At 72.1% G+C, this 55,085-nt stretch carries 58 protein-coding genes (1 of these 58 running past the window's edge); 26 read left to right on the forward strand and 32 right to left on the reverse strand.

Annotated elements, in window-relative coordinates; genetic code table 11:
* From AC07FT_RS06830 to AC07FT_RS06840, 3 genes are all read right to left on the reverse strand, one after another.
* Positions 1 to 839 (reverse strand): putative T7SS-secreted protein (locus AC07FT_RS06830; protein WP_479174548.1); only part of this gene is annotated, 839 nt, incomplete at its 3' end.
* Positions 836 to 1,402 (reverse strand): hypothetical protein, encoded by a 567-nt coding sequence (locus AC07FT_RS06835; protein ID WP_479174550.1) that lies wholly within the window; start codon positions 1,400 to 1,402, stop codon positions 836 to 838. The genes AC07FT_RS06835 and AC07FT_RS06830, both read right to left, overlap by 4 nt.
* Positions 1,399 to 1,746 (reverse strand): SseB family protein, encoded by a 348-nt coding sequence (locus tag AC07FT_RS06840; protein ID WP_479174552.1) that lies wholly within the window; start codon positions 1,744 to 1,746, stop codon positions 1,399 to 1,401. The genes AC07FT_RS06835 and AC07FT_RS06840 overlap by 4 nt, the downstream gene beginning before the upstream one ends.
* Before the next feature lie 400 nt (positions 1,747 to 2,146).
* Here AC07FT_RS06840 and AC07FT_RS06845 point away from each other — a divergent pair, with 400 nt between their 5' ends.
* Positions 2,147 to 3,394, forward strand: a complete 1,248-nt coding sequence (locus AC07FT_RS06845; RefSeq protein ID WP_479174554.1) for a DUF1266 domain-containing protein — start codon at positions 2,147 to 2,149, stop codon at positions 3,392 to 3,394.
* 56 nt (positions 3,395 to 3,450) lie between these two features.
* On the opposite strand, the gene AC07FT_RS06850 is transcribed toward AC07FT_RS06845, so the two are convergent.
* The gene (locus AC07FT_RS06850; protein WP_479174556.1) at positions 3,451 to 4,071 is read right to left on the reverse strand and encodes a cyclodeaminase/cyclohydrolase family protein; all 621 of its coding nucleotides are present in this window, start codon (positions 4,069 to 4,071) and stop codon (positions 3,451 to 3,453) included.
* 279 nt (positions 4,072 to 4,350) lie between these two features.
* Between AC07FT_RS06850 and AC07FT_RS06855 the strand changes: the two genes are divergently transcribed.
* Positions 4,351 to 5,211, forward strand: a complete 861-nt coding sequence (locus AC07FT_RS06855; RefSeq protein WP_479174557.1) for an RICIN domain-containing protein — start codon at positions 4,351 to 4,353, stop codon at positions 5,209 to 5,211.
* Positions 5,212 to 5,224: 13 nt separating this feature from the next.
* On the opposite strand, the gene AC07FT_RS06860 is transcribed toward AC07FT_RS06855, so the two are convergent.
* Both AC07FT_RS06860 and AC07FT_RS06865 read right to left on the reverse strand, forming a co-directional pair.
* On the reverse strand, positions 5,225 to 5,386 hold the full coding sequence (locus tag AC07FT_RS06860) for a hypothetical protein (RefSeq protein WP_479174559.1): 162 nt from the start codon (positions 5,384 to 5,386) through the stop codon (positions 5,225 to 5,227).
* 145 nt (positions 5,387 to 5,531) lie between these two features.
* A complete protein-coding gene (locus tag AC07FT_RS06865; protein ID WP_479175183.1) occupies positions 5,532 to 8,276 on the reverse strand; it encodes a helix-turn-helix transcriptional regulator in 2,745 nt (914 codons plus the stop codon).
* A 111-nt stretch (positions 8,277 to 8,387) separates the two neighbouring features.
* Here AC07FT_RS06865 and AC07FT_RS06870 point away from each other — a divergent pair, with 111 nt between their 5' ends.
* Together AC07FT_RS06870 and AC07FT_RS06875 are read left to right on the forward strand one after the other, a co-directional pair.
* Complete coding sequence (locus tag AC07FT_RS06870; RefSeq protein ID WP_479174561.1) at positions 8,388 to 9,284, forward strand: MBL fold metallo-hydrolase; 897 nt, start codon at positions 8,388 to 8,390, stop codon at positions 9,282 to 9,284.
* Positions 9,275 to 10,423 carry a carboxylesterase/lipase family protein gene (locus AC07FT_RS06875; protein WP_479174563.1) on the forward strand — a complete coding sequence of 383 codons (1,149 nt, stop codon included), beginning with the start codon at positions 9,275 to 9,277 and terminating at the stop codon, positions 10,421 to 10,423. Before AC07FT_RS06870 ends, AC07FT_RS06875 begins: the two co-directional genes overlap by 10 nt.
* Positions 10,424 to 10,441: 18 nt before the next feature.
* Here AC07FT_RS06875 and AC07FT_RS06880 read toward each other — a convergent pair whose 3' ends face one another.
* The 3 genes from AC07FT_RS06880 to AC07FT_RS06890 form a co-directional block, all read right to left on the reverse strand.
* The gene (locus tag AC07FT_RS06880) at positions 10,442 to 11,440 is read right to left on the reverse strand and encodes an NAD-dependent epimerase/dehydratase family protein (protein WP_479174565.1); all 999 of its coding nucleotides are present in this window, start codon (positions 11,438 to 11,440) and stop codon (positions 10,442 to 10,444) included.
* Positions 11,441 to 11,443: 3 nt separating this feature from the next.
* Entirely contained in the window at positions 11,444 to 12,433 is a 990-nt protein-coding gene (locus tag AC07FT_RS06885; protein ID WP_479174567.1) for a Gfo/Idh/MocA family protein, read from the reverse strand.
* A 237-nt stretch (positions 12,434 to 12,670) separates the two neighbouring features.
* A complete protein-coding gene (locus AC07FT_RS06890) occupies positions 12,671 to 13,219 on the reverse strand; it encodes a TetR/AcrR family transcriptional regulator (protein ID WP_479174569.1) in 549 nt (182 codons plus the stop codon).
* Positions 13,220 to 13,393: 174 nt separating this feature from the next.
* On the opposite strand from AC07FT_RS06890, the gene AC07FT_RS06895 reads away from it, so the two are divergent.
* Positions 13,394 to 13,675, forward strand: a complete 282-nt coding sequence (locus AC07FT_RS06895; protein WP_479174571.1) for an antibiotic biosynthesis monooxygenase — start codon at positions 13,394 to 13,396, stop codon at positions 13,673 to 13,675.
* Positions 13,676 to 13,766: 91 nt separating this feature from the next.
* Here the strand turns inward: AC07FT_RS06895 and AC07FT_RS06900 are convergent, their stop codons facing one another.
* Positions 13,767 to 15,005, reverse strand: coding sequence for an MFS transporter (locus AC07FT_RS06900; protein ID WP_479175184.1), 1,239 nt, complete (start codon positions 15,003 to 15,005; stop codon positions 13,767 to 13,769).
* 508 nt (positions 15,006 to 15,513) lie between these two features.
* Between AC07FT_RS06900 and AC07FT_RS06905 the strand changes: the two genes are divergently transcribed.
* Entirely contained in the window at positions 15,514 to 16,413 is a 900-nt protein-coding gene (locus AC07FT_RS06905; protein WP_479175186.1) for an SDR family oxidoreductase, read from the forward strand.
* 48 nt (positions 16,414 to 16,461) lie between these two features.
* On the opposite strand, the gene AC07FT_RS06910 is transcribed toward AC07FT_RS06905, so the two are convergent.
* Positions 16,462 to 17,343, reverse strand: coding sequence for a fructosamine kinase family protein (locus AC07FT_RS06910; protein ID WP_471200713.1), 882 nt, complete (start codon positions 17,341 to 17,343; stop codon positions 16,462 to 16,464).
* Between the two features lie 249 nt (positions 17,344 to 17,592).
* On the opposite strand from AC07FT_RS06910, the gene AC07FT_RS06915 reads away from it, so the two are divergent.
* Entirely contained in the window at positions 17,593 to 18,441 is an 849-nt protein-coding gene (locus tag AC07FT_RS06915; protein ID WP_479174573.1) for a class I SAM-dependent methyltransferase, read from the forward strand.
* Positions 18,442 to 18,590: 149 nt separating this feature from the next.
* On the forward strand, positions 18,591 to 19,961 hold the full coding sequence (locus tag AC07FT_RS06920) for a phytase (RefSeq protein WP_479174575.1): 1,371 nt from the start codon (positions 18,591 to 18,593) through the stop codon (positions 19,959 to 19,961).
* Between the two features lie 87 nt (positions 19,962 to 20,048).
* On the opposite strand, the gene AC07FT_RS06925 is transcribed toward AC07FT_RS06920, so the two are convergent.
* The 6 genes from AC07FT_RS06925 to AC07FT_RS06950 all read right to left on the reverse strand — a co-directional run bounded on the left by AC07FT_RS06925 (position 20,049) and on the right by AC07FT_RS06950 (position 25,781).
* Entirely contained in the window at positions 20,049 to 20,756 is a 708-nt protein-coding gene (locus tag AC07FT_RS06925) for a GntR family transcriptional regulator (RefSeq protein ID WP_471200704.1), read from the reverse strand.
* Positions 20,757 to 20,877: 121 nt separating this feature from the next.
* Entirely contained in the window at positions 20,878 to 21,879 is a 1,002-nt protein-coding gene (locus AC07FT_RS06930) for a proline racemase family protein (RefSeq protein ID WP_479174577.1), read from the reverse strand.
* Between the two features lie 2 nt (positions 21,880 to 21,881).
* The gene (locus AC07FT_RS06935) at positions 21,882 to 22,787 is read right to left on the reverse strand and encodes a dihydrodipicolinate synthase family protein (RefSeq protein ID WP_471200698.1); all 906 of its coding nucleotides are present in this window, start codon (positions 22,785 to 22,787) and stop codon (positions 21,882 to 21,884) included.
* 114 nt (positions 22,788 to 22,901) lie between these two features.
* Positions 22,902 to 24,347, reverse strand: coding sequence for an FAD/NAD(P)-dependent oxidoreductase (locus AC07FT_RS06940; RefSeq protein WP_479174579.1), 1,446 nt, complete (start codon positions 24,345 to 24,347; stop codon positions 22,902 to 22,904).
* Positions 24,328 to 24,609, reverse strand: a complete 282-nt coding sequence (locus AC07FT_RS06945; protein WP_254750851.1) for a (2Fe-2S)-binding protein — start codon at positions 24,607 to 24,609, stop codon at positions 24,328 to 24,330. The genes AC07FT_RS06940 and AC07FT_RS06945 overlap by 20 nt, the downstream gene beginning before the upstream one ends.
* Positions 24,606 to 25,781, reverse strand: a complete 1,176-nt coding sequence (locus AC07FT_RS06950) for an NAD(P)/FAD-dependent oxidoreductase (RefSeq protein ID WP_479174581.1) — start codon at positions 25,779 to 25,781, stop codon at positions 24,606 to 24,608. Before AC07FT_RS06950 ends, AC07FT_RS06945 begins: the two co-directional genes overlap by 4 nt.
* 165 nt (positions 25,782 to 25,946) lie before the next feature.
* On the opposite strand from AC07FT_RS06950, the gene AC07FT_RS06955 reads away from it, so the two are divergent.
* The 4 genes from AC07FT_RS06955 (at position 25,947) to AC07FT_RS06970 (ending at position 29,641) form a co-directional block, all read left to right on the forward strand.
* Entirely contained in the window at positions 25,947 to 26,564 is a 618-nt protein-coding gene (locus AC07FT_RS06955) for an HAD family hydrolase (protein WP_479174583.1), read from the forward strand.
* Positions 26,565 to 26,732: 168 nt separating this feature from the next.
* On the forward strand, positions 26,733 to 27,191 hold the full coding sequence (locus AC07FT_RS06960; RefSeq protein ID WP_471200686.1) for a hypothetical protein: 459 nt from the start codon (positions 26,733 to 26,735) through the stop codon (positions 27,189 to 27,191).
* Between the two features lie 104 nt (positions 27,192 to 27,295).
* Positions 27,296 to 28,897, forward strand: coding sequence for a molybdopterin-dependent oxidoreductase (locus tag AC07FT_RS06965; protein WP_479174585.1), 1,602 nt, complete (start codon positions 27,296 to 27,298; stop codon positions 28,895 to 28,897).
* Between the two features lie 81 nt (positions 28,898 to 28,978).
* Positions 28,979 to 29,641 (forward strand): fasciclin domain-containing protein, encoded by a 663-nt coding sequence (locus AC07FT_RS06970; RefSeq protein ID WP_479174587.1) that lies wholly within the window; start codon positions 28,979 to 28,981, stop codon positions 29,639 to 29,641.
* Positions 29,642 to 29,731: 90 nt separating this feature from the next.
* Here the strand turns inward: AC07FT_RS06970 and AC07FT_RS06975 are convergent, their stop codons facing one another.
* A complete protein-coding gene (locus AC07FT_RS06975) occupies positions 29,732 to 30,508 on the reverse strand; it encodes an anti-sigma factor (protein ID WP_479174589.1) in 777 nt (258 codons plus the stop codon).
* On the reverse strand, positions 30,505 to 31,089 hold the full coding sequence (locus tag AC07FT_RS06980; protein WP_479174591.1) for a sigma-70 family RNA polymerase sigma factor: 585 nt from the start codon (positions 31,087 to 31,089) through the stop codon (positions 30,505 to 30,507). The genes AC07FT_RS06975 and AC07FT_RS06980 overlap by 4 nt, the downstream gene beginning before the upstream one ends.
* A gap of 280 nt (positions 31,090 to 31,369) precedes the next feature.
* Here AC07FT_RS06980 and AC07FT_RS06985 point away from each other — a divergent pair, with 280 nt between their 5' ends.
* Both AC07FT_RS06985 and AC07FT_RS06990 read left to right on the forward strand, forming a co-directional pair.
* Positions 31,370 to 32,110 carry an alpha/beta hydrolase gene (locus AC07FT_RS06985; RefSeq protein WP_479174593.1) on the forward strand — a complete coding sequence of 247 codons (741 nt, stop codon included), beginning with the start codon at positions 31,370 to 31,372 and terminating at the stop codon, positions 32,108 to 32,110.
* A 527-nt stretch (positions 32,111 to 32,637) separates the two neighbouring features.
* A complete protein-coding gene (locus AC07FT_RS06990) occupies positions 32,638 to 33,660 on the forward strand; it encodes a hypothetical protein (RefSeq protein WP_479174595.1) in 1,023 nt (340 codons plus the stop codon).
* Between the two features lie 98 nt (positions 33,661 to 33,758).
* Here the strand turns inward: AC07FT_RS06990 and AC07FT_RS06995 are convergent, their stop codons facing one another.
* The 3 genes from AC07FT_RS06995 to rpmG are packed head-to-tail and all read right to left on the reverse strand — an operon-like array spanning position 33,759 to position 35,364.
* A complete protein-coding gene (locus tag AC07FT_RS06995; RefSeq protein WP_479174597.1) occupies positions 33,759 to 34,913 on the reverse strand; it encodes a GTP-binding protein in 1,155 nt (384 codons plus the stop codon).
* Positions 34,913 to 35,167, reverse strand: coding sequence for a type B 50S ribosomal protein L31 (locus AC07FT_RS07000; RefSeq protein WP_479174599.1), 255 nt, complete (start codon positions 35,165 to 35,167; stop codon positions 34,913 to 34,915). The genes AC07FT_RS06995 and AC07FT_RS07000 overlap by 1 nt, the downstream gene beginning before the upstream one ends.
* Before the next feature lie 32 nt (positions 35,168 to 35,199).
* The gene (gene rpmG, locus AC07FT_RS07005; RefSeq protein ID WP_471200662.1) at positions 35,200 to 35,364 is read right to left on the reverse strand and encodes a 50S ribosomal protein L33; all 165 of its coding nucleotides are present in this window, start codon (positions 35,362 to 35,364) and stop codon (positions 35,200 to 35,202) included.
* A 140-nt stretch (positions 35,365 to 35,504) separates the two neighbouring features.
* Here rpmG and AC07FT_RS07010 point away from each other — a divergent pair, with 140 nt between their 5' ends.
* Both AC07FT_RS07010 and AC07FT_RS07015 read left to right on the forward strand, forming a co-directional pair.
* Complete coding sequence (locus AC07FT_RS07010) at positions 35,505 to 36,515, forward strand: permease (protein ID WP_479174601.1); 1,011 nt, start codon at positions 35,505 to 35,507, stop codon at positions 36,513 to 36,515.
* Positions 36,512 to 37,288, forward strand: coding sequence for a TIGR03943 family putative permease subunit (locus AC07FT_RS07015; protein WP_479174603.1), 777 nt, complete (start codon positions 36,512 to 36,514; stop codon positions 37,286 to 37,288). The genes AC07FT_RS07010 and AC07FT_RS07015 overlap by 4 nt, the downstream gene beginning before the upstream one ends.
* A 44-nt stretch (positions 37,289 to 37,332) precedes the next feature.
* On the opposite strand, the gene rpsN is transcribed toward AC07FT_RS07015, so the two are convergent.
* A complete protein-coding gene (rpsN, locus tag AC07FT_RS07020; protein WP_471200654.1) occupies positions 37,333 to 37,638 on the reverse strand; it encodes a 30S ribosomal protein S14 in 306 nt (101 codons plus the stop codon).
* Positions 37,638 to 37,874, reverse strand: a complete 237-nt coding sequence (gene rpmB, locus AC07FT_RS07025) for a 50S ribosomal protein L28 (protein ID WP_471200651.1) — start codon at positions 37,872 to 37,874, stop codon at positions 37,638 to 37,640. Before rpmB ends, rpsN begins: the two co-directional genes overlap by 1 nt.
* Before the next feature lie 138 nt (positions 37,875 to 38,012).
* Here rpmB and rpsR point away from each other — a divergent pair, with 138 nt between their 5' ends.
* On the forward strand, positions 38,013 to 38,261 hold the full coding sequence (gene rpsR / locus AC07FT_RS07030) for a 30S ribosomal protein S18 (protein ID WP_479174606.1): 249 nt from the start codon (positions 38,013 to 38,015) through the stop codon (positions 38,259 to 38,261).
* A gap of 128 nt (positions 38,262 to 38,389) precedes the next feature.
* Positions 38,390 to 39,346, forward strand: coding sequence for an aldo/keto reductase (locus AC07FT_RS07035; RefSeq protein WP_479174608.1), 957 nt, complete (start codon positions 38,390 to 38,392; stop codon positions 39,344 to 39,346).
* On the opposite strand, the gene AC07FT_RS07040 is transcribed toward AC07FT_RS07035, so the two are convergent.
* The 6 genes from AC07FT_RS07040 to AC07FT_RS07065 are packed head-to-tail and all read right to left on the reverse strand — an operon-like array spanning position 39,338 to position 44,598.
* On the reverse strand, positions 39,338 to 40,390 hold the full coding sequence (locus tag AC07FT_RS07040; RefSeq protein WP_479174610.1) for a Gfo/Idh/MocA family protein: 1,053 nt from the start codon (positions 40,388 to 40,390) through the stop codon (positions 39,338 to 39,340). The genes AC07FT_RS07035 and AC07FT_RS07040 overlap by 9 nt on opposite strands.
* Positions 40,387 to 41,133: an SDR family NAD(P)-dependent oxidoreductase gene (locus tag AC07FT_RS07045; protein ID WP_479174612.1), complete on the reverse strand. Its 747-nt coding sequence runs from the start codon at positions 41,131 to 41,133 to the stop codon at positions 40,387 to 40,389. Before AC07FT_RS07045 ends, AC07FT_RS07040 begins: the two co-directional genes overlap by 4 nt.
* The gene (locus AC07FT_RS07050; RefSeq protein ID WP_479174614.1) at positions 41,133 to 42,038 is read right to left on the reverse strand and encodes an NAD(P)-dependent oxidoreductase; all 906 of its coding nucleotides are present in this window, start codon (positions 42,036 to 42,038) and stop codon (positions 41,133 to 41,135) included. The genes AC07FT_RS07045 and AC07FT_RS07050 overlap by 1 nt, the downstream gene beginning before the upstream one ends.
* Positions 42,035 to 42,916: an NAD(P)-dependent oxidoreductase gene (locus tag AC07FT_RS07055; RefSeq protein ID WP_479174616.1), complete on the reverse strand. Its 882-nt coding sequence runs from the start codon at positions 42,914 to 42,916 to the stop codon at positions 42,035 to 42,037. The genes AC07FT_RS07050 and AC07FT_RS07055 overlap by 4 nt, the downstream gene beginning before the upstream one ends.
* Positions 42,917 to 42,945: 29 nt before the next feature.
* On the reverse strand, positions 42,946 to 43,554 hold the full coding sequence (locus AC07FT_RS07060; RefSeq protein WP_479174617.1) for a hypothetical protein: 609 nt from the start codon (positions 43,552 to 43,554) through the stop codon (positions 42,946 to 42,948).
* A 9-nt stretch (positions 43,555 to 43,563) separates the two neighbouring features.
* Entirely contained in the window at positions 43,564 to 44,598 is a 1,035-nt protein-coding gene (locus AC07FT_RS07065; RefSeq protein WP_479174619.1) for an inositol-3-phosphate synthase, read from the reverse strand.
* Positions 44,599 to 45,027: 429 nt separating this feature from the next.
* On the opposite strand from AC07FT_RS07065, the gene AC07FT_RS07070 reads away from it, so the two are divergent.
* From AC07FT_RS07070 to AC07FT_RS07100, 7 genes are all read left to right on the forward strand, one after another.
* A complete protein-coding gene (locus AC07FT_RS07070; RefSeq protein WP_479174621.1) occupies positions 45,028 to 46,287 on the forward strand; it encodes an MFS transporter in 1,260 nt (419 codons plus the stop codon).
* Positions 46,288 to 46,531: 244 nt separating this feature from the next.
* Positions 46,532 to 46,804 carry an acyl carrier protein gene (locus AC07FT_RS07075; protein ID WP_431771489.1) on the forward strand — a complete coding sequence of 91 codons (273 nt, stop codon included), beginning with the start codon at positions 46,532 to 46,534 and terminating at the stop codon, positions 46,802 to 46,804.
* Positions 46,801 to 48,156 (forward strand): AMP-binding protein, encoded by a 1,356-nt coding sequence (locus AC07FT_RS07080; RefSeq protein WP_479174623.1) that lies wholly within the window; start codon positions 46,801 to 46,803, stop codon positions 48,154 to 48,156. Before AC07FT_RS07075 ends, AC07FT_RS07080 begins: the two co-directional genes overlap by 4 nt.
* A complete protein-coding gene (locus AC07FT_RS07085; RefSeq protein WP_479174625.1) occupies positions 48,146 to 49,369 on the forward strand; it encodes a MaoC family dehydratase in 1,224 nt (407 codons plus the stop codon). Before AC07FT_RS07080 ends, AC07FT_RS07085 begins: the two co-directional genes overlap by 11 nt.
* Positions 49,369 to 50,694, forward strand: a complete 1,326-nt coding sequence (locus AC07FT_RS07090; protein ID WP_479174627.1) for a hotdog family protein — start codon at positions 49,369 to 49,371, stop codon at positions 50,692 to 50,694. Before AC07FT_RS07085 ends, AC07FT_RS07090 begins: the two co-directional genes overlap by 1 nt.
* Before the next feature lie 4 nt (positions 50,695 to 50,698).
* The gene (locus AC07FT_RS07095; protein WP_479174628.1) at positions 50,699 to 52,003 is read left to right on the forward strand and encodes a DegT/DnrJ/EryC1/StrS family aminotransferase; all 1,305 of its coding nucleotides are present in this window, start codon (positions 50,699 to 50,701) and stop codon (positions 52,001 to 52,003) included.
* A 24-nt stretch (positions 52,004 to 52,027) separates the two neighbouring features.
* Entirely contained in the window at positions 52,028 to 52,696 is a 669-nt protein-coding gene (locus AC07FT_RS07100) for a TylF/MycF/NovP-related O-methyltransferase (protein WP_479174630.1), read from the forward strand.
* On the opposite strand, the gene AC07FT_RS07105 is transcribed toward AC07FT_RS07100, so the two are convergent.
* Together AC07FT_RS07105 and AC07FT_RS07110 are read right to left on the reverse strand one after the other, a co-directional pair.
* Positions 52,650 to 53,594, reverse strand: a complete 945-nt coding sequence (locus AC07FT_RS07105; protein WP_479174632.1) for a hypothetical protein — start codon at positions 53,592 to 53,594, stop codon at positions 52,650 to 52,652. The two genes, AC07FT_RS07100 and AC07FT_RS07105, sit on opposite strands and share 47 nt — an antisense overlap.
* A 3-nt stretch (positions 53,595 to 53,597) precedes the next feature.
* Positions 53,598 to 54,764 (reverse strand): GNAT family N-acetyltransferase, encoded by a 1,167-nt coding sequence (locus AC07FT_RS07110; RefSeq protein ID WP_479174634.1) that lies wholly within the window; start codon positions 54,762 to 54,764, stop codon positions 53,598 to 53,600.
* Between the two features lie 212 nt (positions 54,765 to 54,976).
* Here AC07FT_RS07110 and AC07FT_RS07115 point away from each other — a divergent pair, with 212 nt between their 5' ends.
* On the forward strand, positions 54,977 to 55,085 hold the 5' portion of the coding sequence (locus AC07FT_RS07115) for a PP2C family protein-serine/threonine phosphatase (RefSeq protein ID WP_479174636.1). 1,115 nt of this gene lie beyond the right edge of the window; the window shows 109 of its 1,224 coding nt (coding positions 1-109); it begins with the start codon at positions 54,977 to 54,979; the stop codon falls past the right edge of the window.

Below are 55,085 nucleotides of genomic sequence, written 5' to 3' on the forward strand. Positions count from 1 at the left end.
TCGGGGGTGAGCTGCCCGGCGGCGCGGGCGGGATCGCGCTGCCACTCCTCCCAGTTCAGGGCGGCCTTGGCGAACTCCTTGGGATGGTCCACGGCGTAGGCGGCGCCGTCGGCCATGCCCGCCAGCTGGAGCATGGCGCCCCCGGGACCGCCTTCGACCAGGTCCTCGATGCCCTCGTACCAGCCGTAGACGGTCTCCCCCGCACCCCCGAAGAACCTCCCCGCACCCGACTTGAACGATTCCCAAGCCGACTTGGCCGGGGGAGTGTCGGGGGCATCCTTCGCGGCGGCGTCGAGTTTCTTCTTCGACGCGGTGACAATGAGCCGGAGTTCTTCCTCCAGCTTGTCCAGCCGCTTGTAGCACGCGTTGAGCGCACTCAGCCCCGGATCCTCCTCCGGCGGCCGCTCCGGCAGCGTCTCGTCCTTGCGGTCGACGGCCTCGTTGTACTTCGTCACCCGCTCCCAGTAACGCTTGGAGACAGCGCGGGCCTCATCCGCGTCCTCGATGACCGGCTTGACCTTCTTCTGCACCGACCGCAGCTTGTCCGCATAAGCATCCAGCGCACCGGCAGCCGAGGCGAAGTACTTCTGCGCCGCCTCCAGATGCTGCGGCAGTTTCTCGGTAGCGGTCTTGAAACCCTCATTCGCCGCACCCGTCCAGTTCATCAACGACAGATCGCTGAGCTGGTCCTCCCCATCCTTGAACGCCCCCGCATAAGCCCGCAGCGTGACCGCCAGAGCCTCAATCGACTTCGGCGAACCAGGAATCACATCCGACGGCTGCGCATGAGCGGGTATACGCTCGGCCGCCCCACCCTCCATGGCGTCCTTCTGCGTCACGCGATGGGCGCCTTTCCTCCGCCTTCGGTCACCCAGCCGGGATTGTCACCGTCGACGCGGTACCGCCCCGGGCCGGGGACGTCTCCGGTGACCGTGGTTCCGTCGTCGTCCATCCAGGGCTCCTGGTAGATCTCCGGTGGCGGATCGAACTTCGGGCGGTAGCCGTCCTTCCATGCCTCCATCCCGTGCTTGCCGAAGGGGAGTTTGGCGATGTTGTCCTCGGTCGGAGCGAAGTCCTTGATGCGCAGCAGGTCGGCCAGCATGTAGGCGGCGAGCACCTGTTGCAGTGTCTGCACCACGACCTTGGCCTGGTCGGCCACCCGGCCCATGCCGAAGCCCCAGGAATGGAGCATCTTCTCCGAGGAGGAGTAGATGTCGAACTCAGCGTCGTTGGCGATGGTCTCCGCCAAGCTCTTCCAGTCCTTCTTGATCTTCGCCGCGGCGAGGACCGACTCCTCCAGCGGAGTCAGCACCTTGCGTACCGAAGCGATCTCCACGCGGTAACCATCGCCCGGCGCCGGGCCGTCCCCGGCCGCTCCGCCTCCCTTGTCGTGGTCGGTCATCGGCCGTCCTCCGATGTCTGTCGCGCGGCGGTGCCGTCGCCCATGCCGCCCTCGTTGTCCAGGCCGGCCACGTCGTCCAGGGACCGTGCGTCCAACACCATCGTCTTCGGGCCCAGCGGGTCGACCAGGGCACGGACTCCCTCGGGGAGCAGCTCCAGTACGTCCTCGAGCGTCGTCGAAGCCCATGCGCAGACGCCCGCGAACAGCGCGAGCCGCTCCAGGGACGTGAAGACCGGTACGACCGGACCCTCCTGCGTCTCGGAGACCAAAAAGCCCGGCTCGTCCGGTCGTTGGAAGTACAGCCGGATCGAACGCACCGCTGTCAACCGTTCCGAACGAGACATCGAGGCAATCGCCTCATCGCGCACCAAATCGCGCAACGACATGTCTTTCCCCCGTATCACTCCGTCGCCACAGGCGCGAGAACACCTGTCGGACATCGTCCCACATGAGGACCCATGGGCCCTTCTGTGATTGCCACAACATGCCCTCTGACCACGGCTTCCTCGAGGGCGGCAACCGCGGGCCGAACGCGCCTGGAGCGGCCTCGTCCACCACGACGCCGGTCCGCGCCGTACGGTTCCCGAAGGTCCCGCAGCGACTTCCGAGTGGCGTATTTCGCATGGTGTCCCGTGCCCACGACGGCCGTGCGCCCCGTGCGCGGGCCGGGGCCCGGCTCCCCGTTACGCTACGAACCGATCTTGCAGGAGCCGGTTCGGGGCGGGACCGGAGGAAAGGAACCCCATGCACGTGGTGAACGAGGACGAACTCCACGACGAGTTCTTCCCGTCCATACCCTCCCCGGAGGACTCCGCCCGCTGGCAGGCACCCACCGATCTGGAACAGCACCTGTACAAGCTGAGCCGGCAGGACAACGGGTACGCCTATCTGCGCACGCTCGCCACCGAGGGGGTGTACTACCCGGTCCGGCTCGACCATGCCCGCGAGGCCGCCGAGGACGAGCATCCGATGATGACCGTCGACACCTCCGACGGCCGGGTGGTGGCGCAGGCGTACACCGCCGGCGTGCTGCCCCGGCCGCATCCGTACCTCGTCTACGAGTACGCCACGCTCGGCATGCTGGCCCATATCGTCCCCGGCCATGTGGACGTCCTCGTGGTCAACGCGGCCACCCCGTGCGAACAGTACTTCCTGACGGACGCCGATGAACGGGACGTCTGGCTCGACCTGCACACCGAGCTCTTCGCGCCGGACGACCTGATGGACCGGGTCATCACCCGGCGCACCAGGGTCCCCGGCCCCGGCCCGCTGCTGCACGGGCTGGCCTGCGGTGCCCACCTGTGCTTCCGCAACGGGGACGCCTGGAACACCGCGCACTGGCACGGTATGGGCTACCGGGGCGAGGTCGAGCGGATCTCCCGGGACTGGAGCGTGCACAACCGGGAGGACTGGCTGCGCGTCCAGGAAGAGCTCCTGGAGCGGGAGTTGAGCTCCTCCTTCTGGAACCACGTCCTGGAGGCGCGCACCATGCACCTCCGGGGCGCGAACGGCTCGACCGACCACTGGCGGGACTCTGTGGAGGCGTCACTGCGTGCCCGCGCCCGGCGGACCGGCACCCCCACCGACGACGCCCGCTTCAGGCGCCTGGTGGCGGAGGCGAGGGAGCTGGTGGGCGCGATCCTGCGCTACGAGGCCCGCTTCCGCGCGGACGGTCTGCTGCCGCCGGACGGGATCGTCCGCTCGGCCGCCGCCTGGGACATCGGCCGCGCGTCCAAGATGGCCCGCTGGGGTCTGGGCGCGCGGTACGCCACCGAGACCGAGGCGCACACCGCGCTGGAGCGCGCGTCCGCACGGGCCCGTACCGTCTATCGCTCGTGGGAGGAGTTCTCCGCCGGTTACATCCTCGGGCGGTGCCTCCACTTCGACGAGGAGCACTTCGGATCCTGGTACACCACCGTCCTCGACGCGCACCGGGAGCTGGCCACCGACCCCGACAGCCCCTGGCTGACGGTGCCGTTCAGCACGCCCTGACGGGCTCCCGGGGCGCCGTCGGTGTCCATGGCCCTCCGAGATGTAGCCGACGGACGTCACGCGGCGATCTGCTCGCGTACCGCGGCGGTCAGCCGTTCCGCACGGGCCACCAGGGTGGGGACCCGCGCCGCCGCCGCGGTCAGCTCTCCGTAGACGATCTCGTCCCGCACACCGCCGAGGTTGATCTCGACCCTGACCCTGGCGGTGGTGGCCGCGGCCCGCGCGGCCTCCGCCGCGGCGGCCACATCGCCGATGACGGTGCGGTTGGCCAGCGGCAGCAGTTCCTCCGCCAGTTCCACCACCACCTGCGCCACCCCGATCACCTCGGCCGGTGGTGTGGCCGCGGCCGCCAGCGCCCGGGCGGTCCCCACCGCTCGCGCGGCCCGTGCCTCATCGGTGTCCTGGGGCAGTTCGTGGGCCTCGGCCACCGCCGCGAAGGCCGCGGTGTCGGTCTCCGCCAGCCGCAGTGCGTCCTCGCGCAACCGGTCCGCCTCGGTGGCCACCCAGGCGACGGTGTCCCGGTGTTCGGCGTACTGCTCACCCATGCTGTGGCGGGCCACCCTCCCGACCAGCGCGGCGGCCTGCGCCGCGTGCAGCGCGGCGACGGCTCCGCCACCGGGTGCCGGTACCCGGGCGGCGAGTCGGGTCAGGAAGTCGTCGATCGTCCGATCACGCATGAACCCTTCGTCCTCCCGTCACGGAAACAGCCCATGTGCACCATCCGCTCCCGAATCCTCCCACGACGAGTCGCCGGGACGGGGCTCCCGCGGCCACCCGCGCCGGGCCGCGTAGGGCGATCCATGGACCGGCACTGGGCGCGGCGGGGTTGACCTGGTACAAAGGCCACTCGAAATCCGGCAACACCGCAAGACCGAGAAGAGGCACCACCCATGACGATGTGTCGATTCTGCGATGACCCGTCATGCTCCGGCGGCGCCGGATGCGAGGGGAGGTCGGTGTTCGAATCCGGTACCGCACCGGCTCCCGGGTCACCCGTCTTCCTGCCGTCGGCTCCGTCCCAGCCCGACCCCGACGCGGTGGCCGCGTTCGACCAGGAGCGAATACGGCCCTCCGGCACCCCGGGGCGACCCCGACGCGGTCGGACGGCGGGTCCCGGAGACCGGGAACACCGCCGTGCCGGCCGGGTGCGCGTCGTGGCCGTGGTCCTGGTCGCCGCCACCACCACCGTCGCCGTCCTCCTCTATCCGGACGAGGAGACACGTAACACCTCCTCCTCGCCGACCCGCGCCGCCACATCGGTGCCCAGCCTCCCGCGGGACACGGCTCCTGCGGCCACCACCTCGCCCAGCAGCCACCGGCCGTCGAAATCGCCGAGCCCGTCGGCCACACGGGCCAAGAAGGCGCCGCACCGGCGGTCCGCACCCACGGCGTCGAAGTCCCCCACACCCACCCACAGCAGTGCGCCCCGCGTCGCCGCGTACGCGTACGTCGGGGTCAGGTCGGGGCTCTGTGTCGATGTGCCGCACCAGGAGGGCATGCCGCTGCGCCTCGCGCCCTGCGCGGGTTCGAGCGGTCAGAAGTTCACCTACACGGAGGCGGGGGAGCTGCGGGTGTACGGGGACACCTGTGTGACGGCGACGGGGGACGAAGGCGCCCTGGGGGCACCGGTCGTCCTCGCCGGGTGCGGCGGCGGGGACCGCCAGCAGTGGCGGCTCGAGGGCGACGGCACCATCCGCCAGCACGGAACCTGTGTCGACGCGTTCAACGGATACAGCGACCCGGGGACACCGTTGCAGATGTGGGAGTGCGCGGCCTCCACCAACCAGCAGTGGACACGCACCGCACCGTCCGCCTGACGGATGGGCACCCTCAGCGGCCGTCGAGGACAAGGTGCAGCAGGGTGACCACGCCCACGCCGACCAGGAGTGCGGTCCCGAACGAGGGGTGCTCGAAGGCGATGTACACGGTGACGCCGCCCGCCAGCAGTAACAGCGCCATCCGCTGGTCCATACGACCGTTGTGACCGTTCATGAGCCGGAGCCCTCCCGAAGCGATACGGGCCCACCCGAAGGGCCGGGGTGCCTCATGGAGGGGAGAGCCGGTCCCGGCGGAACCATGACGCGGGTTCGACGTCCGACCTGGTGTGACGCTCGTCACCAGGGGAGCGGGTGGCCCGCTACACCCCGCAGCCGACCCCGGCGGACGATGCCTCGACCAGGTCCCGCAGCTGGGAACGGGCGGTCACCCCCAGCTTGGGGAAGCTCCGGTAGAGGTGGGAGCCGACCGTGCGCGGGGAGAGGAAGAGGCGCTCGCCGATCTCCCGGTTGCTCAGCCCCTGCGCGGCCAGCCGGATGATGTGCTGCTGCTGCGGGGTCAGTGAGGTGAGCGCGTCCGGTGCGGTGGGGGTGGAGTCGACCCCGGCGGCGCGCAGTTCGGCGTTGGCCCGGTCGATCCAGGGACGGGCGCCGAGGCGGCGGAACGTCTCCAGCGCTGTGTTCAGCCCGGTGCGGGCCTCGGTGACGCGGTGGCGGCGGCGCAGCCACTCGGCGTGGTCCAGGAGGATCTGCGCGTGTTCGAAAGGCCACTGGACCCCGGCGGGGTCACTCAGGGCCGCGTCGAAGTGCGGCTCGGCCCGGTCCGGTTCGAGCAGCGCACGGGCGCGGTGGAGGAGGATGCGCAGCCGCGGTGACGGATCGTCCGCGAGCCGTCCGGCGGTGCGTTCCACGATGGCGGCGGCCTCGGCGCCGTTGCCGGTGCGTACGGCCGCGGCCGCCAGTTCGGCGATCACGGGGAGGGAGCCGGCGTAGTGGACGGGGTCGCCATCGGCCGTGAACAGCAGCCGGAAGTGTTCGTACGCGGTCATCTGGTCGCCGTCGGCCACCGCCGCCATACCCAGGGCCCAGCGCGCGCGTACCGCGACCGCGCGGCTGCGGTGCGGATCGATCAGGGACAGTGCCGCCCCGGCACCGTCGCGGGCATCGGCGGTCTGCCCGGTGAGGGCCAGGACGGCGGAGTCCAGCGACCGTACGGCGGCGTCCAGGTGCGACAGCCCGGCCCCGGCGGACGTGCTGTTCGCGGCGGCGAGCCGGGCCTGCGCCCAGAGTCCGTGGTCCAGATAGGCCCATCCGGCCGAACAGCCCAGCCCGGTGGGCAGCGCGCCGCGCAACCGCCAGCGGTGGAGCGCGTCGTCGAAGATCCGTACCGCGAGGGCGGTCTCGTCCAGCAGCCAGGCCATGGCACCGAGCGAGGTGAGCACGGCCGGGTCCCCGCCCGCCCGTTCCATGAGTTCCGGGAGCGCGGCCACCCGCTCGGCCCTGCGCTCGGTGGGGTCGGTCACCGTGAGCGTCCACGGGTCGCCGCCGGCCCGTGCCCGCACCGCGAGCCGGTGTTCCTCGTGGCCGGAGTAGAAACCGGCCACGGACGCCGTGGCCACCGCGATCCGGCGCAACTCCGGGGCTTCCGCCGCCCGCAGCAGCGAGGACAGCGCGCCGTCGTGCTCGGCGGTCAGCGTGAGCACCTGCCCGACCCGCAGCGACGCCTCCGCCACCAGGGCCGGATCGTCGGTGAGCGCCGCCGCGCCCGCGGCGAGCTGACGCACCCAGCCCGGCTGCCCGGTGGAGGCCGCCGCACCGGCCGCGCCCACCAGACGGCGGGCCCGGTCGTACGCGCCGGGGCTCAGCCCGGCGGCGCGTTCCAGCGCGGTGGCGGCCGCGGTGTGGCCACCCCGCTCCAGGGCCCGGGTCGCGGCCCCCTCGAGCGCGGCGGCGATCTCCTCGTCCGGCTCCTCCGCGGCGGCGGCCAGATGCCAGGCACGGCGGTCGGGTTCCGCGGTGAGCGACGCGGCGAGCCTGCGGTGCGCCGCGCGCCGGTCGGCCAGCGGTACCGAGTGGTAGACGGCGGACCGGATCAGTGGATGGCGGAAGCGGGCCCGTCGGCCGCCACCCGCATCGCCGGTGATCTTCAACAGCCCGGCGGCCTCGGCCGGGGCCAGATCCTCGATCCGGCCCGGTACGGCCCGGTCGTCCGCCGCGACCAGGAGGAGTGCCCGCCGGGTGGCCTCGGGGAGCGTGTCGAGGTCGGCCGCGAAGAGCCGCAGCAGCCGGTCGGTGGGCGGCAGCAGCTCCTCGTCGGCGGTTTCCGTACCGCAGGCGCCGTACGCACGGGCCAGTTCGACCAGGGCCAGGGGATTGCCCGCGGCCTGGTCGAGGATGCGCAACCGGCGGCCGCCGGCGGGCGGATGCGGCTGCCGGTCCAGCAGGAGGCCCGCGGCGGCGGTGTCCAGCGGAGCCAGCGGAAGTGTGGGGAACCCGGCGAACGGCGCCGTGGCCGCGGCCCCCGCGGCCGTGCCGGCGCCCGTGGGGCTCCTGGTCCCGGCGAGCACCGTGAGGGGTTCGTCGTGGATGCGGCGGGCGGCGAAGGCCAGTGTCTCCAGTGTGCCGGTGTCGACCCACTGCATATCGTCGACGACCACGAGGAGGGGGGAGCGGCGGGCGAGTTCGGAGAGCAGGGCGAGGAGCGCCACACCGAGCAGCAGTCGGCCGGGCGGTCCTGACCTCGCGGATTCCCCGGCCACGGCGCGTCCGGTGCCGGTGCCCTCCGGGTCCAGCGTCGGGCCGCCCGGGCCAGGGGCCGTGCCGTCCGGGGCCGCGTCCATCAGCCCCATCGCGCCCAGCAGCGCGGACCGCTGTCGCGCGGGCAGTGAGGCCGTCTCGTCCAGCACCGGTCGCAGCAGCTGGTGCAGCCCCGCGAACGGCAGGTCCACCTCGCTCTCGCTGCCCGTCATCCGCAGCACCCGGCCCCGGTGCCGGTCCGCCGCGAGGTGCAGCAGTGTGCTCTTGCCCGCGCCCGGTTCGCCCGTCAGGATCAGAACACCGCTGGTCAACCCGAGCACGGCCGCGCTTTCGCTCTCCCGCCCGACCATGGTCACCGTTCGACTCTAACCCGCGCCCCGCCGCACGCCGTCCGACTGCGTCCCACAGGTGCAGTCGGATGACTGATGCCTTGGCCACCGGTGCTGTCGCAGGCTGGGGGCATGGACACCATCACCCTGGGAAACGTGGAGATCACCCGTGTGGTCGAGCTGCCCACCAAGGGCCTCGCACGCGATTTCATCTTCCCCGACGTGGGCATCGAGCACTGGCGCGCCCATGAGCACTGGCTGGCACCGGAGTTCCTCGACCCCGGCGCCGACGAGATCCGCACGATGATCCAGTCCTGGCTGATCCGCAGCGAGGGCAGGACGATCCTGATCGACACCGGTATCGGCAACGGCAGGGAGCGCCCCGCCATGCCGGTCTTCCACCATCTGAACACCGACTACCTCGGCAATCTGGCCGCTGCGGGGGTCCGTCCCGAGGACGTCGACACGGTGATCTGCACCCATGTGCACGGCGACCACGTCGGCTGGAACACCCACCGGGTGGACGGCGCCTGGCAGCCCACCTTCCCCAACGCCGAGTACGTGATCTCACGCGCCGACTTCGACTACTGGAACCCGGCGAACGGCCACCGGACCCGCTCCGGCGACCGGATGGCGAACGTCTTCGAGGACAGCGTCACTCCCGTCCACCAGGCCGGACAGACCGTGCTCTGGGAGGGTGACCACCACGACGTCGGCGGTGGGCTGCGGATCGAGCTCGCACCCGGCCACACGCCCGGTTCCGCCGTCGTCTGGCTCGGCTCCGGTACGGACCGTGCGGTGTTCGCGGGCGATCTGCTGCACAGCCCCCTGCAGATCGTCGAGCCGGACTGCTGCCCGTGCTTCGACGAGGACGAGGCGGGAGCCCGTGTCTCCCGGCGCAGGGTGCTGGAGGAGGCCGCAGACCGGGGCGCCCTGCTGTTCCCGGCGCACTTCCCCGGTCCCGGCGGGGCCGAAGTGCGGCGCGAGGGCTCGCGGTTCGCGGTCAAGGAGTGGGCGGCGTGGCGGTGAGGGTGTTCCGCAACATCCCGTACGCGGCGGCCCCCACCGGTGCCGCCCGGTTCGCCGCCCCGGTCCCCGTGGACGGGGTTCCCGGCGCCGACGGACCGGGGCCGACCGCCCCGGCGCCCGACCGGAGCTTCGCACTCGATCTGAGCCCCGTCGTCGGACCGGGCTGGGTGCGTGGCGAGGACTATCTGACGCTGAACGTCTGGACACCACGGACCGGCCGCGAGACACCGCGCACCGACCGCGGGGCACCGGTGATGGTGTTCGTGCACGGCGGCGGTTTCGTCTCCGGCACCGGCCAGGCACCGCTGTTCGACGGTACGTCCTTCGCCCGTGACGGTGTCGTCCTGGTGACGCTCAACTACCGCCTCGGCGCACCGGGTTGGATCGACCTGCCGGACGCGCCGCGCAACCGGGGCCTGCTCGACGTGATCGCGGCCCTGCGCTGGGTGCGGACCCATATCGCGGAGTACGGCGGGGACCCCGGCCGCGTCACGGTGTTCGGGCAGTCGGCCGGCGCGATGATCGTCAGCGCGCTGCTGGTGACGTCCGAGGCCGCCGGGCTGTTCCACCGCGCGATCAGTCAGAGCGGTGGTCTGCACACGCTCACCGGCGAGGAAGCGGCCGAGACCACCCGGGCGCTGGCCGACCGGCTGGGGGTGCCGCCGACCGCCGGGGCGTTCGCGGCCGTCCCCGACGAACGGCTGGTGTCCGCGCTCGCCGGGGTGCCGGGGAGGGGGTCGCGGCTGTCCCCGCTGGGTGTGGTGATGGACGAGCCCGGACCGGCGCTGCCGGCCGATGTGCTGGTGGGGACCAATACCGAGGAGTCCCGGCTCTACCAGCGGCCGGAGCACACCGCGGCCATCGACGCGATGTTCCGCGACGCCCGGAACCGTCTGGTGGCCCGGTACGACGGGGCGTCCACCTACGACTTCGACTGGCGTGGCGGCCCGCTCGGCGCCTGCCACACCGCGGAGCTCCCCTTCGTGTTCGACACCACGGAACTGCCCGCCCTCCGTACCGCCGACGGCCTCCTGGGACCGGACGTCCCGGCCGCGCTCGCCGCGGAGATGCACGGTGCCTGGGTGCGGTTCGCGACGACCGGTGACCCCGGCTGGTCGGGCCACCGCACCTTCCGCTAGAGCCCCGCTTTCCGGCTCCTACAGGGGCCGTGGCCGGTACGCCTCGATGAGCTGGTCGGTCAGGGCGTTGATGCGGTCGTCGACCGTCCGGCGGGCGGGATCCTCGTCGTACCAGGCGACGATCTCGCGCGCGCCCCGGGAGAACGGGATCCGGGCGGTGAAGTCCGGCACGATGGTGCGGATCTTGGAGTTGTCGAACACCATCGAGTGGGTCTTGTCGCCGAGCAGTTCCTCACCCCAGCGGCTGTCGGCGGCGGCGATGGCGTCGGACGGTATGTGCACCAGCCGTGGTTCGACGCCCGCGGCCTCGGCCATGGTCAGATAGATCTGATTCCAGGTCAGCGCCTCGTCCCCGGTGATGTGGAAGGTGTCGCCGAGGGTCTCCCGGTGTCCCAGGAGCCCGGTGAACGCACGGGCGAAGTCGGTGTGATGGGTGAGCGTCCACAGTGAGGTTCCGTCGCCGTGCACCATGACCTCCTGGCCGCGCCGCATCCGGTCCACCACCGTCCAGCCGCCGTCGAAGGGGACCGCGGTGCGGTCGTAGGTGTGCGACGGACGGACGACCGTGACGGGGAAGCCCTGATCGCGGTAGGCCCTGGTGAGCAGGTCCTCACACGCGATCTTGTCGCGGGCGTACGCGGAGAAGGGGTTGCGCAGTGGGGTGGACTCGACGATCGGCAACCGGTGGGGCGGCGTCTGGTAGGTGGCCGCCGAGCTGATGAACACGTACTGGCCGGTGCGTCCGCCGAACAGGTCGATATCGGCCTGGACATGCTCGGTGGTGAAGTTCAGGAAGTTCACCACGACGTCGAACTCGTGGCCGCGCACGGCGGCGCGTACCGACTCCGGGTCGCGGGCGTCGGCCGTGAGGGTGTGCGCCCAGGTGGGGACACCCCGGAGCGAGCTGCTGTTGCGGTTGAGCAGATACAGCTCGGCGCCGAGCTCGGCGGCCCGCCGGGCGCAGGCCGAGCTGATGACACCGGTACCGCCGATGAACAGGACCTTGAGACCGTTCACTTGTCACTCCCCGGGGAACCGGTTGCCCACCGTGCGGCGGATCTCGTCGAGGGTGCGCATGATGCGCAGTGTCTCGTCCAGCGGCATCAGCGCGGATTCCGTACGCCCTTCCGCCACACACCGCGCCACCTCCGCGGCCTCGAAGCACAGTCCGCCGTCCGGCCGGGGCGGGGTGTACACGTCCAGCACCTCGTTGTCCCGGCCGATCAGACGGACCGGGGTGGGCGCGTAGAAGTCCCCGTCGAGTTCCAGGCGGGCCCGGGTGCCCGTGATGGTCGCGGTGGTGGGGGTGCGCGCGAAGAGGGTGGTGTTCAGCAGGGCGTGGGCCCCGGCGGCGTTGGTGGCGACGATGGACACCTGGCCGTCGACGCCGGTGAAGGCCGCGGTGCCGACGGCGGACACCGTGGCGAACTCGCCGAGCACCAGGGACGCGAACGACACCGGGTAGACGCCCAGGTCGAGCAGAGCGCCACCGGCGAGCGCCGGTGCGTACAGCCGGTGGGTCGCGTCCGGCACCATGTACTGCCCGTGGTCGGCCACGACCGTCCGGATCTCACCGAGGGCACCGGAGTCGAGCACCTGCCGGACGACGTCGATATGCGGCAGGAAGCGGGTCCACATCGCCTCCATGAGGAAGACGCCCCGCTGCCGCGCCGCGGCGATCAGTCGCGCCGCCTCCTCCGCGTTGCGGGTGAACGCCTTCTCCACCAGGACGTGCTTGCCCGCCTCGATGGCGTTCAGCGCGTGGCTGAGGTGCTCGGAGTGCGGCGAGGCCACATAGACCACCTCGACACGGCTGTCCCCGAGGAGGTCGTCATAACTCCCGTAGGCGTGCGGTATGCCGAAACGGGAGGCGAAGGCACGGGCCCGGCCGAGGTCGCGCGAGGCGACCGCGACAATGCGCTGCGCCGTGTGGCTTTGCAGTGCGTCGGTGAATGAGGAGGCAATACCGCCGGGTGCGATGACACCCCAGCCGAGACTGGGGACTTTCATCGGGTCCGGGGTACGTGGCGGAGGCAGTGACCGGTCGCGCGATTCATCGCGGCCTTGTTCGTCGGCGTGGAGAAGACTCGTCACGGGCCCACCCTCCTGTGAAAAAGGAAAACGCCGGTGATGCCGTGTGTACGTGCGCTCTCCGGCCGGCGGTGTTCACCCAATCCGATGTCTCCCGGCCGGCGCAACCCCCTTCCGGGGACCGGGATCGCATCCCGGCCGGGACGCCGGGCCGGATCAGCTCCTGATCAGCTTGACCGCGAGTTCGTAGACCTCTTCACGGCTGCGGTCCCCGTGATCGGCGGCCAGGAAGTGATTACCGACCACGAGCGAGAAGGAGAGCATGCAGCGCGCCTCGACCTCGTCCTCGTCGTCGTAGCGCTCGCGGAACAGGGAGCGCAGATAGTCCAGCCGCCGGTTGTCGACGCGGCGCAGCCGGTCGGCGACCGCCCGGTCCCGCCGGGCCCAGTCGCGGACCGCGAGGTCGATCGCCAGCAGCCGGCCGCCGGAGGCCAGCTCACCGGCCTTCCGCATCCTGGCCTCGGTGTCACCGCCCTCGTGCTCGACGCGTGCGAGCAGATCGTCGACGCTTTCGCGCTCCCAGGTGTCGAGCATCTCCTCCAGCAGGGCGCTCCGGTCGGCGAAGTAACCGTAGAAGCCGCCCTTGGTGACCCCGAGGGATTTCGCGAGCGCTTCGACACGGACGGCATCGGGACCGCCGTCGGCGAGTGCCCGCAGTCCGGTCTCGATCCATTTCCCGCGAGGCGTTCGGGTTTCGGCGCCCATGGCTCTTCCCGTCCCTGTTCCTGGTATCCGTCCGTGTGCCGGTATCCGGCGGTCCCGCCGGGCGCCGCCATGTGCTATACGGTACCGTATATATGGCGCCGTCGGAGGCCCCAGAAGGCCGCCGGTGGCTGCCACCACGGCTTCATCTGCTGATATCTGCCTGAGGAGAACAGCGTGAAAGCATGTCTCGTGGCATTCCACTATCCGCGGGCCGCGCACCGGGAAGAGTTCATCGACCGCGTCCACCGCGTCGCCGAGGTGTTCCGGGATTCCCCGGGGTGCCTGTCGGCCGAGTGCTGGGTGAATGATGACGCGGTGGTGTCCACGGTGCGCTGCGAATCCGCGGCGGCGCTGGATTCGGCGCTTTCCGCGGTGACGGCGAAGGCGGGGGCCGACGTCGTTTTCGACGAGCGTGAAGAACGCCCCCGCGAGATCTTCCAGCTGATGTCGCCCTGAGGGTGCCCCGTTCCCGGCGAAGGGCCGAGCCGACCGGTGCGGCGCTATTCTCCGCGTGCCACCGGTCGGCGTCAGGACCAGCCAGGAAGGGTCAGGACGCCAGGGAAGCGCCCGCCCGGTCCAGAGCGATACGCCGTGCACGCGGTGCGATCCGGCCGCGCAGCGCGACCACGGTCAGCAGGGCCAGCGCGGTACCGCCCAGCGGCACGGTGAAGGCCATGCTCGCGCCGAAGCCGTCCGCCACCTGCCCGGCCACCGTCACGGCGGTGGCCTGCCCCAGCGCCACCGAGCCGGTCAGCCAGGTGAACGCCTCCGTGCGCGAGGTGGCCGGAACCAGGGACTCGACCAGGGTGTATCCGGTGATCAGCGCCGGGGCGATGCACAGTCCGACCAGCAGTCCGAGCCCGCCGAGCGCCAGCGGGGCGTGCACCGCCCACAGGGTCGAGCAGGCCAGCGCCAGCGCGGCGTAGGACACCAGCAGCCGTCGCTGCGGCGAGGTACGCCACGCGATGGCCCCGCAGGCCACGCCCGCGAGCATGTTGCCCGCGGCGAACGTCCCGTACAGCACACCGTTCAGACCCGGTTGGCCGAGCTCCTCGGTGAAGGCCGTCAGGGCCACCTGCATTCCCCCGAAGACCGAGCCGATGCCGAGGAACGCCACGGCCAGGACCCGTACGCCCGGTACGGACAGGGCGGAGGCACGCCGCTCACCGGTGCCCCGCGCGGCCGCGTTCACCGGCGGCGCGGTACGCCGCTGGGCCGCGAAGAGCAGCCCGCCCGCCAGGGTCAGCGCCGCCTCCGCGATCAGCCCGGAGGCCGGATGCACCCCGGTGCTCAGGGCGGTCGCCAGTACGGGTCCGATGACGAATGTCAGCTCGTCCGTCACCGACTCGAACGCCGCCGCCGTCGCCAGCAGCGGACTGCGCCGCCCGTCCGGCCCGGAGCCGTCCCCCAGCGTGGCCGCCCAGCGGGCCCGCACCATGGGGCCGACCTGCGGTACGGAGGCGCCCGTCGGCACCGCGGCGGCGAACAGCGCCCACAGCGGTGCGTGTCCCAGCGCGAGCGCCGTCAGCAGTCCCGCGGACGCGGCGTGGATCAGCACCCCGGGGACCAGGACCGCGCGCTGTCCGTAGCGGTCGGCCAGCTTGCCGCCCTGCGGGGCGAACAGCGCCATGGAGACACCGGTGACCGCCGCCACCGCACCGGCCACACCGTAGGAACCGGTGGTGTGGCGCAGCAGCAGCACGATGCTGATGGTGAGCATCGCGAACGGCTGCCGGGCGGCGAAGCCCGGCAGCAGGAACGTCCACGCGCCGGGTGTGCGCAGCAGTTGTCCGTATCCGGGGCGGGCGGGCGGCTCGGGCCGCTCGGCGGGCTCGGGACGCCGGACAGGAGGGGTGGTGGAGACCGCGGTTGCCACGGCCAGGCCCTTTCTGCCGCCTGGTAGCGCACCCGAGCGTCATCGCGGAGTGCGCCGAGAGCTGTCCTCTCGCGCAGGACCGGGGTAGATACCGGGTCCGCGCCGAAAGGGGGCAGAAGGACCGCGGCCGCCGAGCGGTCGCGCCAGCTCTGCATCAGGCAGAGTGGTTCGTTGCTTGCCGTCTCATAGTACAGGGGAACCCGGCGCCGACCTGCGGTGTATCCGGGCCGTGGAGGACCTGTGACGGTTCTCACCGGTGCCGTCACCGGCGCCCCTCCCGGCCCCCGCCCTCCGTTCCGGGGACGCCTCGCCGTGCCACACTCGTCGGGTGAGCCGATCACTCGATCACGACGGGCACCTCGCGGACGACGGGCATACGGCACAGGCGGTCCACGGGACACACGGCGGGTCCGGCGCGCTGCGCGGACGGGTCGCCGTCGTCGCGGGAGCGACCCGTGGCGCCGGACGCGGTATCGCCGCCGCGCTCGGCGAGGCCGGTGCGACCGTCGTCTGTACCGGCCGCACCAGTGTGACGGGCAGCGGCGGATCGGACTACGACCGCCCCGAGACCATCGAGGGGACCGCCGCACTCGTGACCCGGCTCGGCGGCACCGGGGTCGCCGTCCGGACCGACCACCTCGACCCCGGGCAGGTCCGTCGGCTGGCCGAGCGCGTGCGCCGCGAACACGGCGCCATCGATGTGCTGGTGAACAACATCTGGGGTGCCGAACGGCTCAAGGGCGGCCCCGCCGACTGGAACACCCCGATCTGGAACCACCGTCTCGACGACGGACTGCGCATCCTCCGGCTCGGCCTCGAAACACACCTGATCACCTCGCACCATCTGCTGCCGCTGCTGATCGGGAAGCCGGGCGGTCTGCTGGTCGAGGTGACCGACGGCACCGCCGCGTACAACGCCGGGCGGTACCGCATCTCGGTCTTCTACGACCTGGTCAAGACCTCGGTGAACCGGCTGGCGTTCTCCCAGGGCCATGAACTCGCGCCCTACGGGGCCACCGCGGTCGCCCTGACGCCCGGCTGGCTGCGGTCGGAGATGATGCTCGACAACTACGGTGTGGCGGAGGAGAACTGGCGCGATGCGCTCGCCCCCGAGCGGGGCGGGGGACTGCCGACCGCCCCCGAGGGCTTCGCGTCCTCCGAGTCGCCGCGCTACGTCGGCCGGGCCGTCACCGCGCTGGCGGCGGACCCCGAACGGGCCCGGTGGAACCAGCAGTCGGTCAGCTCCGCTCAGCTCGCCCGGGAGTACGGGTTCACCGACGTCGACGGCGCCCGGCCGGACGTCTGGGACAGCCACTGAACGGGCGCCGGTGAACGGGCACCCACCCGGCGTGGCGAGCCCGCGGTCTCACCGCGCCACGGCCGCCCCGGCCACCGCGAGCGCCCGCTCGGCATAGCCGCGGCCGAACAGCACCGTGTGCACCAGCAGCGGGAAGAGCTGGTGCAGTCCGACGCGCTCCCGCCAGCCGTCGGCGAGCGGTGCCGCCTCCTGGTAGCCCTCCAGCACCCGGTCCAGATACGGGCAGCCGAACAGGTCGAGCATCGCCAGATCGGTCTCCCGGTGTCCGCCGTGCGCGGCCGGGTCGATCAGCCAGACCCGTCCGTCGGCACCCCACAGCACATTGCCGCTCCACAGGTCGCCGTGCAGCCGGGCGGGCGGCTCGGCCGGGCCCGCCAGCTCCGGCAGCCGCGCACAGACGCGTTCGACCACCTCGGCCTCGGCGGGGCGTACCGTGCCGTCGTCGACCGCGCGGCGCAGATACGGCAGCACCCGCCGCTCGGCGTACCAGCGCGGCCAGTCCGTGCCCGGCACATTGCGCATCGGGGCCAGCCCGATGTACGCGTCCTCGGGGCCGTCGGGCGGCGGTGCGCCGAACGCGGACGCACCGGAGGTGTGCAGGGCGGCCAGCTCGCGGCCGAACCGCGCGGCCGCTCCGGTGTCCGGCGGGCCGGTCGGCACCCGTTCGGTGACCAGCCAGCGCCCGTCGTGGCCGTACACCGCCGGAACGCGGACCGTACCGGCGCCGGCCAGCCAGCGCAGCCCCGCCGCCTCGGCCCGTACCGCGCCGGGGCCGTCGGCGCGCTTGACCATGACCACCTGTCCGTCGCCCAGCACGACTTCGGTGAGCGCGCCCGACAGCGGACGCTCAGCGGTCACCCGGCGGCCGGTGAACCGCCCGGCCGCCGCACCCGGGCCCCCGCTCTCCCCGGCTCCCGCGCGGGCGGTCATACGGCGGCCGGCGTGGCGGACGGTGACCGGCAGGCGTTGCCGGTACGGACGAAGCAGAGGTGCACGGGGACCAGCGTAGGGGGACCGGGCCGTCGGCCACGAGCCCTCCGGCGCGCGCCGCCCGTCGCGAGTCGTCCGCCACGACAGGAAGGGCTGCGGCGGCTCGGCCACAATGGAGGGGAGGGGGCCAGCCGCTCGCGGCGGCCGTTCGCGGCCGGCGGGGCGCCACCCGGAGGCGGTGACCGACCCATGTGCGCAGACCCCCGGCCCGGTGCGCGGCACCCCGGGCCCGCCATGACGGGCTACTACGGCCAGGAGGTGTTCCCGCCCGAGCGGACCGGCGAGGACGACCGGATCGATCTCGGCGCGCTCACCTACGACAGCGTGACCCGGGCCCGCCTGCGGCACCTGGGCGCCGGGCCCGGATGGCGCTGTCTCGACGCGGGCGCGGGGACCGGCACCGTCGCCAGATGGCTGCTGACCGAGGCCGGTGTCGACTCCGTGCTCGCCGTCGACCGCGACCCGCGTTTCCTGACCGCCCACCCCGCCCCCGGGCTCGAGGTCATGGAGGCGGACATCACCGCGCCGGAGTTCGACCCGGGCCGCTTCCACCTGGTCCACGCCCGCTTCGTGCTGATGCATCTGCCCGCGTGGCGCCGACTGATCGGCAAGCTCGCACAACTGCTCGCACCCGGCGGGGTGTTGGTGCTCGGCGATGCCATCGACCTGACCACCGCGACCACGCCCCCGACGCCGTACACCAGGGCCATGGCCGCCATGTGGCAGGGGTTGCGCGACACCATCGGCACCGATGTCTCCTGGGTGGCCGAATACCCCCGACTGCTGCGCAGCGTGGGGCTCACCTCCGTCGCCGCCGAGATCCATGTGCCGCCCCTGGTCCCCGGCAGCCCCATCAGCCGCTTCTGGGCGGAGACCTGGAACCGGGCGAGGGAGGCGATGGTGGCCACCGGCCACGTGGACGACGCCGGGGTCGACGCGGCCATCGGCTATCTCGACTCGCCCCACTGCGCCGCGCTGTCGGCCGGGATGATCACAGCCTGGGGCACCAGGCCCGGCCCCGGCGCGGCCGCACGGTGACCCCGGCCGCACGTCCCCTGGCGTAAGGCGGCGCCCACGTTCACGGTGCCCACGGGACTCCCGTTGCCCATGGTTGTGGAGATGTTCACCCAACCCCCCTACGCTCCCGGTGTTTTGTCCGTGATCCGGCAACACATCCGAGGAGAGCCGTGAGATCTGCCATCCGCAGAACCGCTCACCGCACCGCCCCCCGCTCACGACGGACCACCGTCCTCGCCACGTTCGTCGTCCTCGCCTGCGCGTCGACCGCGGCGGCGGCCGGGGACCCCCGGCCGCCGGAGGTGGCCGCCACCGTGGAGACCCCGGCCGTCCACGACGACGCCGCCGGTGGCAAGGCCAACGCCGACGATCCCGCCGTATGGGTCGACCCCGACCAGCCCGGCCGCAGCCTCGTCATCGGTACCCTCAAGCAGGGCGGGCTGGACATCTACGGACTCGACGGCGCCCGGATCCAGCACATCGCCGCGCCACCGGCGCCAGGTGACGACGCGGCACCCGGCCGCTTCAACAACGTGGACATCGTGTACGGCTTCGAACTCAACGGCGAGAAGACCGACCTGGCCCTCGTCAGCGACCGTGGCCGGGACCGGATCCGGGCCTATGCCATCGACGGCGCGGCCCTCGCCGACGGGAAGGCACCGCTGCGCGATGTCACCTCCGATGAGGTCGCACCGGTCTTCGCCGGGAGCGAGGCGGAGGTGGACGAACAGCACACCGCCTACGGGCTGGCCGCCTACAGCCACGACGGGGACGCCTACGCGGTGGTGTCCCAGCGCGCCGAGACCCGGATGGCGCTGCTGAAGCTGACGGACGACGACGGCAAGGTCGGCTACAAGAGCGAGGACAGCGTCGGCCTCCCGGGGACGTTCACCCTCCCCGACCACAAGAAGTGGACCCCGTGCGCGGATCCCGGGGAGCACGCACAGGTCGAGGGCATGGCGGTCGACCAGGAGGAACACATCCTCTACGCGGCCCAGGAGGACATCGGCCTGTGGCGGGTGGACCTGGACGACGAGGAGTTCGGCAAGCCCGCGCTCATGGACAAGGTGCGCGAGTACGGGGTGCCGTGGACGTATGACACCGAGGAGGAGGAGTGCGTGATCGACACCTCCGCCGACCCCGGCTACGGCGGTCGCCACCTCGCCGCCGACGCCGAAGGGGTCACCGTCTACCACGCGAAGGACGGCGGGGGATACGTCCTCGCCTCCAGCCAGGGTGACAGCACCTTCGCCGTCTACCGCCGGGACGGGGACAACGCGTGGGTGGGCTCGTTCACCGTGACCGACAGCCGGGCCACCGACGGTGTGCAGCACTCGGACGGCTCCACCGTGGTGAACGTGCCCCTCGGGGACCGCTTCCCCCAGGGGATGTGGGTGTCCCAGGACGGTGAGGCCACACCGGCGGACGGGGACCGGGAGAGTACCGGCTACAAGTTCGTGCGGTGGGACGCGGTGGCATCGGCCTTCCCCGGCCGGCTGCTGGTGGACACCACGTCGTTCGACCCCCGCGACACGGACTGACCGGCCGCCGTCCGGTGACCCGCCCCGGCCGGGGCGTACACCCGGTACCGCTCCCGGCCGGGGCGGGTCACCGCGACCGACGCCGCCTCAGCTCCGGCCGGGGGTGTCGTCAGGAGGGTTCTTCTCGCTCCAGATCCCCCGCACATGGCCGATGTGGCGGCGCATGAGCGTCTCCGCGCCGTCCGCGTCACCGGCCTCGATCAGGTCCAGCAACTCCGCGTGCTCATGGGAGGAGTCGAACAGTGCGTCGCCCTCGGTGAGCGTCTTCAGCCCGTAGAGCCGGGAGCTGGTGCGCAGCGCCCGTACCGTCTCCAGCAGCCGGGCGTTTCCGGCCAGCTCCAGCAGGGTGAGGTGGAACTGCATATCGATGGTGACGTGTGCGATGAAGTCCCGCTCCTCGGCGGCCTTCTCGATCCCCGCGGCCAGCGGGCGCAGTTCGGCGATGACCGCGGCGGGGACGCCCCGTTCGGTGATCCGGCGGATGGTGGGCACCTCGATGAGCGCCCTGAGCTCGTTGATCTCGTCGAGTTCGGCCGGGGACAGGGCGGTGACCCGGAAGCCCTTGTTGCGGACGACCTCGACCAGTCCCTCCTTGGCGAGGTCGAGCAGGGCCTCGCGCACCGGGGTGGGGGAGACCCCGAACTGCTCGGCCAGACTGGGCGCGGAGTAGACGACCCCGGGTTTCATCTCTCCCGCGATCACCGCTCCCCGGAGGGTCTCGGTGATCTCCTCGCGGAGGTTGCGGCGGCCGCGGAACGAGGGCAGGCGCACGGTCGTGCCGTCGTCCACGTTCATCTTCGGTCTCCCTCACTGGCTCGGCCGCCCAAGCCTATCCCGCGGGGCGATACGGAACGGACGTCCCGCCCGCCCCCGGGTGTCCGTGGTGCGGTGGTTCGGCGGTGCGGTGGTGCGGTGGTCAGAGCTCGAACCCTTCCGGGAACGGATCGTCCGGGTCGTGGTGGTACTGGGCGGTGCCCGTGATCCACGCCCGGCCGGTGACCGTGGGTATCACCGCATCCACCCCTGCCACCTCGGTCCGTTCCACGAGGGTGCCGATGAAGTGGGTGCCGATGAACGACTCGTTGCGGAACTCGGTGTGCAGCGGCAGCAGTCCGCGGGCGTGCAGCTGTGCCATCCGGGCGCTGGTGCCGGTGCCGCAGGGGGAGCGGTCGAACATCCCCGGGTGGATGACCATGGCGTGCCGGGAGTGGGCGGCCGTGGATCCGGGGGCGGCGAGATACACATGGTGCACACCGCTGATCTCGGGATTGCCCGGGTGCACGGGGCGGTCCTGGCCGTTGATGGCGTCCATCAGGGCGAGCCCCGCGTCCATGATCTGGTTCTTGTGCGCCCGGTCGAACGGGATCCGCAGGTCCGCCAGCTCGACGATGGCGTAGAAGTTGCCGCCGTACGCCATGTCGTAGCCGATCTCCCCCCACGGGCCGGCCTTGACGGTCCGGTCCAGGGCGAGCGCGAACGCGGGGACGTTGCGCAGGGTCACCGAGCGGGCGGCCCCGTTCGCCACCGCCACGTCGACGACCACCAACCCGGCCGGAGTGTCCAGCCGGATGGTGGTCACGGGCTCGTGCACCTCCACCATCCCGGTCTCCACCAGGACGGTGGCCACCCCGATGGTGCCGTGCCCGCACATCGGCAGACATCCGGAGGTCTCGATGAACAGCACACCGTAGTCGGCGTCCGGGCGGGTGGGCGGCTGGAGGATCGCCCCGCTCATCGCCGAGTGGCCGCGCGGCTCGTTCATCAGCAGCTTGCGGATGTGGTCGAGGTGGTCCACGAAGTGCCGGCGCCGGTCGAACATGGTCTCGCCCGGGATCACCCCGACGCCACCGGTGATGACCCGGGCGGGCATCCCCTCCGTATGCGCGTCGACGGCGTGGAAGACGCGGTTGCTGCGCATGCTCAGCCCAGCCCTTCCGCGAGGGCGGCCTCGGTCGCCTGGCGGACCGTCGCCTCGTGTTCGGGAGTGAGGGGGAGGCGGGGCTGCCGACAGGGACCGCCGTAGCGTCCGACCAGGTCCATACTGGCCTTGATGGCCTGCACGAACTCGGTCCGCGAGTCCCAGCGGAGCAGGGGGTGGAGTACGCGGTAGAGCGGAAGGGCCGCGGACAGATCGCCCTTGGTGGCAGCCTCCCACAGATCGACGCACGCACGCGGGAAGGCGTTGGGATAGCCCGACACCCACCCCGGCGATCCGGCGATCGCCATCTCCATCGCCAGGTCGTCCGTCCCGGCCAGAACGTCGAGACCGGGGGCCAGTTCACTGATCCGGTAGTAGCGGCGGATGTCGCCGGAGAACTCCTTGACGGCGCTGACGAGGCCCTCGTGCCACAGCTCGGCGAGCAGCTCCGGCACCAGGTCGACCTTGGTGTCATGCGGGTTGTTGTAGGCGACGACCGGGAGTCCGGCCTTCGCCACTTCCCGGTAGTGCGCCACCACGGCGCGCTCGTCGGCGCGGTACGCGTTCGGCGGGAGCAGCATCACGGCCGCGGCGCCCGCCCCGGCGGCCTGTTCGGCCCAGCGGCGGGCCTCGTCCGCGCCGTACGCGGCCACACCGGGCATCACGGTGAAACCCGCGGGGGCGGCGGCCACGGCGGTGGTGACCACACGGGCGCGTTCCGCGTCGGACAGGGTCTGGTACTCGCCGAGGGAGCCATTGGGGGTGACGCCGTGACAGCCGCTCGCGGCGAGCCAGCTGACGTGCTCGGCATAGGTGTCGAAGTCGACGTCCAGTCCGCTGGTCGTTCCCTCTCGCAGGGGAAGGGCCGTCGCGACGAGCACACCGTGCCAGGGCTTCACCTGTGTCATCAGTGGCCTCCACTCTCGGGTGACGTGGGTGTGGTGGGTGGTGACGTCCTCGTGGAGCAGTGCAATATCACATTACACAGCGGATGTTGTGCTGTCACGGGTGCGCCTGTCGTCTCAGGCTTCGGGGCCGGCTTCGTCCGCCCCCGCGGCCAGCACCCCCAGAGGAAGGGGCTGTGCGATGGGTCTGCCCGCCATACCGCGCAGATCGTCCGCGGTGACCTCGCGCCCGTTGGCCTCGGCGACCAGCTCGGCGGTGGCGTAGCCGCACACCCGGCCCTGGCACAGCCCCATCCCGGGCCGGGCGCAGAGCTTGACCGTGCGGGGATCCGTGGCCCCGAGCTCCGCCACCGCACGGCGCACCGCCGCCACGTCGACCTCTTCGCACCGGCAGACCACGGTGTCCTCCTCCAGCCACGTCCGCCAGCCGCCCGGTACCGGATACGCCCGGTGCAGTGCGGCCGCGAAGGACCGCTGGGCGGCCCGTCGCCGCAGCAGCCGCGCCAGTCTCCGGCGGTCGGGTGGGGCGCCCGTGGTGGCCCAGGCGGCATGCAGCCCCGCCAGCTCTCCTTCGATCAGCGACAGTTGGGCGCCCCCCACACCGCATGCCTCGCCCGCGGCGTAGACCCCGTCCACACTGGAGCGCTGCCGGGAGTCCACCCGGGCCATCAGGCTGCCGTCCCCGTCGCGCTCCATCGCACAGCCGAGCTGGACCGCGAGCTCGGTCTGCGGGGTGAAGCCGTAACCGACCGCCACCGTGTCGCAGTCCAGGGCGCGGGCACTGCCGGGCAGGATCCGCCATCCGGCGTCCAGCCGGGCCACCGTCACCCCGGTGACGGAGTCCGTGCCGTGGGCCGCCACGACCGTGGTCCGGGTGCGGTAGGGAACGCGGTGCCGGGCGAGCGTCCGCAGATACGCGGCGCCCTCGGCCAGCTTCGCGGCGTTGCGGACCACCGTGAAGGGGTGGCGGCCGAACGCGAGCGGGCGCCCGGCCTCGAACACCCCCACCACCTCGGCCCCGGCGTCGGCCAGCCCCGCGGCCACCGGCAGCAGGAACGGCCCGGTGCCCGCGACCGCGATACGCCGCCCCGCCACCACCCCCTGCCCCTTGAGGAGCGCCTGCACGGCTCCGGCGGTGAAGACGCCGGGCGTGGTCCAGCCGGGGAAGGGCAACTGCCGGTCGTAGGCCCCGGTCGCCACCACCACCGTCCGGCCGCGGATCGCATACGCCCTTCCCTCGTGGAGGGTGTGCACGGTGAACCCGGCGCCGGTGCGCTCCACATGCCAGACCGTATGGCCGGACCGGTGGTCCAGCAGGTCCCGGTGGGTGTCGAGACCGTCGCGCAGCCGCCGGAAGCGGTCCCAGCCGTGGTGCGCCGCCCCTTCGTCACCGGCGCGATGGCGCCAGTACTGGCCACCGGGCCGCGGACCCGCGTCCACCAGCGCGACACGGGCACCCCGCGCCGCGGCGGCCACGGCAGCCGCCAGCCCGGCGGGACCGGCCCCCAGCACCACGATGTCGTGGACGGCGGCGCGCCCGGGCTCAGCAGGCGAGATCGGCACGGCCCGCCCCCTCCTGGGTGCGCACCACGTCACCGGGGTGCGCCTCGATGACACAAGCGCGCTGGTTGGGGCTGCCGTTGATGGTCACCAGACAGTCGAAGCACACCCCGATACCGCAGAAGACCCCGCGCGGCCGCCCCTCGACGCGGGTCACCCGCCAGGAGCGGATCCCCGAGGCGATGAGCGCGGCGGCGACGCTCTGTCCGTCCTCCGCCGGAACGGCCCGGTCGTCGAAGCTGAAGGTGAACGGTGAGGTGCTCATGCGGTGGCCTCCGCGAAGCGCTGGGGACGGAACGGGCTGAGGTCGAGATCGGCTTCGGCCCCGGTGAGCCGCTGGGCCAGCAGATGGCCGGTCGCGCTCGCGAGGCCGATCCCGGCTCCTTCGTGGCCACAGGCGTGCAGCAGACCCGGAGCGCGGGGATCCGGTCCGATGACGGGGAGGTGGTCGGGGCAGTACGGGCGGAAGCCCAGATAGCTGCGCAGCAGACAGACCCCGGACAGGAAGGGGAAGAGACCGATGGCCTGCGCCGCCAGTTTCCGCAGCACCGGCAGCGACATCTCGCGGTCGAAGCCGACCCGTTCGCGGCTGGCGCCGATCAGCACGGTCCCGCCCCGGGTGCCCTCGACCACCACCGAGGTCTCCAGACCCGCGTCACCACTGGCGACGTTGGCCACGTACTCCGCCGTGTACACCTTGTGCCGCACCACCCGCGGCAGCGGTTCGGTGACCAGTACGAAACCCCGGCGCGGCAGTACCGGCACCGGTGCCCCGGCCAGCTCGGCGAGTTCCCCGGCCCAGGTGCCCGCGGCGTTGATCACCCAACGGGCGTGCCGTACCGGCGCGGTGGGGGAGTCGGTCCGCACTCCGATGACCGCGTCGTGCCGGTCGCGTACGAAACCGGTCACCCGGGTGCCGCAGTGGATCCGTGCTCCGCGCCGGCGCGCGTGGCGCAGCAGATGGGCGGTGGCCAGGACGGGCTGGACCTGGGCGTCCTGCGGATAGTGGGCCCCGCCGAGCGCTTCCCGGGTCAGCCGCGGCTCCAGCGCGAACAGTTCGTCCGGTCCGATGTCGGTGGCGTGGACCCCGTTCGCCCGCTGTCCCGCGGTGAACCGTCGCAGGCCGTCCGCGGTCTCCGTCGATCCGGCGACCACGACGCCGCCCTTGGTCTCGTACTCCATCGCTCCGGCGCCCAGTTCCGCAGCGAGCTCACGCCACAGCCGGGACGACAGCAGCGCCAACTCCAGCTCCGGTCCGGGCGCCTTGTCCGAGACCAGGATGTTTCCCTCGCCCGCGCCGCTGGTGCCCCTGCCGATCGCGCCGCGCTCCACCACCTCGACCCGCAGTCCGGCGGCCGTGCAGTAATACGCGCACGCCGCTCCCACGACGCCTGCTCCGATCACGAGGACATCGGGACGGGAAGACGTATCAGTCACGTCGGCATCATGTCATATACCACTGATAATGCCAGGGGTCTCAGCAAGAGTTGTATGCAGGATTCCGGTGAACCTGGGGTATGACCCTATGACGTGTGCATGGCGCGGCAGCCCGCCGTGCCCGCACACGGCCGGTAACCCCCCACAGAGAAAAGGTCATCCGCCATGACGAGGACACCTGCCCGGAAGATCACCGCACGGCTGCTGCTGGCCCTCGGTGGTCTGACCGCGATGGCCGTGTCGGCCACCGCGGCACAGGGCGCCGAGCGGTTACCGCGTGACAACGCGGCGAAGGACCACCGCGGTTGTGTGGTCGTGTACTTCGACCTCGGTGAGACGCTGATCCACACGGCCGACGACGGGAGCATCCGGTACATGCCCGGAGCCGCCGAGCACCTGCGGGCGCTGCGGGCCCGGCACATACCCGTGGGCCTGATCACCAACGTCCCCTCGTCCTGGGGGAAGACCGACGCCGAGCGGGCGGCGAAGCTGAAGACGGTCGTCGCCGAGGACTGGAAGGACTCACGGCCGTTCGCCTGGTCCGACTTCGGGGACCGGATCCTCACCCCGCGGACGGAGGCCGAGCGCAAGCCCGCCGCGACCCTGTGGGAACGCGCCCGGGGCGCCTCGGGCGGCTGCCGCCTCGTGTACCAGGCCGAGACCACCGACGAGATCGACGCGAGCCGCTCCCTCGGCTATGTGCCCTACCTGGTGGGCCGTCCGCACTGGCCGGTGTTCATGCCGGTCCAGCTGATCTCGGTACTGGCGCACCTCCCGAACTGACGCCGGGGGCCACGGCGTTACCGGCTCCGGTGGGTCACGGCGGGTGACTCACCGGAGTCCGGCGTCTCCGGAACCGCCGCGGAGGGAACCGCGGGGCGCGGTTGGGGGTCTTGCCAGGGGCACGGACGAATAACCCCGGCCGGACGGCCTTCACGGAGGAGAGACGGAATGACCAGCCGCAGCCCGGGAGCGCGCCACGACGAACGCCCGCAGCAGGTGGAGACCGCCTACATCCTCTCCCTCACGGCCATCGCGCTCCAACTGGTCTCCTGGGTGATGGGGTCGTTCGTCATCGCCCCCACCGGCTATGACGAGATGCGCCAGGAGGTCGGCCAGGACCAGGTCGTCCAGCAACTCGCCCTCTCCGCGGTCGCGCTGTGCGTGGTCTGCGTGCTCTGGGCGCTGCTGGCCGTCAAGATGCGGGAGGGGCAGAACTGGGCGCGACTGGTGCTCGCCGCGGCCACCGCGCTCAGCGCGCTCTTCCTCGTCAACAGTCTGAGCATGGACGGCTACCCCTGGGACGAACTGGTCGGGGCCGCCCCCGACCTGGTGGCCTACGGTGCCATCGCGATGATGTTCCTGCCGTCGGCCAACGCGTACTTCGCGGCCGACACGGTGGAGCCGTAGGGCGGTTATCCGTCGCCGGACGGTTCCCGGCTTGGTGCCGGGACGTGTTTCACACCATCCGGTGATCGACCAATCCGCCGGGCGGCCCGCCCCGGATTCCCCGTGTGAGTACGGGAAGCGAGAAGCAGACGAGGGCCCCTCGTGGGGAGCGTCCGCTGCTGGGCGCCGTGAGCGGCGCGGTGGCGGGCTTCGCGGCGCTGGCCGTCGCGGAGCTCGTGGCCGCCGCGGTGCGTCCGCCGGCGGGTCCGGTCGTCGCGGTCGGCGGTGCCGCCATCGACGGTGCGCCGACGCCGGTGAAGGAATGGGCGGTCCGGAGCTTCGGTACGGACGACAAGCTGGTCCTGCAACTCGGCATTCTGGCGGTGCTCGCTCTCTTCGCCCTCGTGGTGGGGATGGTGGCGATACGACATCGCCGTGCCGGCGCCGCGGCCGTGCTGCCGTTCGGTGGGGTCGGGGCCGTCGCGGCGACGGGCCGTCCGGACTCCATCGGGGCCGTCGACGCCCTGCCCTCGGTCGCTGGCGCGCTGGCGGGCGCGGGTCTGCTCTACGTCCTCGCGGGGCGCCTCACCACAGGTGCCGACGGCAACGGGGACAGTGGTGCCACGGCCCGGTCCGGTGTCGACCGGCGCCGGTTCGCCCTCCTGGCCACCACGGCGGCCGTGGCCTCCACCGGAGCCGGTGCGCTCGGGCGGAGGCTCACCTCGGCCCGTGCGCGGGGGGCCATCGCCTCGCGTGAGGCGGTGGTACTGCCCGCACCGGCCTCCGCCGCGAAACCGGTGCCCAAAGGGGCGCGGCTGCGTGTCCCCGGCGTCAGCCCGTTCCTCACCCCGGCCGCGGATTTCTACCGGGTCGACACCGCGCTCGTGGTGCCCAGGGTCGACGCCACCGCGTGGCGGCTGCGCATCCACGGCAAGGGTGTCTCCCGGCCGGTCACCCTCACCTTCGACGATCTGCTCCGACGTGAGCTGGTGGAGCGTCATATCACCCTCACCTGCGTATCCAACGAGGTCGGCGGGCCGTACGCGGGCAACGCGCGCTGGACCGGGGTGCGGCTGGCCGAACTGCTGGCCGAATGCGGGGTGACACCCCCGTCGAAGGGCGGGCCGGCCGATCAGCTGGTGGCGCGTTCGGTGGACGGCATGACGATCGGCAGCCCCGTCGAGGAACTGATGGACGGGCGGGACGCGCTGCTGGCCCTCGGCATGAACGGCGAACCGCTGCCCTTCCGCCACGGCTTCCCCGTGCGGATGGTGGTCCCCGGTCTCTACGGCTATGTCTCCGCGTGCAAGTGGATCGAGGACATCGAACTGACCACGTTCGATGACGACGAGCCGTACTGGGTCCAACGGCACTGGGCGCGCCGGGCACCGATCAAGACCCAGTCCCGCATCGACACCCCCAAGCCCTTCGCGCGGCTCCGGTCGGGGACGGTCATGGTGGCCGGTGTCGCCTGGGCCCAGCACCGGGGCATTCACCGTGTCGAACTACGGATCGACGACGGTCCCTGGCGGAACGCCGACCTCGCCGCCGAGGACACCCGCGACACCTGGCGGCAGTGGTCCTTCCCCTGGAAGGCCACCCGTGGGTCGCACACGCTGACCGTCCGCGCCACGGACGGCACCGGCGAACTCCAGACGTCCGAGCGCACCCGCACCGTCCCCGACGGGGCCGGCGGATGGCATTCGGTCGTGGTCGACGTCGACTGACCGAGCCCACCTTCCCCTCATCCGATGTCCGCAGAGCAAGGCGGCCCCCGGGCCGCGCCAACCCATCAGGAGAACACCACCATGAACACCCGTACCCGTACCCAGCGTTCCGTCGTCGCCGTGGCCGCGCTCACGCTGCTGCCGGTCGCCCTCACCGCCTGTTCGGACGACAGCGACGACAAGGAGTCCACCGGCTCCTCCAAGGCGTCGGCCCCGGCCTCGGACAAGGGGAAGGACAAGGGCTCCGACGGCACCCCGGGCGGCGGGGACAAGCCGTTCGGCGCGGCCTGCTCCTCGGTGCCCAAGCAGGGCGCGGGCTCGTTCGACGGCATGGCCAAGGACCCGGTGGCCACCGCCGCCTCCCACAACCCCGCGCTGTCCACCCTGGTGTCCGCCGTCAAGAAGGCCGGGCTGGTCGACACGCTCAACAACGCCGAGAACATCACCGTGTTCGCGCCCACCAACGATGCCTTCGCCAAGATCCCGAAGGCGGACCTCGATACGGTGCTGAACGACAAGAAGCAGCTCACCAAGGTCCTCACCTACCACGTGGTGGGCAAGAAGCTCGCTCCGCGGGACCTGGACAACGGCTCGTTCCCGACGCTGGAGAAGTCCGCGCTGCGCACCAGCGGCTCCGGTGAGTCCTACACCGTCAATGACACGTCCAAGGTGGTGTGCGGCCATGTGAAGACCGCCAACGCCAACGTCTACATCATCGACACCGTTCTCATGCCCAAGAGCTGACCCGGCAGGCCGGACCACCACAAGGGCCCCCGCGCACCTCGGGTGCGCGGGGGCCCTGTGCCGTATCCGCCGGACGAACCGGCCGGACCGTCAGACGGGGAGGTCCAGCAGCGCCAGCGGCGCCGAGGTGGGTTCGGCCGAACCACCCGCCGGTTCCACGGTGATCCCCATTCCTGAAGCGTGCCGGACCGCGCCCCGCAACAGCACCGCCTGCGCCGACGTGCGCGGCATGACCCCGGCCGAGCGCATCGTGCCACCGCCGTCGTCGAACCACAGCTGGTAGACCTTGCCCTCCGGCGGTGTCGCCAGGCCGTCCACGAGGAACGCCGCCCGGTCGTGCCGCTCGGACACCACGACCGTACCGGTGGCGCCACCGTCCAGCCGCACACTGCGGGACCGGGCGTCCGGTGCGGCAAGGACCGCGGCGAGCGCTTCCGACCGCCGCTCGGCCTGCCGCACCTGCTGCCGGGTGTCCCGTACCTGCTCGTGCTGCCAGACCGCGATGCCGCCCAGCCCGGCCGCCGCGGCCAGGCAGGCCGCCAGGGCCCACCGCGCCCGGCCGCCCGCCGCCCGCCGGGCGGCCACGCCCGTCCTGCCGCTCCCGGAGTCGCCCTCGTGCGGTGTCGGTGTGGCGGGCGGCTCCTGTCGCACCCCGCTGATCCGCCGCAGCACCTCGTCCTTGACGGCCGGACGGACCGGAGCGGCCGAGGCCAGTCCCAGCCGGGCGGCGGTGGCGCTCAGCTCGCGGACCTCCTGCGCACACACGTCGCAGTCGCCGAGGTGGTGTTCGAAGGCGCGGCGTTCTTCCCCGGAGAGCGCGTGCAGCGCGTAGGCGCCGGTCAGCGTGTGGAGCTCGGCGGTGGTCATACGGTGACCCCCAGGCAGTCGCGCAGCCGGATCAGTCCGTCGCGCAGCCGGGTCTTGACCGTACCGAGCGGCAGCGCGAGCAGTTCGGCGACCTCCCGATAGGTCAGCCCCCGGTAGTAGGCCATGGTCACGGACTGCCGCTGCAGTTCGGTGAGGGTGCGCAGACAGCGCCGTACCTGCTCGTGCTCGAGCCGTGCCTCGACCTGTTCGGACACCTCGTCGTACTCCGGGGTCCGGTCCAGGAGAGCCGCCCTGTGGTCACGGGCCGCGGACGCCTCCACCGACCGCACCCGGTCCACGGCACGCTGGTGGGCGAGGGTCAGGATCCAGTTGACTGCCGTACCCCGGTCCGGCCGGTAACGCGCGGCGGTGCGCCACACCTCGACCAGCACCTCCTGGGTGACCTCCTCCGACTGGGCCCGGTCGCGCAGCACCCCGCGCACCACGCCCAGGACGGGAGCGGCCACCACGTCGTAGACCGCGGAGAAGGCATCCTGGTCGCCACGGGCGACCCGGCCCATCAGCTCCTCCAGATCCGGCCGCGCCGATGGGTTCGTCCCGATGTACACGGGCTCTCTCACGTCGTACCCCTCCAGGACAGATGTCGATGCGCGGGTAATCCGGAGCCGCGGGCCGAAGAGCTTGCCGTGAACCCGGGGAGATGGTGTGTGAACCGGGACGATACCGGCAGAGCGGGGCGGAGTGACCACGGTGCCGGAGGCGCATCCGGGGCCGTGTGGCCAGGGCCATCCGGGGTGTCCGGCCCTGAAACGGGGAACGAAGCCGCACGGGGGAGCGTTACGGATCACCCGGGAACCGTCGGCCGCCGGGGCCGGGGGTCCGGGACCGGAGAGGAACGCGATGCGAGGACGACGACGGCTGCCGATGGGCACCGCTGCCTTCCAGGCTCCCGGCAGGCCGTCACCGGAAGGATCCGCGCTGTGCGTCCTCGCGGGTCCCGCGGATCCCGACGCCGTCGTGCTGCTGCTGCACGGCGGCCGGGAGCACGGCCGCCGGCCCGCCCGGCCCTGGCAGCTCGCGGCGGTGCGGATGCGTCCCTTCCTGCGGGCGGTGGGCCGGGCGGTGCCGGACCGGAGGCTCTTCGTCGGCTCCGTCCGCTACCGCTACCAGGGCTGGAACGGCACCCTCGCCGACCCCCTGCGGGACACCGAACGGGCACTCGCCGAACTGGTGGGACACGTCGGTGATGTGCCGGTGGTGCTCATCGGCCACTCGATGGGCGGCCGGGCCGCCCTGCGGGCCGCGGCCGACCCGCGTGTGACAGGGGTCGTGGCCCTGGCGCCGTGGTGTCCGCCGGGTGAGCCGGTGACGCAGTTGCGCGGCAGCACGGTGGTGGTCCTGCACGGCGACCGTGACCGTCTGACCGATCCGCAGGCGTCGGTCGACCTGGTCCGCCGCGCCCGCGAGGACGGCGCCCGCGCCGGAACCCTGCTCATCGCCGGCGGCGACCACGCGATGCTGCGACGCGGTGGCGTGTGGCACCGCACGGCGGGTGACGCGGTGGCGGGGATCCTCACCCCGTCCGCGGCGTCCGGACTCATCACGGGCGCCCTGGACTCGGTCGTGCCCGGCCGGATCTAGCACATCCGCTCCCCGCCGGGATCAGCCCGGATCAGCCCGGATCAGCCTGAAATCAGCCGTCCAACGGACGGAACCAGTCGCGCGGTCCCGCGGCCGTCCTCTCCGCCCCCGTGGCGCCCGACGATTGAGGACGCGGCCCTGCCGCACCGGGCAGGGTCCGCAGACCGGAGGGGAGCACATGGGCAGACAGACGAAGTGCGGATCGACCGACACCACGACCGGAAGGCCCTGCCAACGGCCCGCCATGGTCGGCTATTCCCGGTGCCAGCTGCACCGGGGGAAGTGGAGCAAGCCTCAGGTGAAGAAACCTAAGAAGCCCTGATCCCACGACCGTACCCCCGTCCGGACACCACCAGGGGTCTCGCAGATGTGTCGCCGTGGTGACCGGGGTTGTGTGAGCGGGGCACCCCGGGTGCACCCGGGGTGCCCCCGCCCGTGCGCCGCTGTCGGCGTCGTGTGGCATCGTCTGCCTCGGCACGGCACGTATGACACGACGGAACACGATGTGACACGGCGGGGAGTTCGGTATGACGGGGGCCTTGGACGAGGCGCATGTGGTGGATCTGGCGCGGCGGCTCAAGGGCGCGGAGACGGGCGGCTGGAGCGCTTCGGCGGTCCGCGCGCTGGCCGAGGAGATCGGCCGGGGGACGGACGGGGCGGACGGGCCCCGGGTGCGCACCGTGGAACGCCACGAAGAGGACTACGTCCATGCCGGCGAGGAGTGCATCGGTCTGTATGTGCCCGTCGCGTCGCCGGCCGGCGGGGCGGCGGAGAAGGCGGCCGCCTTCCGTGACGCCGCCGAGGTCCTGGCCAAGGAGTTCGGGCCCGCATCCATCATGGGTGTCTACGGAGATCCCGGCCCCTTCCATCGCGCCACCCCGTTGTGGGGCAGCCCGTTCCTGCGGTGGCGCGACCGTGCGGACACCCTGGAGCTGCATCCCGGCGAAGGGGGCCCGGAACTGCTGCTCCAGCCCACCGCTCCGGTGGAGAACTGGTTCTGGCGACAGGGGCACGGGGAGCCCCACGCCGTCGGCGGCTTCTTCGGATCCCGTCGCGTCGCGGCCAACGCGGGCCTCGGGTTCCCGGGCCGCTGGCGCACCGACGACTGGGACGTCTTCGGCCGTGCCCTGGGCGACTTCCTGACCACCCTCCCGGCCGGGACCACCGCCCTGGGCGTGGAACTCGACCTGGGCATCCACGCGTTGGTGCCCGGCACCTACGGTCCGGTCGTGTTCCACCTCAGCTGCGGAGAGCGGCTGGAGATCGCCTATGACCCCGACGGGCTCGACGCGGCCGATCCGGCGTCGTTCGGCTGGATCGCCGGGACGACCCGTCCCGCGGCGCTGGACCACTGGATCGAGGCCCCCTATCACTCCGGGGACTTCGGCATCGGCGAGGTGGACGGCACGGCGCTGAGCCGGCTGGTCGTGGACACCCTGCGTGGCCTCGGTGTCGCCTCCCCGGAAGGACTGAGCCTGTCGGACCACGCGCAGCGGGTCGGGGACTACCACGTCGACTTCTACGGGCTCACCCTCGGGGAGAACCCGTAGCCACGGCACCGCGAACCGTCCCGGCGGGGACACGGGGGCAGTCCCTCCACCGGGACGCGTCCCCCGCCGGGACGGACGGGTGCGCACCGCACGGGCCGTCAGACGACCGGGTCGAGGAGGTCGTCGAAGGCGTGTGACAGATGGCGCCATGCCTCCCGCCCCGCGGCGTACTCCTGGTCGGTGAGCAGACACGACTCCAGCGTCCGGACCAGTCCGTCGCGGTCGAGGCCGGGCGAGACGAACACCAGGTGCTGGCAGCGGTCGCCGTGTTCGGCGTGCCAGTCCAGCGCGGCGGCGGCCCGCCGCACCGGCGGAACCATCTCCCAGGCCGCGTCGGGCAGCGCCGCCAGCCAGGGACCCGCGCCCTCCACGCACAGGGCGCCGCCCGCCGCGTCCCAGGCGAGCAGGGTGTCCGGCCGGTCGGCCAGATAGAACCGGCCCCGGCTGCGGGCCGCCGCACAGGTCAGATCCTCCAGCGCCCGGTGCAGCCGGCCGGGGTGGAACGGCCTGCGGTGGCGCCACACCATGGTGCTCACGCCCGACTCCTCGGCCTCCTGGGGCAGCAGCGCGCACGCCGGGTGCTGGGCCGCCGCTGCCGCCGCCACGTCGAATCCCGCGAACGCGGCGCGTACCAGCTCATCGGAGCCGACCGGGAGCCGCCGGGCGGTGGGGTGCAACTGGCCGAGCAGGGCGCGGTCCTCGTCGTCCGCGTCCTCGCCCTCGACGAGTGCCAGCACGGCGGAGTACTCCAACTGACGGGCGAAGGTGTCGCCGACCGTGCGCTGGTCGGTGGCCGCGGCGGCGAGCCCCGCCTCGGCCAGGTCGTCACCGTTGGCCAGACAGGGCAGCACCAGCCCGGGATCCACGGCCGTCAGCACATTGCCGACCGCGAGCGTGCCGCCGCCGTGGGCGGCGATCACCTCCGCCATGGCCCGGGGCTCGACCGAGTCCCACAGTTCCACGATGGCGAGCCGGACCAGGCCGCCGTCCGCCAGCCGTTCGAGTTCGGGGACGAGGTCTTCCCGCAGGGCGCAGCAGGCACAGTCGTTGACGAGCGGGGCCTCGCCCCGGGACAGCTCGCCGGACGCGTCGCGGACCTCGCGCAGGACCGTACCGTCGGCGGCGGTGGCCAGGTCGTGGTGGAGCGCGACGCTGCCGGGGACGGTGCGCAGCAGCCGGTCCACCACGGTCCGGCGGGCGTCGCGGTGCAGCCCCGCGACGATCACCACGGGCAGTGCGGTGTTGTCCGGCATCAGCGCGCCCCGCGCCGGCCGTAGCGGCGCTCGAAGCGCTCGACGCGTCCCGCGGTGTCCATCACCCGTGCCGTCCCGGTGTAGAAGGGGTGGCCGGCGGAGGAGATCTCGACGTCGACGACCGGGTAGGTGTGTCCGTCCTCCCTCTGGACGGTCTGCTCGCTCGTCAGCGTGGAGCGGGTCAGGAAGGCGAAGTCGGCGGCCCGGTCACGGAAGACGACGGGACCGTAGGCGGGGTGGATACCGGATTTCATGGCGGATCCCTTCATAAGGGGCGGGGGAGTGGTCAGCGTTCTTCGCGGAAGTCGACGTGACGGCCGATGACCGGGTCGTACTTGCGCAGGGTGAGGCGGTCGGGATCGTTTCTGCGGTTCTTGCGGGTGACGTAGGTGTGGCCGGTGCCCGCGGTGGAGCGCAGTTTGATCACCGGACGGAGTTCATCGCGTGCCATGGCTCCCACTATATGGCAGTGGTTTTCATTATCAATAAGGGGGTGCCGTGAGCGTGACGGGAAGCAAGATGAAAATGACATCCATGCGCTAGGGTGAGCCTTCGCCGACGGGGGTGGTGCGGTCCCAGGGAGGGGAAGTCATGGCGGACGGCGATGCGGCCGGGAACGCCACGGGCGCTGTCGTCCGTGTGACGTCGCACGCCCTCGTCGCGGCACTTCCGGTGGCGGCGCTCGGGGTGGTCGCGATCCTGTTCGCGCCCGAGATCTCCGGCGGACTGGACCACCGGGCGGTGGCGGCCTGGCGGACGGTGTTCACCGCGATCGTCATCCAGGGGGTGCCGTTCCTGCTGCTCGGCACCCTGGTCTCGGCCGCGATCAGCGCGTTCGTCCCGGCGTGGGTCTTCGCCCGGGTGCTGCCGCGTCATCCCGCCCTGGCCGTGCCGGTCGCGGGCGCGGCGGGCGCGGTGCTGCCCGGCTGTGAATGCGCCTCGGTCCCGGTGGCGGGCAGCCTGATGCGACGGGGTGTCACCCCGGCCGCGGCACTGGCCTTCCTGCTGTCCGCCCCGGCCATCAACCCCGTCGTCCTGGTCGCCACCTACGTGGCCTTCCCCGGTGCCCCGGCGATGGTCCTCGCCCGTCTCCTCGCCTCCCTCCTCACCTCCGTGGCCATGGGCTGGCTGTGGCTGAGGGCGGGCCGCGCCGAGTGGCTGCGGCTGCCGAAGGGGCCCGCCGGACACGCGCCCGGAGCGAACCGCGCCGAGGAGTTCCGGCTCTCGCTCCAGCACGACTTCCTGCACGCGGGCGGCTTCCTGGTGGTGGGCGCGGCGGCCGCGGCCACCTTCAACGTCGCGGTGCCGCATTCCGCGCTGCGGCTGTTCTCGGACTCCCCGTGGCTTTCGGTGCTGCTGCCGGCGCTGCTCGCGGTGGTCCTCGCGGTGTGCTCCGAGGCCGACGCGTTCGTCGCCGCCTCGCTCACCGGCTTCTCGCCCACCGCCCGGCTCACCTTCATGGTCGTCGGGCCGATGGTGGACCTGAAGCTCATCGCGCTCCAGTCGGGCACCTTCGGGCGGGGGTTCGCGCTGCGCTTCTCGTCGGCCACCTGGGTCATGGCGGTGGTGTGCAGCGCGCTCGTGGGGTGGTGGCTGCTGTGAAGCGCAACATCCAGGTGCTGCTGCTCCTGTTCCTCGGTGTCGGTCTGCTGCACATCGCCCTGCTGACCGATCTGTATCTGCGCTACGTCCGGGCGGGACTGCGGCCCGCGCTCATCGCTTCCGGTGTGCTGCTGCTGACGCTCGGCGCGGTGAGCGCCGCCCGCGACGGCTTCCCGTTCGACCGGACGCGGACGGGGCGCGACCGGGGCGACGGCCATGACCACGCGGGCCACGGGCATGGCGGCGGGGGTCCCCGGGTGGCGTGGCTGTTGTACGTACCGGCGCTGACCATCCTGTTCATCGCCCCGCCCGCCCTCGGTTCGTACACCGCCTCCCGGGACGACGCGGAGGCACCGAGGGCACCGGAGGCCGTTGCCGGTGACAGCCTCTTCCCGCCGCTGCCCCGCACGGGCGTGGTCCCGATGTCGCTCAACGACTTCACCAGCCGCGCGGTCTGGGACACCGGCGCCACGCTGAACGGCCGAACCGTGCGCCTCACCGGGTTCGTCACCCCCGGCCGCCATGGCGGTTGGTACGTCAGCCGACTGGTCATCAGCTGCTGCGCCGCCGACGCGCAGGTGCGCAAGGTGCGGGTGCACGGTGCCACGGCGCCGCGCGCCGACACCTGGGTGACCGTGACCGGCACCTGGCACCCCACCGGGAAACCCGGTGCGGGCACCGCGAGTCCGGCCCTGGACGTCACCGCCGTCCGGCGGGTGCCCGAGCCCACGGACCCGTACAACGATGTGGTGGCCCCACGGGCGGGGAACTGAGACCTGCGGTGCCCCGCCCGTGGGTGCCGTGACATGCGGGCGGGCTACCAGCTGCTCTTGGTCACACCGGGCAGTTCACCCGCGTGTGCCATCTCGCGCATCCGGACCCGGGACAGGCCGAACGCGCGGAGGTGGCCGCGGGGCCGTCCGTCGACGGCGTCGCGGTTGCGCACCCGGGTGGCGCTGGCGTCGCGCGGCTGACGGCGCAGCTCCCGCTGTGCGGCCTCGCGCCGCTCGTCGGATGTGCCGGGGTCGGCGATGAGGGCCTTCAGCGCCGCGCGGCGCACGGCGTAGCGGGCGACGATCAGGCGCCGCCGCTCATTCTTGGCGATCTTGCTCTTCTTCGCCATCAGACCTTCCCTCCCCGGGCACGGATCCGGACCACGGCGGCCTCGATGCCGATGGTGTCCACGGTCTTGATCCCCTTCGCGCTGAGGGTGAGCCGGATATGGCGGCCCTCACTCGGCAGCCAGTACCGCTTGCGCTGGATGTTGGGGTCGAACCGGCGCGGGCTGCGACGGTGCGAATGGGAGATGTGGTTGCCGAAGCCGGGTCGGCGGCCGGTGAGTTGGCAGTGGGCGGACATGGCCCTCCCGTTTCTCGTGGGCGGTCGGTACGGCAGCACCGTAGCAGCTAGATGAAAATGAAAACCAACGCCATGTATGCTGTGCGGGACCTCTACGGATCCCCCACGGCCTCACGGCCCCCACGGAAAGGACCGCTCATGACCCGCCGTACCACCGGCTCCGCCGCCCGTCGGGGCGCCCCGCGCCCCCGCGTCAATCCGCTCGACGCCGCGGGCATCACCTACGTCGATTACAAGGACACCGATCTGCTGCGGAAGTTCATCTCCGACCGCGGCAAGATCCGCAGCCGCCGGGTCACCCGGGTGACCCGGCGGCAGCAGCGGCAGATCGCCCGTGCGGTCAAGAACGCCCGGGAGATGGCCCTGCTCCCGTACGGCGCCCGCTAGGCCGTGCCGTTCGGCCGGTCCGGGCCGCGGCGGCGGTCTCGCCACGGTGGCCGCGTGCTTCCTACACTGGTGCCCGGCTCGGCTGCGAGGGTGTTGTCGGTGTGCGCCACGTCGAAGGGGTCGGGGACATGCGTGCGTTGGGGTTCGGAGCGGCGACCATCGGCAACCTCTACCGGGCGGTCTCCGACGACACGGCGCGTACCGCCGTGGACGCCGCCTGGGACGAGGGAATCCGCCACTTCGACACCGCGCCGCACTACGGGCTGGGACTGTCCGAGCGGAGACTGGGCGCCGCCCTCGCGGACCGGCCGCGGGACGCGTTCACCCTGTCCACCAAGGTGGGCCGGTGGCTGGAGCCCTCCGGTCACGGCGGCAGCGATCTGGAGATCGGCGGCTACGACGTGCCCGCGGATCTGCGCCGGGTGTGGGACTTCAGCGCCGACGGGGTGAAGCGCTCCCTGGAGGCTTCACTGCGCCGGCTGGGGCTGGACCGGGTGGACACCGTCTATCTGCACGACCCGGACGACCACTGGACCGAGGCGCTCACCACGGCCTACCCGGCCCTGGCCGAACTGCGCGCCCAGGGTGTGGTCGACAGGATCGGGGTGGGCATGAACCAGTGGGAAATGCCCGCCGCCTTCGTCCGGGAGACCGACCTCGACGAGGTGATGCTGGCGGGCCGCTACACCCTGCTCGAACAGACCGCGCTGGACGGGCTGTTGGAGCTCTGCGCCGACCGCGGGGTGTCCGTGGTGGCCGCCGCGGTGTTCAACACCGGGCTGCTGTCCCGCCCCGAGGTCGCGGACGACGCCCGCTACAACTTCACCCGTGCGCCCGGGGACCGGATCGCCCGCGCCCGCGAGATCGCCGCGGTGTGCGCCCGCCACGGTGTGGTGCTGCCCCGGGCGGCGATCCAGTTCCCGCTCGGCCACCCCGCGGTGTCCTCGGTGGTCATCGGCTGCCGTACGGCCGAGCAGGTCCACGACGCCGTCTCCTGGATGGACGCCCCGGTCCCCGCGTCGCTCTGGGCCGATCTGCGCGCCGAGGGTCTGCTCGGCCCTGAGGTGCCGGTGCCCTCACACTGACACCGGCACACCCCCGTCGCGGACCGAGCGGTACGCCGCCTCCGCCAGCCGCACCGCGTAGGCGGCGTCCTCGGCGGTCACGGCGGGGGAGCGCCCGGAGCGCACCGCGCGGACGAAGTCGGCCGCGCCGCGGTGCATCGAGGCCGTACGCCAGCCGCGGGGATCGGTGGCCACCCCGGGCAGCGCGATCCCGAAGTCCGACGCGTCGCGGTGGAAGGTCGCCACCGGATCGGCCAGCTGGTCACAGACCACCGATCCGGCCTCGCCGTAGATCTCGAACCGCTCGCCCCACGGCACCTCGACGTTCAGCGCGATCTCGACGGAGAAGTGACCACCGCCCGCGAACCGGCCGGTCACCACCGCCCCGTCCTCCACCGTGGACCGCGGTACGCCATGGTCCACCGCCCAGTGGCGGGTGGTGGCCTGGAGGGAGACCACCGGTTCGAACATCCACCGCAGCACATAGAAGAAGTGGGTCGCCGCGTCCAGGACGGCGGCGAAGCCGAAGTCCTGGTGTTTCCACGCCTCGTCCGGATCGGCCAGCTCGGCCACGGCGGAGCCGGAGATGAACGCCCGGACCAGCCGGACACCGCCGATCCGACCCGAGTCCAGCAGCTCCTTCGCCCGCAGATAGCTCTCCACGAAGCGGCTGTTCTCCGACACCGAGAGCACCACCCCGCGCGCCCGCGCGGCGTCGATCAGTTCCCGGCACTCCGCCTCCGACACCGCCAGCGGTTTCTCCACCGTCACATGTCTGCCCGCCGCGATGGCGTCCGCCACCACCGGGCGGTGCAGCAGATGGGGGAGCAGGATCACCACAGCGTCCACCCCGGGGTGCGCCAGCAGTGCGGTGTGGTCGGTGAATCCGGGCACCCCCAGCTCGGTGGCGACCGCGTCGGTCTTCCGCTTGTCGATGTCGCATACGGCCACCACCCGCGCCTCGCCCGGCAGCGCCAGATAGCCCTCCAGATGGGCCGGGCTGACCCGGCCCAGCCCGATCACACCGATCCCCAGGGGCCCCGGCGTCCCCGTACCGCGGCTCATTTCGCCACCCATCCCGAGTCCACGAGCAGATCCGTGCCGGTGATGAAGGACGCCTGACCGCTCGCCAGGAAGACGATGGCGTGGGCCACCTCCTCCGGCCGCGCCCACCGCCCCAGCGCCTGCTCCCCCTCGCGCTCGGCCTTGACCCGTTCGAAGGGCTGCCCCAGCCGGCGGGCCTCGATACCGATGTCCTCGCGCAGCATCGCGGTGTCGACCGAACCGGGGGAGACGGTGTTGACGCGGATGCCCAGCGGCGCCAGCTCCCACGCCAGCCCCCGGGACATCGACAGCACCGCGCCCTTGCTGGCCGCGTAGACGGCGTGCTGGGTCTGGCCGATATGGCCCGAGATCGACGCCACGTTGATGATGGCGGAGCCGTCGCGCATCAGCGGTACGGCCTGACGGCAGGCCAGGATCGTCCCGCCGAGGTTCACATCCAGCGTGCGGCGGTAGTCGGCCCAGGTGGTGTCGAGGAAGGGCTTCACCAGCACTGTCCCCGCCACGTTCACCAGTATGTCGATCCGCCCCAGCCCCGCGAAGGCCCGGGACACGGCCGTCTCGTCGCTGACGTCGGCGATCCGGTGCTCGAACCGCTCCGGGGCCTTCGCCACCACGGCGGAGGGCTCGGCCGGGGGCAGCACATCCACCCCCACCACCGAGTAGCCCTCCTCCAGCAGCCGGTCGGCGGTGGCGGCACCGATCCCCCGCGCCGCACCCGTCACCACGGCCGTTCCCGCGCCCATCAGCTCTCCTCCGTCCGCGGTGCGGGCCACCGGACCCCGGCGGCCCCGGCGGTCAGCGGGGTGATCCGGGTGTAGTCCTCGTCCGCGTGTCCGCCGTCGGCGAGCGACTGCCACAGATCGCGGGCGCGGGTGAGCATCGCCGGATCCATCCCGCGCCGGTCCGCGAGGTCCAGCGCCACCTGGGCGTCCTTCGCGTACTGGCCGACGGTGAACCGCGCGGTGTACCGGCCCGCCCGGGCGAAGAGGGGGATCTGCGCGGTGGTGGCGAACGAGGTGCCGCTGCCGGCGTTCAGCACCTCCAGCAGGACATCCACATCCAGCCCCTCGGCCAGACCGAGCGCCAGCCCCTCCGAGGCGGTGGCGAGGTTGGCGGCGGCCAGCAGGTTGTTGATGGTCTTGGCGACATCGCCGTCGCCGGGGCGCTCCGAGACATGGATGATCCGCTCCCCGAACACCTCCAGGACCGGCCGGAGGCGTTCCAGCAGTGGTACGGGTCCGGCGGCCATCACCGTCAGCACCCCCTTCTCGGCCCCCGCCACCCCGCCCGCCACCGGGACGTCCAGCAGCGCCGCACCGCGCTTCTCCGCCTCCTCGGCCAGTCCCCGGGTGACCTCGGGGTGCGAGGAACTCATCTCCAGCCAGCACGCGCCCGGTTCCAGCGCGGCCAGGATCTCCGGCGCCACCGCCGCCACGACCGCGGCATCGGGCAGGACGGTGAGCACCGTGGTGGCGCCGCGCACCGCCTCCGCGCAGCTGGCCCCGGTGCGTATGCCCCTGGCTTCCGCCCCGGCCGTCGCCCGGGCTGATATGTCGAAGCCGCTGACCCGGTATCCGGCGTCCACCAGCCGTCCGGCGACGGCGGCGCCGAGACGGCCCAGCCCGACGACGGCCACCCGCCCGCTCATGATGTCCTCCGGGTGGCCAGATAGGTGGCGGCGTAGTCCGCCTCGCCGTGGCCGGCCCCGATGGCCCGGTCGAACTGTCCCACCACCGTCTCCACCACCGGTACCGGCAGTCCGGCCCCGGCGGCGGCGTCCAGCACCAGCCGCAGGTCCTTGCGGGCCAGCCGCAGGGTGAAGTCCGGCGGGAACTCCTCGCGGTCCATCGCCGCACCCTTCAGCCGCACATACGGCAGGCTGACCCCGCCCTGCTCGATGGTGGAGAAGAAGGTCTCCGCCTCGAACCCCATCGCCTTGGCGAAGGCCACCGACTCGGCCAGCACCTCCACCAGCGACAGCAGCCAGGTGTTGACCACCAGCTTCAGCCGGGTGCCGGTGCCCGCCGGGCCCAGCCACAGGGTGCGTCTGCCGATCGCCTCGAAGACCGGTGCGCACACCTCCCGCGCCTCGTCCGGACCGGAGGCCAGCAGCACCAACTGCCCGTTCTCCGCCGGGGTGCGGGTGCCCAGCACCGGGCAGTCCACGAACGCCGCCCCGGCGGTGCGGGCGGCCCCGGCCCAGCCCTCGGTGTCCTGGACGCCGACGGTGCTCGACTGCACCCACACGGCGCCCGGGCGCATCGCCTCCAGCCCGCCGTTGTCGCGCATCACCGAGGACACGGCGGCGGTGTCCGACAGCACGGTCAGCACGAGGTCGGCGCCGGCCACCGCCTCCGCCACCGAGGCGGCCACCCGGATCCCCGCGTCCGCCAGGGGTTTGACGCGTTCGGCCGTTCTGTTCCAGACGGTGACCTGGACACCGGTCGCCGCCACGTTGCGGGCCATCGGGGCCCCCAGTGTGCCGGTGCCGAGCACCGCCACCCGGGTGGCCGGGGCTGCCGCCATGGGTTTCGCCTCGCTTCCGTCCGTCGGGTTCACCGTGTGGGCGCCTTGCTGATCAGTTCCAGGAGGACGGGCTCGAACCGCTCGGGATCGGCCCGGTGGAGTGCGTTGATGTCCTCGGCCACCGGCTCCAGGTCGAGCACCTTGACCGTCCCGCCGAACCCGCAGGCGGCCAGCCGCCGCACCACCCGGTCGACGAAATCGGCGACACCGTCGGGGTAGGTGTCGGGGTCGTCCCACTCGGCGACGATCACCGCGGTCGAGGCCGGTGCCAGATGGCCCGCGTCCAGACAGTCGACCTGCTCGGCGCCGGGGAAGCCCGCCGCGGCGAACTCCCGGTACCACAGCGTCCAGCAGGTGGACTCGCCCTCGGTCAGCAGGACGGTGTCGCGCCGCCGGGCGAACTCCCTGCTCTCCGGCCGCCAGTAGGCCGTGACCGGCCGGTCGCCCTCCTCGAACGTCGACCCGGTCAGTCCGGTGACCTGCCAGCGGTGGCGGGCCCGGCCGGGGCGGCCGTCGGGGGTGAGGTAGTCGATGCGGACCCCGCCGCCGGGGATGTCCCGCAGGCCGTAGCCGGTCAGCACCTCGACCGGGATGCGTTTGAGGGCGGACAGCTCACCGACGCTGGTGAGATCGCTCATGACGCCGCCTCAGCCGTCGTTCTCGGCCGACAGCTCCGCCAGTGCCTCCCGCGCGTGGCGGCCCTGGAGCAGGGGATCCTCCACCAGGGTGGGCGACTTCAGCAGGGGCGTGGCCGCCACCGGGAAACCGCCCTCACCGCGCCGCCGGGCCACCGCGGCGATCCGCACCAGGTCGATGATCACGCCCGCCGCGTTGCTGGAGTCCTGCACCTGGAGGGTGACGTCCAGTCTGACCGGCATATCGGCCCAGCCGCGGGCCTCCACCGACATATGCGCCACCTTGCGGTCGCCCAGGTGGGAGACGAACCCGGCGGACGGGATGACCGTCACCGCGTCGGTCCGCCGCACCTTCTGCCGCAGCGCCCGGTGCTTGGACGCCTGCTTGCCCTCGCCGTGGGTGCGCAGGTTCTCGAAGTCGGCGTTGCCACCCATGTTGACCTGGTACGAGCCGCTGAGGGTGAGCCCGCGCTCCTCCAGCAGGGCCAGCAGCGAACCGTGCACGATCGAGCTGCCGAAGTGGCTCTGGAGGTCGTCGCCGACCAGCGGAACGCCCTTCGCCTCCGCCTCGGCCCGCAGTTCGGGCAGACCCGCCATCGGATCAGGGGTGCAGTTGACGACCGCGACCCCCGCCGCGAGCGCCGCCCGGCCGTAGGCGCGCGCCACCTCCGGCAGTCCGGTGGGCAGGGAGTAGAGCAGGACCTCCGCCTCCTGCTCCCGCAGGATCTTCGCCACCTGGTCGATCCGCGCCTCGTCCTCGGGATCGGCGATCCCCGGGACGACCTCCGGATCCTCGGCCGGCGGCGGCGCCTCCAGCTCCGGGTAGTTGTTGGGCGCGGCGAAGAGGGCCTCCGACAAGGGCCTGCCGGTCTTGTTGTCCGCGAGGTCGAAGGCGGCCACCACCTCGATGTCCGTCACCCGTAACCCGCCGAGCAGGGGATGGGTGACCCCCGGGAGGGGCCCGTCCGCGCCGGACCGGCGGTAGTACCCGATGCCCTGGACCAATGCGGAGACGTTGTTGCCGACGCCCGCGACCGCCAGTTTCATGACTGTGCTCCTCACTGCTGGACCGATGGGTTGATCCGGGGGTCGCCGAGGGGTTCGGGGGAACGGGGAGAATGCCCGCGCGCCGTGCCGAAGGAAAACGGGACCGGTGTGGGAACCGGTGCAAGACAAAATGCGGAAGGGTAAATTCCGCTGTATCGCGGCACGTCTCAGTAAAGGAAAGTCGAGCTCATACAAGAGACACAGCGGTTGAGGACCGGAAAATGCGCAGACGCGCCAACCCCCACGTTGTTCGCGGTCGACCGCCCTCCAGGAAACCCGATCGACCACGGGCCGTGCAAGACCCCGATCGTGAATCACCGGCCCGCCCGCGGCGCGGCCACTACGCTTCCTCCGCGTGGACAGTCCCCTACGGCGGGTGATACACGTCGTGCCCATGTGTGCCCCTGAAGCCCGGAACGGAGTCCGCCGGTGAGCGCCGGGACGGAGGCCGCCAGGACCCTGCGGAGCAGACCCGCGATCGCCTACATGTCGGGTGAGTTCCTCTCCCAGAGCGGTACCTATCTGTCCGTCACGGCCCAGGCGTGGGTGGTCCTCGAGGCCGGGTACCAGCCGCTCGCGCTCGGTGTGCTGATGGCCGCCCGCTACGCGCCCGCCGCCCTGCTCGGCCCCGCCATAGGCAAGTACGTCGACAGCCGCGATCCGCGCCGGCTGGTGCTGCTGGCCAACTATGCCCAGGCGCTGCTCGCACTGGCCGTGATGGCCCTGGCGTTCACCCCCGGATCGCTGCTGTTCGTCCCCTTCGTCATCGCCGGATCGGCCAGTCAGGTCTTCGCGATGCTCGAACACGCCGGGCGGATGGCCTATGTCGCGGCGATCGTCCCGGACGGGGTCCGCGCCCGCTTCGCCGGTGCCACCAGCTCGGCGAGCACCCTGGGCCGTATCGTCGGACCGGCGTTCGCCAGCCTGATCCTCACCGCCGGCCCGTCCGGGCTGTGCTTCGCGGTGGACGCGCTGACCTTCGTCCTCGCCGCGCTGCTGCTGCCCAGGCCGCGCTACGAGGTGCGCATCGCCGGGCCCAGCCCGCTGCGCGAGGGGTTCCGGTACATCTGGTCCCTCCCCAAGGTGCGCGATCTGCTCATCATCTTCTCCCTGGTCAGTCTGGTGTCCTTCAACGTGGCCACCATGGTTCCGCTGGTGGTCCGGGAGGACTACGACAACGACCCCTGGGTGCTCGCCGCGTTCAACATCGCCTTCGGGATCGGATCGTTCCTCGGCGGCGCGGTACGGGCCTGGCTGCGGACCAGCGCCGCCACCTCCGCCTTCCTCGGCCTGCTGCTGTTCGGCTCGGCGTTCGTGGCGTTCGGGCTGACGCCCTCCCTGGCGGTGGTGCTCGCCCTGCTGTTCGCGGGCGGCTTCGGACGGCTGATGTTCACCGCCTCCTCCGAGGCGGTCCTCGCCGTCGGTGTCAGCCAGGAGCGGCGCGGGCTGGTCGGCAGCCTCTACGCGGTGGCGTTCACCGGGACCACCCCGCTGGGCGCGATCCTGGTGACCTCGCTCTCGGGGCACGTCGGCACCGGTGCGACGCTGGTGGTGTGCGGGCTCGCGGCAATCGCGGGCGGGGTCGCGTACGCGCTGTCGCTGGCCGTCCACCGGGGCCGCGGCGGTACGGGCGCGGCGGACCAGCCGGCCGCCCGGCAGGCCGAAACGGAGAAGCGACAGGCTCGGTAAGTCCTCGGCTTTTACCGCGACTTCGACCCTTGACTCCCGAGCGTGGCCGTGTCTACGCTCAAATGGAAAGAGCTTGCGTCGGAGGCTCGATTCTGAGCCTTTATCAGACATCCGGCGAATTCGGGAAAATCGGCGAGAGATATCCGGCACGGGAGCGACTGTGACCGGATATTGCTCTTTTCCGCCTGTCCGCGCCCCTCGGTCCGCGCGCCCGAACCCGTCGAGAACGAACTGGAGGTTCGGCATGCCTTCGCGTGACCCGGTGGCCCCGGTGTCCGACTTCGACCGGCGGCTCGCGGAGGCGTTCCGGGAGGGACTGGACCTCCCGGCGGACACCGATGTGACCGCCCTCGCCTTCGAGCAGCACGAGCACTGGGACTCCCTGGGACACATCTCGCTCGTCGCGGCCCTGGAGGAGAGCTTCGGGACGGCACTCGACGAGGACGACGTCCAGGAGATCACCAGCTACGCCGCGGCCGCCGAACGCCTCCGGACGCGCCACCCCGACGGCTCGTGAGGCAGACGATCCTCGGCTGGCTGGACGAACCGTCGGCGGCCACCGCCGTGGTGGACGCCGACACCGACCGGAGCTGGAGCTACGCCGGACTCGCCGACCGGGTGCGGCGCCGGGCCGACGGTCTGCGCACCGGACGGAAAGGGCTTGCCGTCTGTCTGACCCGTCCCGACATCGACACGATCACCGGCTATCTCGCCGCCCTCGCCGCCGACCACGCCGTGCTCCTACTCGACGGCACCGCCGGTCCCGCCTCCGTCGACGACGTCATCCGCGCCTACCGCCCGGACTTCGTCCTCGACGGCGACCGCACCGCCCGCCTCGCGGGCGCGCCCGATCCGGTCCACCCCGACCTGGCGGTGCTGCTGTGCACCTCCGGCAGCACCGGAAGCCCCAAGTACGTCCGGCTCAGCACCGCCAACCTCGACGCCAACGCCGCCCAGATCGTCGCCTACCTGGGTCTGGGGCCCCATGAGCGCGCCGTCCAGAGCCTGCCGCTGCACTACTCGTACGGCCTGTCCGTGCTCAACTCCCATCTGCTGGCCGGGGCCTCGGTCGTGCTCACCCGGACCAGTCTGGTGCGCAGGGGCTTCTGGGACACCGTGCGGCGCAGCGGATGCACCTCCTTCGCCGGGGTGCCGTCCGCGTACACCATCCTCGGGCGCACCGGGTTCGAGCGGCTCGAGCTGCCCGCGCTGACCACCCTCACCCAGGCGGGCGGCCGGATGCCACCGGAGACCGTGCTGCGCTTCGCCCGCCTCATGCGAGACCGGGGCGGCCGGCTCGTGGTGATGTACGGCCAGACCGAGGCCACCGCCCGGATCGCCTATCTGCCACCGGACCGCGTGCTGGACAAGCCCGACCGCATCGGTGTCCCGGTGCCCGGCGGCGCCCTGACCCTCGCCGACGACGGTGAGCTGATCTACACCGGGCCCAATGTGATGCTCGGCTACGCCCGTGGCCGCGCCGATCTGACCCGTGGTGACGAACTGGGCGGCCGGCTGGCCACCGGGGACCTCGCCCGGATGGACGACGAGGGGCTGTTCAGCGTCGTCGGACGCAAACGCCGGGTGGCCAAGCTGTGCGGACAGCGCATCAACCTGGACGAGCTGGAGTCACTGCTCGCCGCGCACGCCACGGTGGCCACCCTGGAACTGGACGAGAAGCTGGTCATCGCCCGTGCCCCGGGCGCCGGTGCGGCCACCGCGGGGGACCTGGCCCGGATCGTCCGCGAGCGGATCCGCATCCCCACCCGGTACATCCGGGTCCGGGACGTCGGGAGCATCCCGAGGACCACGTCCGGCAAGACGGACTACGCCCACCTGGAGGATGAGCTGAGCGCCGATGACGTATGACACCCAGACCCGGTCCACCGCCCCGGCGGCGGACGCGGCCATCGCGGAACTGGTCCGCGCGGGCGGACGGATCGCCGGCCATCTGGCACCGGATGTCGAGCCCGGCGTCGGCGTGGCGAGCTGGATCAACGTCAGCCGGTTCGTGGAGGCCACCGGCGACGAGAACCCCCTCTACACCGATGTGCAGTACGGCGCGGGTTCGGTGCACCACACCATGCTCGCGCCGCCCGCGTTCGTCCTCGCGGTACGGATGCCCGACTCCTCCGGCGGACTGGACCTGGACCGCCACGGGCTGCTCGACACCCTCAGCACCCTCCGGCTGACCTGGAACGACACCATCCGGCTCGGTGACCCGCTGACCGGCCGTGTCGAGATCACCGGGCTGGCGGGCCACCACGACGGAGCCGGCTGCCCGTTCGCCCGGGTCACCTCGGCCGTCGACTACCTGCGCCACGGTGTGCCGCTCGCACGCGGCGGCTGCGAGGTCGACCTCACCCCGCGCGATCCGCAAGCCCCCGCCCCGGCCGTCCACCGCTATGACGACACCGAGGTCGAGCGGATGGTGCACGAGCTGGAGACCGAGGAGCCACCGCGCGGCGGACGCCCCCGGTTCTGGAGCGACACCGCCGTCGGCGAGACGGGCCCCACCCTCCTCAAGGGGCCGCTGTCCCTCGCCGAGCTGATGGTGTGGGTGTTCGCCGAAGGCCGTCCGGTGCGCGCGGGCAACCTCCACCACGACCACCTCGCGGACCTCCCCGGACGGCAGATCACCAACCCGGTCACCGACTGGCCCGCCTGGGACCGCGCCGACGCCTGGCTGGACTCCGCGACCGCGCACACCGCGGGACTGCCCGCGCCCGCCGCCCGCGGCGGACTGCTGTTCTCCCTCGCCGGGCAGTACGCGACCCACTGGATGGGCGACGACGCGTTCCTGCGGCGGCTGGAGGCCCGGATCATACGGCCACTGGTGTACGGCGACGCCCTGCGGCTCACCGGCACCGTCACCGACCGCTACACCGCCACCGACGAGGCCGGCCGGCGCCACCACGCGGTGACCCTGCGGATCACCGGGGTCAACCAGCGGCACGAGACCGTGCTGGACTGCGCGGCCACCGTATTCCTCCCCGACCGGGGCAGGATGGTGACGCTGCCCGTGACCGGCGGGCTGACGCCCGGCGGCGGACCGGCATCCGACCACCCCGGGGGCGTGTGATGCAGAGCTTCGACGAGGCGCTCACCGAGTTCATCGACCGCAGCCGCGAACTGCTCGGCCGGGAGAGCCCCGAGGACCGTCCGCCACCGCACCCGGCACCCCTGGACCGCGACGCCGTCCCGGTGCCCAGCGCCCTGGTCCTCGACCCCGGTCTGATCCGCCGCTACGCCGCCACCATCGGCGACGACAACCCGCTGTACACCGACCCCGGCTACGGGGAGGGGTCATGGCTCGGCAGCCAGATCGCCCCCGGCACCGTACTGGTCCATGTCCGCTACCCCGGTGACCACGGCGCACAGCGCGCCGAGGGCTATCCGGTGGCCAACTTCCTCTCCGGGGTGGCCTGGGAGTTCTACGACGTCCTGCGCCCCGGGATGCGCTTCACCTCCTCGAAGGTCCCCCGGGAGATGACCATCGGCCGGGCGCGCCAGGCCCGGGTGATCTCCCACCACTCGGAGACCTTCTACTGGGACAACAGCCAGGAGCTGGTGGCCAAGGCCTATGGACGCCTGATCCACCTGCCGGTGGAGGAGATGGGCGGCACCCGGGTGATGCCCGTCGAACGCCTGGGCAAGCGGATGTTCTACGACCACCGGCCCCATCGCTACAGCCGGGAGGAGACCGCGGAGATCCTCACCGCGCTGCGGGGGCGGATCCGGCGCGGTGCGGAACCCCGGTGGTGGGAGGAGGTCACCGAGGGCGACCAGCTGCCCCGGATCGTCCAGCCCCCGTACACCGTTCGCGATGAACTCACCTACCAGTCGCTCCACCACGGGCTCAGCGCCGCCTTCGACCGCACCCGGCTGGTGCGTGCCTTCCGCCCCGCCTTCCGGCGCTGCCGCCTCAACCCGGACTTCGCCAGGACCCATCCGCTCACCGGCTGGCCCTACACCGCCTACGACGAACACGAGGACCGCCACCTCGCGGCCTACCGCTGCGAGCCGCTGCCGTTCGACTTCGGCATCCAGCGCGCCCAGATCCCGCTCCGGCTGCTCACCGACTGGGCGGGCGACACGGGGTTCGTGCACCGGATGTACACCTCGATGCGCAAACCCGTCTTCTACGGCGACACCGTGTTCTTCACCGGCAAGGTGCTGCGCGTCTACCGGGCCGAACGGTCCGACGACACCGGCCGCACCGCCGGCTATCCGGCGGTGGCCATCGAGATCGTGGGCACCAACCAGCGCGGTGAGGTGCACTGCCTCGGCTACGCCACCGTGTTCCTGCCCTCCCGGACCTCCGGTGTGCCCCAGCTCCCCGTACCGCACCCGGAGCGGCCCGGGTACGAGCCGTTCGACGTCCACCGCCGAGCCGATTGGTACTGACGCCATGGCCACCCTCGCCATCGCGGGCGGGACCCCGCTCATCACCCCGTACCGGCACCGGTCCTGGCCCGACATCACCGAGGACGACCGCCGCGCGGTGGACCGGGCACTCCGGCGCGGTGTCACCGCCGGGCCGAACGCGCCGGAGCTGCGGGCGCTGGAGGAGGAGTACGCCGCCTACGTGGGCGTCCGCCACTGCGTGGCCACCAACGCGGGCACCGCTTCGCTGCACGCCGCCCTGGCCGCGGTCGGTGTCCGGCCCGGCGGCCAGGTCATCGTGCCCGCCTACACCTTCGTGGCCTCCGCGCTGGCCGCCCTCCACCAGGGGGCCGACGTGGTCTTCTGCGACGTCGACCGCCGCTCGTTCAACCTCGACCCCACCCTGCTCGAAGCGCTGATCACGGACCGCACCCAGGCCATCATGGCCGTGCACATCCACGGTGAACCGGCCGACCTCGACCCCATCCTCGCCATCGCCGGGCGGCACGGCGTCCCGGTGGTGGAGGACAACTCCCAGGCGCATGGAATCCGTTACAAGGGCCGGGTCACCGGATCCTTCGGCCAGGCATCCGGGGCCAGTATCAACCAGTCCAAGAACCTCTCCGGCGGTGAGGGCGGGCTGTTCACCACCGACGACGAGGACCACGCCCGCACCGCCCGGCGCATGGTGCTCTACGGCGAGGACGTCCTGCCCGAGGTGGTCCGCCCGTACTGGTCGCACGGGGTGGGGTGGAACTACCGCGGCCAGGAGATGGTCTGCGCCCTGGCCCGCAGCCAGCTGCGCCGGCTGGAGGAGTACAACACCCGCGCCCAGGCCAACGCCGAGCGGCTCACCGCCGGGCTCACCGGGCACAAGGGCATCCAGCCACCCCTGCCCAGCCCCAACGGCGGCTGCTCGTACTGGAAGTACGCGCTGCGGGTGTGCCCGGAGGAGCTCGGTTTCGAGGGCGATCCGCGCGATCTGCGGGACCGGGTGATGTTCGCCCTGCGCGGCGAAGGCGTCGAGACGGGCATCTGGCAGCCGCAGCCGGTGCCCGCGCAGCCGGTGTTCCGCCGTTCCGCCCAGGTGTGGCACCCCCGCACCGACGCGGTCCCGCTGCGCCGCTGGGACCGTTCCGCGTTCCCCGTCGCGTCCGGACTGTGCGACATCACCCTCAGCCTGGGCACGGTGCGCCACCCCCTCTACGTCCAGGACCCCGCGCTGATGGACGACTACGTCCGCGCCGTCGACAAGGTGATGGCGAACCTGGACACCGTGCTGACGGCACCCGTCGAGTACTCCCCGCGCCCGACCGACACCCCCTGCTGAACCACCCCTCACCCCGGAGGTCCGGTGAACGTCACGGAGACCATCGCGTTCCTGCGCAGCAACTCGCTCACCTTCTCCGCCCGCCCCGGCAAACTGGAGGTGGTGCACACCATGGCCGGCCGGGTGGAGGCCGCCGGAGTGCCGGGTGTCTTCCTGGAGGCCGGGGTGGCCATGGGCGGATCGGCGATCGTGATCGCCCGGACCAAGGCACCGGACCGGCCGCTGCGGCTCTACGACGTGTTCGCCATGATGCCCCCGCCCGGGGACCGGGACGACGCCGCCTCACACGCGGACCACACGGCGCTGCTGGAAGGTGTCGTGAGCCGGGAGGCGGACCGGATCTACCTGGAGCACAGCGGCGATCTGCTGGCCTTCACCCGGGAGAACATGCGCCGGGTGGGCATCGACCCCGACCGGGAGGGCATCGAATTCGTCAAGGGCCTCTACGAGGACACCCTGAGGATCGACGAGCCGGTGGCCTTCGCCCATATCGACTGCGACTGGTACGACTCGGTGCGGCTGTGCGTCGAGCGGATCGCGGACCGGATGAGCCCCGGCGGCATCGTGCTCTTCGACGACTACGTGGTCTACGACGGCTGCCGCCGCGCGGTGCACGAGTGGCTGGGCCGGGACGACCGGTTCCGCGTCATCCACGCCGACCGGACACTGGCCGTCCAGCGGACAGCCGGATGACAGTGACCCCGGCCATCAGATCGGTGCGGTACGGCCCCAGGTCCAGGTCGGGGGCGGAGGTGTAGAAATGGCCCCAACCGCCCTGCCAGCCGGGGGAGTCCGGGTACCCCAGGATCATCCCGGGATCGTCCAGAGCGCCGAGGTGGACCACCCGGTCCGCCTCCACCCCGCCCGCGTTGCCCAGATCCTGCGAGGGCATCGGGGCGAAACCCATCCGCCGTTTGAAGCTGAACAGCCCGGCCTTGGCGATATGGCCGTAGACGTTGGGCTCGGTGCCGAGACTGGTGGCGGTGAACCCCCGCTCCCGGCTGGCGCACACCGCCCGCAGATACACCGCGCGGGTCAGCCCGGTGTCGCGGGGCCGTCCGGCCAGCGTGGCGTACCGGATCTTGGTGTACGCCGCGGCGGGAGCGGCCACCACCAGAGCGCCGCCGAGCAGTTCCTCCGCCGCGTAGGCCCAGACCGCGAAGAACGGTCCGGTCAGGATCGCCTCGCGCTGACCACTGGCGTACGGAACGCCATGGCGCATCGAGCCGATGTGACGGCGGTAGAGGCGCAGGAACGCGTCGAGCGCGGGCGCCTCGACGGGCTCCTGGACCACCAGGCGCACCCCGTCCTCGGCAGCGGTCCGCCGGGCCCGGCGGACGCTCCACCGCTCGCCCTTGGGAAGCCGGGCGAGGAACTCCTCGTCGCTGCCCGTGGTTTCGGTGATCCAGCTGATCTTCTGGGGCTTGGGGACGAAACCCCGGGCGCGCAGCGCGGGCCAGGCGCCGCGCGGTGGCTCCGCCACCCGCAGCACATCGGCGTCCCCACCGCGGTCCGGGGCGGCCGTGTCGTCCAGCGCCTCGTCGAGCGTCAGCCACCGTATGGTCAGCCCGTCCTCCTGGCGTGTCTCCACCGGTCACCCCCGGCCGCGATGGGTGTGGGCGCGCGCGATCCGGTCGAACCGCCGGTGCTGGACGCGGTCGGCCACCTCCAGATCGGCGGCCAGTCCGGGGTCGTCGGCGGTCCGCACATAGGCCACCAGGTGGCGTGGTGAGCACCCCCGGCTGCATTTCGTCTCGTAGGAGCCCATCGAGTACGAGATCGAGGAAATCCCCTCATTGATCGCCACTTGGATCGGATGGTAGAAGAGGAGATTGAAATAGAGATAGATGTCCGGTCCCGCGGAATAGTCGAATCCGGGGAAACGGGCCCACCAGACCGGCCCGTCCTGGAGGAATGTGACAAATCCCAGAGCCCGCCCCTGCTGTCGTGCGACGAAGACCGTCATTGCGTCCCCGATGTGTTCGCGCAGCTCCCGGTAATCGGCGACGGTGGCCTCCAGGTCGGCCTTTCTTCCGTATTTCTGGCGCCATTGGAGTTCCAGACCGGCCAATTCACGGTCCAGTGCCTCGGCGCCGTGCCGCTCGACGGTCACCCCCGCCTCGGTGAACGCCCGCACCTCCCGCTGGATCGACCAGCGGCGCTTGGCGCTGAAGCCGCGCAGATACCCGTCAAAGCTGTCCCAGGTGACCGGAAGGTGGCAGTCCGCCCCCACCGACACCCGGGTGTACCCCCGCTCCCGCAGCACGGTGTCGGCGGTCCCGTCGGCGTCCTCGATGAAGTAGACCCAGGCCACCAGCGCTGCCGAGGCGGCCTCGGCCTGCCGCTCCAACGCGGCCGCGGCGAGCCCGAGCGCGCCCTGACGGTCCCGCGCCGACAGCGGACCGGCATAGCTGACGCCCCCCATCCGCCCCGGTGAGCCGCTCACCACCGAGGGGCGGGACGCCAGGGCCCCGAGCCGTCCGCGCAGCCGCGCCAGCGCCGCCGTGCCCCCCGGCTCGGCGGCGACGTCCTCCTCCGGGACGTCGTCCATGGCCAGGAAGCGCGCCGGGTCGTATCCCGGATGGGAGGAGCTGTCGGTGAGAAAGGCGGGGACCCCCAGCACCGCTTCGCCGTCCGGGCCCGCCACCCCGACGAACCGCGGCTTTCCGTGAAGGGTCGCGCTTCTGGCCCGCAACCAGTCGAAACCGAGATAGGGCGAAGGATGGGACAGGCTCTCCCACCACTCGCGGGGAATTTCCATGGGATCGGAATACACCTGGACGGTGCATGCGGATAACGTGCCCTGGTCGGAATCGCGGCCAGATGAGTGCATCAAGTCTCCCCAATCTGCGACGATCAAACCCACCGTACCGCACGGCACGGCATTCCGGTGACCCTCCGTCAATTCCGGAAGCGAAATACCGCGGGGCCGACGGAGCGCGGCGGGACCCCCGCCGCCGTAGGGTGGATGCCATGGTGGACGCGGACCCGCCACCTCAGGACACCGACCCGCCACCGTCGGCCGGGGCGGCGGAACGGCTGCTGGAAGAGCTGGTCAGAACCACCCAGGAGGCGTCCTCCG

Source organism: Streptomyces sp. NPDC045899, assembly GCF_056431485.1.

Coding starts and splice junctions, on each gene's coding strand:
- AC07FT_RS06835 (WP_479174550.1), bottom strand. CDS start 1,402: ATGACCGACCACGACAAGGGAGGCGGAGCGGCCGGGGACGGCCCGGCG.
- AC07FT_RS06840 (WP_479174552.1), bottom strand. CDS start 1,746: ATGTCTCGTTCGGAACGGTTGACAGCGGTGCGTTCGATCCGGCTGTAC.
- AC07FT_RS06845 (WP_479174554.1), top strand. CDS start 2,147: ATGCACGTGGTGAACGAGGACGAACTCCACGACGAGTTCTTCCCGTCC.
- AC07FT_RS06850 (WP_479174556.1), bottom strand. CDS start 4,071: ATGCGTGATCGGACGATCGACGACTTCCTGACCCGACTCGCCGCCCGG.
- AC07FT_RS06860 (WP_479174559.1), bottom strand. CDS start 5,386: ATGAACGGTCACAACGGTCGTATGGACCAGCGGATGGCGCTGTTACTG.
- AC07FT_RS06865 (WP_479175183.1), bottom strand. CDS start 8,276: ATGGTCGGGCGGGAGAGCGAAAGCGCGGCCGTGCTCGGGTTGACCAGC.
- AC07FT_RS06870 (WP_479174561.1), top strand. CDS start 8,388: ATGGACACCATCACCCTGGGAAACGTGGAGATCACCCGTGTGGTCGAG.
- AC07FT_RS06885 (WP_479174567.1), bottom strand. CDS start 12,433: ATGAAAGTCCCCAGTCTCGGCTGGGGTGTCATCGCACCCGGCGGTATT.
- AC07FT_RS06890 (WP_479174569.1), bottom strand. CDS start 13,219: ATGGGCGCCGAAACCCGAACGCCTCGCGGGAAATGGATCGAGACCGGA.
- AC07FT_RS06910 (WP_471200713.1), bottom strand. CDS start 17,343: ATGACCGCCCGCGCGGGAGCCGGGGAGAGCGGGGGCCCGGGTGCGGCG.
- AC07FT_RS06915 (WP_479174573.1), top strand. CDS start 17,593: ATGTGCGCAGACCCCCGGCCCGGTGCGCGGCACCCCGGGCCCGCCATG.
- AC07FT_RS06925 (WP_471200704.1), bottom strand. CDS start 20,756: ATGAACGTGGACGACGGCACGACCGTGCGCCTGCCCTCGTTCCGCGGC.
- AC07FT_RS06930 (WP_479174577.1), bottom strand. CDS start 21,879: ATGCGCAGCAACCGCGTCTTCCACGCCGTCGACGCGCATACGGAGGGG.
- AC07FT_RS06935 (WP_471200698.1), bottom strand. CDS start 22,787: ATGACACAGGTGAAGCCCTGGCACGGTGTGCTCGTCGCGACGGCCCTT.
- AC07FT_RS06945 (WP_254750851.1), bottom strand. CDS start 24,609: ATGAGCACCTCACCGTTCACCTTCAGCTTCGACGACCGGGCCGTTCCG.
- AC07FT_RS06955 (WP_479174583.1), top strand. CDS start 25,947: ATGACGAGGACACCTGCCCGGAAGATCACCGCACGGCTGCTGCTGGCC.
- AC07FT_RS06960 (WP_471200686.1), top strand. CDS start 26,733: ATGACCAGCCGCAGCCCGGGAGCGCGCCACGACGAACGCCCGCAGCAG.
- AC07FT_RS06970 (WP_479174587.1), top strand. CDS start 28,979: ATGAACACCCGTACCCGTACCCAGCGTTCCGTCGTCGCCGTGGCCGCG.
- AC07FT_RS06975 (WP_479174589.1), bottom strand. CDS start 30,508: ATGACCACCGCCGAGCTCCACACGCTGACCGGCGCCTACGCGCTGCAC.
- AC07FT_RS06985 (WP_479174593.1), top strand. CDS start 31,370: ATGCGAGGACGACGACGGCTGCCGATGGGCACCGCTGCCTTCCAGGCT.
- AC07FT_RS06990 (WP_479174595.1), top strand. CDS start 32,638: ATGACGGGGGCCTTGGACGAGGCGCATGTGGTGGATCTGGCGCGGCGG.
- AC07FT_RS06995 (WP_479174597.1), bottom strand. CDS start 34,913: ATGCCGGACAACACCGCACTGCCCGTGGTGATCGTCGCGGGGCTGCAC.
- AC07FT_RS07000 (WP_479174599.1), bottom strand. CDS start 35,167: ATGAAATCCGGTATCCACCCCGCCTACGGTCCCGTCGTCTTCCGTGAC.
- rpmG (WP_471200662.1), bottom strand. CDS start 35,364: ATGGCACGCGATGAACTCCGTCCGGTGATCAAACTGCGCTCCACCGCG.
- AC07FT_RS07010 (WP_479174601.1), top strand. CDS start 35,505: ATGGCGGACGGCGATGCGGCCGGGAACGCCACGGGCGCTGTCGTCCGT.
- rpsN (WP_471200654.1), bottom strand. CDS start 37,638: ATGGCGAAGAAGAGCAAGATCGCCAAGAATGAGCGGCGGCGCCTGATC.
- rpmB (WP_471200651.1), bottom strand. CDS start 37,874: ATGTCCGCCCACTGCCAACTCACCGGCCGCCGACCCGGCTTCGGCAAC.
- rpsR (WP_479174606.1), top strand. CDS start 38,013: ATGACCCGCCGTACCACCGGCTCCGCCGCCCGTCGGGGCGCCCCGCGC.
- AC07FT_RS07035 (WP_479174608.1), top strand. CDS start 38,390: ATGCGTGCGTTGGGGTTCGGAGCGGCGACCATCGGCAACCTCTACCGG.
- AC07FT_RS07040 (WP_479174610.1), bottom strand. CDS start 40,390: ATGAGCCGCGGTACGGGGACGCCGGGGCCCCTGGGGATCGGTGTGATC.
- AC07FT_RS07045 (WP_479174612.1), bottom strand. CDS start 41,133: ATGGGCGCGGGAACGGCCGTGGTGACGGGTGCGGCGCGGGGGATCGGT.
- AC07FT_RS07050 (WP_479174614.1), bottom strand. CDS start 42,038: ATGAGCGGGCGGGTGGCCGTCGTCGGGCTGGGCCGTCTCGGCGCCGCC.
- AC07FT_RS07055 (WP_479174616.1), bottom strand. CDS start 42,916: ATGGCGGCAGCCCCGGCCACCCGGGTGGCGGTGCTCGGCACCGGCACA.
- AC07FT_RS07060 (WP_479174617.1), bottom strand. CDS start 43,554: ATGAGCGATCTCACCAGCGTCGGTGAGCTGTCCGCCCTCAAACGCATC.
- AC07FT_RS07065 (WP_479174619.1), bottom strand. CDS start 44,598: ATGAAACTGGCGGTCGCGGGCGTCGGCAACAACGTCTCCGCATTGGTC.
- AC07FT_RS07075 (WP_431771489.1), top strand. CDS start 46,532: ATGCCTTCGCGTGACCCGGTGGCCCCGGTGTCCGACTTCGACCGGCGG.
- AC07FT_RS07085 (WP_479174625.1), top strand. CDS start 48,146: ATGACGTATGACACCCAGACCCGGTCCACCGCCCCGGCGGCGGACGCG.
- AC07FT_RS07090 (WP_479174627.1), top strand. CDS start 49,369: ATGCAGAGCTTCGACGAGGCGCTCACCGAGTTCATCGACCGCAGCCGC.
- AC07FT_RS07095 (WP_479174628.1), top strand. CDS start 50,699: ATGGCCACCCTCGCCATCGCGGGCGGGACCCCGCTCATCACCCCGTAC.
- AC07FT_RS07110 (WP_479174634.1), bottom strand. CDS start 54,764: ATGGAAATTCCCCGCGAGTGGTGGGAGAGCCTGTCCCATCCTTCGCCC.